This window comes from Paenibacillus sp. JT31N11, assembly GCF_056269285.1.
The window spans coordinates 345,757-403,427 of sequence record NZ_JBWDNQ010000002.1 but is presented as its reverse complement, the minus strand read 5'-3'; the positions used below and the strand labels follow the sequence as shown (position 1 = coordinate 403,427).

General features: G+C 51.6%; 63 protein-coding genes and 1 tRNA gene (2 of these 64 only partly in view). 60 read left to right on the top strand and 4 right to left on the bottom strand.

Going from position 1 to position 57,671, the window contains the following annotated elements; translation table 11 throughout:
- The 38 genes from AC0YNV_RS09905 to AC0YNV_RS09720 form a co-directional block, all read left to right on the top strand.
- On the top strand, positions 1–235 hold the end of the coding sequence (locus AC0YNV_RS09905; RefSeq protein ID WP_475767905.1) for a sugar ABC transporter substrate-binding protein. The gene continues 932 nt to the left of window position 1, outside the view; the window shows 235 of its 1,167 coding nt (coding positions 933–1,167); the start codon falls outside the window, past its left edge; its stop codon occupies positions 233–235.
- Positions 236–283: 48 nt separating this feature from the next.
- Positions 284–1,813, top strand: a complete 1,530-nt coding sequence (locus AC0YNV_RS09900) for a sugar ABC transporter ATP-binding protein (protein ID WP_475767903.1) — start codon at positions 284–286, stop codon at positions 1,811–1,813.
- Positions 1,810–2,796, top strand: a complete 987-nt coding sequence (locus AC0YNV_RS09895) for an ABC transporter permease (protein WP_475767901.1) — start codon at positions 1,810–1,812, stop codon at positions 2,794–2,796. The genes AC0YNV_RS09900 and AC0YNV_RS09895 overlap by 4 nt, the downstream gene beginning before the upstream one ends.
- Before the next feature lie 267 nt (positions 2,797–3,063).
- The gene (locus AC0YNV_RS09890) at positions 3,064–3,339 is read left to right on the top strand and encodes an HU family DNA-binding protein (protein WP_210041451.1); all 276 of its coding nucleotides are present in this window, start codon (positions 3,064–3,066) and stop codon (positions 3,337–3,339) included.
- A 169-nt stretch (positions 3,340–3,508) separates the two neighbouring features.
- A tRNA-Pro gene (locus AC0YNV_RS09885) sits at positions 3,509–3,585 on the top strand.
- A gap of 82 nt (positions 3,586–3,667) precedes the next feature.
- On the top strand, positions 3,668–3,889 hold the full coding sequence (mtrB, locus tag AC0YNV_RS09880) for a trp RNA-binding attenuation protein MtrB (RefSeq protein WP_210041449.1): 222 nt from the start codon (positions 3,668–3,670) through the stop codon (positions 3,887–3,889).
- An 80-nt stretch (positions 3,890–3,969) separates the two neighbouring features.
- Positions 3,970–4,530: a hypothetical protein gene (locus tag AC0YNV_RS09875; RefSeq protein WP_475767898.1), complete on the top strand. Its 561-nt coding sequence runs from the start codon at positions 3,970–3,972 to the stop codon at positions 4,528–4,530.
- Positions 4,531–4,661: 131 nt separating this feature from the next.
- Positions 4,662–5,531, top strand: a complete 870-nt coding sequence (locus AC0YNV_RS09870; protein ID WP_210041445.1) for a heptaprenyl diphosphate synthase component 1 — start codon at positions 4,662–4,664, stop codon at positions 5,529–5,531.
- A gap of 9 nt (positions 5,532–5,540) precedes the next feature.
- Complete coding sequence (locus AC0YNV_RS09865; protein ID WP_475767896.1) at positions 5,541–6,260, top strand: demethylmenaquinone methyltransferase; 720 nt, start codon at positions 5,541–5,543, stop codon at positions 6,258–6,260.
- Positions 6,257–7,132 (top strand): UbiA-like polyprenyltransferase, encoded by an 876-nt coding sequence (locus tag AC0YNV_RS09860; RefSeq protein ID WP_475767894.1) that lies wholly within the window; start codon positions 6,257–6,259, stop codon positions 7,130–7,132. The genes AC0YNV_RS09865 and AC0YNV_RS09860 overlap by 4 nt, the downstream gene beginning before the upstream one ends.
- Positions 7,126–7,749, top strand: coding sequence for a UbiX family flavin prenyltransferase (locus AC0YNV_RS09855; protein WP_210041432.1), 624 nt, complete (start codon positions 7,126–7,128; stop codon positions 7,747–7,749). Before AC0YNV_RS09860 ends, AC0YNV_RS09855 begins: the two co-directional genes overlap by 7 nt.
- A gap of 1 nt (position 7,750) precedes the next feature.
- Positions 7,751–8,611 (top strand): menaquinone biosynthesis protein, encoded by an 861-nt coding sequence (locus tag AC0YNV_RS09850; protein ID WP_475767892.1) that lies wholly within the window; start codon positions 7,751–7,753, stop codon positions 8,609–8,611.
- Positions 8,608–9,579 (top strand): polyprenyl synthetase family protein, encoded by a 972-nt coding sequence (locus tag AC0YNV_RS09845; RefSeq protein WP_475767890.1) that lies wholly within the window; start codon positions 8,608–8,610, stop codon positions 9,577–9,579. The genes AC0YNV_RS09850 and AC0YNV_RS09845 overlap by 4 nt, the downstream gene beginning before the upstream one ends.
- A gap of 22 nt (positions 9,580–9,601) precedes the next feature.
- On the top strand, positions 9,602–10,045 hold the full coding sequence (ndk, locus tag AC0YNV_RS09840) for a nucleoside-diphosphate kinase (RefSeq protein ID WP_210042265.1): 444 nt from the start codon (positions 9,602–9,604) through the stop codon (positions 10,043–10,045).
- A gap of 31 nt (positions 10,046–10,076) precedes the next feature.
- Complete coding sequence (locus AC0YNV_RS09835; protein ID WP_475767888.1) at positions 10,077–10,859, top strand: CheR family methyltransferase; 783 nt, start codon at positions 10,077–10,079, stop codon at positions 10,857–10,859.
- A 69-nt stretch (positions 10,860–10,928) separates the two neighbouring features.
- Positions 10,929–11,096: a hypothetical protein gene (locus AC0YNV_RS09830; RefSeq protein ID WP_210041407.1), complete on the top strand. Its 168-nt coding sequence runs from the start codon at positions 10,929–10,931 to the stop codon at positions 11,094–11,096.
- Between the two features lie 194 nt (positions 11,097–11,290).
- Complete coding sequence (gene aroC / locus AC0YNV_RS09825; RefSeq protein ID WP_475767885.1) at positions 11,291–12,460, top strand: chorismate synthase; 1,170 nt, start codon at positions 11,291–11,293, stop codon at positions 12,458–12,460.
- Between the two features lie 8 nt (positions 12,461–12,468).
- Positions 12,469–13,572 (top strand): 3-dehydroquinate synthase, encoded by a 1,104-nt coding sequence (gene aroB / locus AC0YNV_RS09820; protein ID WP_475768410.1) that lies wholly within the window; start codon positions 12,469–12,471, stop codon positions 13,570–13,572.
- Positions 13,569–13,937, top strand: a complete 369-nt coding sequence (aroH, locus tag AC0YNV_RS09815; protein WP_210041403.1) for a chorismate mutase — start codon at positions 13,569–13,571, stop codon at positions 13,935–13,937. Before aroB ends, aroH begins: the two co-directional genes overlap by 4 nt.
- Before the next feature lie 357 nt (positions 13,938–14,294).
- A complete protein-coding gene (gene trpE / locus AC0YNV_RS09810) occupies positions 14,295–15,845 on the top strand; it encodes an anthranilate synthase component I (RefSeq protein WP_210041401.1) in 1,551 nt (516 codons plus the stop codon).
- Between the two features lie 7 nt (positions 15,846–15,852).
- On the top strand, positions 15,853–16,902 hold the full coding sequence (gene trpD / locus AC0YNV_RS09805) for an anthranilate phosphoribosyltransferase (RefSeq protein ID WP_475767883.1): 1,050 nt from the start codon (positions 15,853–15,855) through the stop codon (positions 16,900–16,902).
- On the top strand, positions 16,889–17,683 hold the full coding sequence (gene trpC / locus AC0YNV_RS09800; protein WP_475767881.1) for an indole-3-glycerol phosphate synthase TrpC: 795 nt from the start codon (positions 16,889–16,891) through the stop codon (positions 17,681–17,683). Before trpD ends, trpC begins: the two co-directional genes overlap by 14 nt.
- The gene (locus AC0YNV_RS09795) at positions 17,683–18,420 is read left to right on the top strand and encodes a phosphoribosylanthranilate isomerase (protein WP_475767879.1); all 738 of its coding nucleotides are present in this window, start codon (positions 17,683–17,685) and stop codon (positions 18,418–18,420) included. The genes trpC and AC0YNV_RS09795 overlap by 1 nt, the downstream gene beginning before the upstream one ends.
- Positions 18,417–19,613 (top strand): tryptophan synthase subunit beta, encoded by a 1,197-nt coding sequence (trpB, locus tag AC0YNV_RS09790; protein ID WP_210041393.1) that lies wholly within the window; start codon positions 18,417–18,419, stop codon positions 19,611–19,613. Before AC0YNV_RS09795 ends, trpB begins: the two co-directional genes overlap by 4 nt.
- A gap of 5 nt (positions 19,614–19,618) precedes the next feature.
- On the top strand, positions 19,619–20,428 hold the full coding sequence (trpA, locus tag AC0YNV_RS09785; protein WP_475768409.1) for a tryptophan synthase subunit alpha: 810 nt from the start codon (positions 19,619–19,621) through the stop codon (positions 20,426–20,428).
- 313 nt (positions 20,429–20,741) lie between these two features.
- Complete coding sequence (hisC, locus tag AC0YNV_RS09780) at positions 20,742–21,839, top strand: histidinol-phosphate transaminase (protein WP_475767877.1); 1,098 nt, start codon at positions 20,742–20,744, stop codon at positions 21,837–21,839.
- A gap of 4 nt (positions 21,840–21,843) precedes the next feature.
- Positions 21,844–22,935, top strand: coding sequence for a prephenate dehydrogenase (locus tag AC0YNV_RS09775; RefSeq protein ID WP_475767875.1), 1,092 nt, complete (start codon positions 21,844–21,846; stop codon positions 22,933–22,935).
- A 644-nt stretch (positions 22,936–23,579) separates the two neighbouring features.
- Positions 23,580–24,173: an RNA polymerase sigma factor gene (locus AC0YNV_RS09770; RefSeq protein ID WP_210041386.1), complete on the top strand. Its 594-nt coding sequence runs from the start codon at positions 23,580–23,582 to the stop codon at positions 24,171–24,173.
- Entirely contained in the window at positions 24,173–24,775 is a 603-nt protein-coding gene (locus AC0YNV_RS09765; protein ID WP_475767873.1) for an anti-sigma factor family protein, read from the top strand. The genes AC0YNV_RS09770 and AC0YNV_RS09765 overlap by 1 nt, the downstream gene beginning before the upstream one ends.
- 31 nt (positions 24,776–24,806) lie before the next feature.
- Positions 24,807–25,403: a histidine phosphatase family protein gene (locus AC0YNV_RS09760; RefSeq protein ID WP_475767871.1), complete on the top strand. Its 597-nt coding sequence runs from the start codon at positions 24,807–24,809 to the stop codon at positions 25,401–25,403.
- 142 nt (positions 25,404–25,545) lie between these two features.
- A complete protein-coding gene (locus tag AC0YNV_RS09755) occupies positions 25,546–26,754 on the top strand; it encodes a hypothetical protein (protein ID WP_475768408.1) in 1,209 nt (402 codons plus the stop codon).
- Positions 26,755–27,037: 283 nt separating this feature from the next.
- Positions 27,038–27,220 carry an IDEAL domain-containing protein gene (locus AC0YNV_RS09750; protein ID WP_475767869.1) on the top strand — a complete coding sequence of 61 codons (183 nt, stop codon included), beginning with the start codon at positions 27,038–27,040 and terminating at the stop codon, positions 27,218–27,220.
- A 170-nt stretch (positions 27,221–27,390) separates the two neighbouring features.
- Positions 27,391–27,822, top strand: coding sequence for a DUF2487 family protein (locus tag AC0YNV_RS09745; protein ID WP_475767867.1), 432 nt, complete (start codon positions 27,391–27,393; stop codon positions 27,820–27,822).
- A 241-nt stretch (positions 27,823–28,063) separates the two neighbouring features.
- Entirely contained in the window at positions 28,064–28,597 is a 534-nt protein-coding gene (locus AC0YNV_RS09740; protein ID WP_210041377.1) for a Rieske (2Fe-2S) protein, read from the top strand.
- Positions 28,598–28,613: 16 nt separating this feature from the next.
- Positions 28,614–29,285, top strand: a complete 672-nt coding sequence (qcrB, locus tag AC0YNV_RS09735; RefSeq protein WP_090976689.1) for a menaquinol-cytochrome c reductase cytochrome b subunit — start codon at positions 28,614–28,616, stop codon at positions 29,283–29,285.
- A 22-nt stretch (positions 29,286–29,307) separates the two neighbouring features.
- Positions 29,308–30,189: a c-type cytochrome gene (locus tag AC0YNV_RS09730; RefSeq protein ID WP_475767865.1), complete on the top strand. Its 882-nt coding sequence runs from the start codon at positions 29,308–29,310 to the stop codon at positions 30,187–30,189.
- A 139-nt stretch (positions 30,190–30,328) separates the two neighbouring features.
- Entirely contained in the window at positions 30,329–30,913 is a 585-nt protein-coding gene (locus tag AC0YNV_RS09725; RefSeq protein ID WP_475768407.1) for a DUF1405 domain-containing protein, read from the top strand.
- 42 nt (positions 30,914–30,955) lie between these two features.
- Complete coding sequence (locus AC0YNV_RS09720) at positions 30,956–31,864, top strand: sporulation protein YpjB (RefSeq protein ID WP_475767863.1); 909 nt, start codon at positions 30,956–30,958, stop codon at positions 31,862–31,864.
- Positions 31,865–31,935: 71 nt separating this feature from the next.
- On the opposite strand, the gene AC0YNV_RS09715 is transcribed toward AC0YNV_RS09720, so the two are convergent.
- Positions 31,936–32,802, bottom strand: a complete 867-nt coding sequence (locus AC0YNV_RS09715; RefSeq protein WP_475767861.1) for a YitT family protein — start codon at positions 32,800–32,802, stop codon at positions 31,936–31,938.
- Between the two features lie 232 nt (positions 32,803–33,034).
- Here AC0YNV_RS09715 and AC0YNV_RS09710 point away from each other — a divergent pair, with 232 nt between their 5' ends.
- From AC0YNV_RS09710 to AC0YNV_RS09605, 22 genes are all read left to right on the top strand, one after another.
- Positions 33,035–33,370: a nucleotide pyrophosphohydrolase gene (locus tag AC0YNV_RS09710; RefSeq protein ID WP_475768406.1), complete on the top strand. Its 336-nt coding sequence runs from the start codon at positions 33,035–33,037 to the stop codon at positions 33,368–33,370.
- Between the two features lie 53 nt (positions 33,371–33,423).
- Positions 33,424–33,966, top strand: coding sequence for a tetratricopeptide repeat protein (locus AC0YNV_RS09705; protein ID WP_475767859.1), 543 nt, complete (start codon positions 33,424–33,426; stop codon positions 33,964–33,966).
- Between the two features lie 7 nt (positions 33,967–33,973).
- On the top strand, positions 33,974–34,777 hold the full coding sequence (dapB, locus tag AC0YNV_RS09700) for a 4-hydroxy-tetrahydrodipicolinate reductase (RefSeq protein ID WP_475767857.1): 804 nt from the start codon (positions 33,974–33,976) through the stop codon (positions 34,775–34,777).
- A 196-nt stretch (positions 34,778–34,973) separates the two neighbouring features.
- Positions 34,974–35,393 carry a methylglyoxal synthase gene (locus tag AC0YNV_RS09695; protein ID WP_210041363.1) on the top strand — a complete coding sequence of 140 codons (420 nt, stop codon included), beginning with the start codon at positions 34,974–34,976 and terminating at the stop codon, positions 35,391–35,393.
- A complete protein-coding gene (bshB1, locus tag AC0YNV_RS09690; RefSeq protein WP_475767855.1) occupies positions 35,393–36,088 on the top strand; it encodes a bacillithiol biosynthesis deacetylase BshB1 in 696 nt (231 codons plus the stop codon). The genes AC0YNV_RS09695 and bshB1 overlap by 1 nt, the downstream gene beginning before the upstream one ends.
- A gap of 85 nt (positions 36,089–36,173) precedes the next feature.
- Positions 36,174–37,334, top strand: coding sequence for an N-acetyl-alpha-D-glucosaminyl L-malate synthase BshA (gene bshA / locus AC0YNV_RS09685; protein WP_475767853.1), 1,161 nt, complete (start codon positions 36,174–36,176; stop codon positions 37,332–37,334).
- A gap of 2 nt (positions 37,335–37,336) precedes the next feature.
- Entirely contained in the window at positions 37,337–38,707 is a 1,371-nt protein-coding gene (locus AC0YNV_RS09680; protein WP_475767851.1) for a CCA tRNA nucleotidyltransferase, read from the top strand.
- 23 nt (positions 38,708–38,730) lie between these two features.
- Entirely contained in the window at positions 38,731–39,711 is a 981-nt protein-coding gene (locus AC0YNV_RS09675) for a biotin--[acetyl-CoA-carboxylase] ligase (RefSeq protein WP_475767849.1), read from the top strand.
- A 295-nt stretch (positions 39,712–40,006) separates the two neighbouring features.
- Complete coding sequence (gene panB, locus AC0YNV_RS09670) at positions 40,007–40,897, top strand: 3-methyl-2-oxobutanoate hydroxymethyltransferase (protein ID WP_475767847.1); 891 nt, start codon at positions 40,007–40,009, stop codon at positions 40,895–40,897.
- Positions 40,894–41,775, top strand: coding sequence for a pantoate--beta-alanine ligase (panC, locus tag AC0YNV_RS09665; protein ID WP_475767845.1), 882 nt, complete (start codon positions 40,894–40,896; stop codon positions 41,773–41,775). Before panB ends, panC begins: the two co-directional genes overlap by 4 nt.
- A 4-nt stretch (positions 41,776–41,779) precedes the next feature.
- A complete protein-coding gene (gene panD / locus AC0YNV_RS09660) occupies positions 41,780–42,163 on the top strand; it encodes an aspartate 1-decarboxylase (RefSeq protein WP_475767843.1) in 384 nt (127 codons plus the stop codon).
- 128 nt (positions 42,164–42,291) lie between these two features.
- Complete coding sequence (locus tag AC0YNV_RS09655; protein ID WP_475767841.1) at positions 42,292–43,050, top strand: tetratricopeptide repeat protein; 759 nt, start codon at positions 42,292–42,294, stop codon at positions 43,048–43,050.
- 26 nt (positions 43,051–43,076) lie between these two features.
- A complete protein-coding gene (gene dinG / locus AC0YNV_RS09650) occupies positions 43,077–45,980 on the top strand; it encodes an ATP-dependent DNA helicase DinG (RefSeq protein WP_475767839.1) in 2,904 nt (967 codons plus the stop codon).
- The gene (locus tag AC0YNV_RS09645; RefSeq protein WP_379114585.1) at positions 45,977–46,627 is read left to right on the top strand and encodes a redox-sensing transcriptional repressor Rex; all 651 of its coding nucleotides are present in this window, start codon (positions 45,977–45,979) and stop codon (positions 46,625–46,627) included. Before dinG ends, AC0YNV_RS09645 begins: the two co-directional genes overlap by 4 nt.
- Positions 46,608–47,909: an amidohydrolase gene (locus tag AC0YNV_RS09640; RefSeq protein WP_475767837.1), complete on the top strand. Its 1,302-nt coding sequence runs from the start codon at positions 46,608–46,610 to the stop codon at positions 47,907–47,909. The genes AC0YNV_RS09645 and AC0YNV_RS09640 overlap by 20 nt, the downstream gene beginning before the upstream one ends.
- Positions 47,910–47,941: 32 nt before the next feature.
- Complete coding sequence (locus AC0YNV_RS09635; RefSeq protein ID WP_475767835.1) at positions 47,942–48,427, top strand: cell wall elongation regulator TseB-like domain-containing protein; 486 nt, start codon at positions 47,942–47,944, stop codon at positions 48,425–48,427.
- Between the two features lie 150 nt (positions 48,428–48,577).
- Entirely contained in the window at positions 48,578–49,114 is a 537-nt protein-coding gene (locus AC0YNV_RS09630) for a hypothetical protein (RefSeq protein ID WP_475767834.1), read from the top strand.
- Complete coding sequence (locus tag AC0YNV_RS09625; protein WP_475767832.1) at positions 49,107–50,633, top strand: AAA family ATPase; 1,527 nt, start codon at positions 49,107–49,109, stop codon at positions 50,631–50,633. Before AC0YNV_RS09630 ends, AC0YNV_RS09625 begins: the two co-directional genes overlap by 8 nt.
- A 137-nt stretch (positions 50,634–50,770) precedes the next feature.
- Complete coding sequence (locus AC0YNV_RS09620) at positions 50,771–51,637, top strand: 3-hydroxyacyl-CoA dehydrogenase family protein (RefSeq protein ID WP_475768405.1); 867 nt, start codon at positions 50,771–50,773, stop codon at positions 51,635–51,637.
- Entirely contained in the window at positions 51,634–52,839 is a 1,206-nt protein-coding gene (locus AC0YNV_RS09615) for an acetate kinase (protein WP_379114587.1), read from the top strand. Before AC0YNV_RS09620 ends, AC0YNV_RS09615 begins: the two co-directional genes overlap by 4 nt.
- Positions 52,840–52,876: 37 nt before the next feature.
- Positions 52,877–54,172 (top strand): asparagine--tRNA ligase, encoded by a 1,296-nt coding sequence (asnS, locus tag AC0YNV_RS09610; protein ID WP_210041329.1) that lies wholly within the window; start codon positions 52,877–52,879, stop codon positions 54,170–54,172.
- Positions 54,173–54,235: 63 nt separating this feature from the next.
- Positions 54,236–54,922 (top strand): DnaD domain protein, encoded by a 687-nt coding sequence (locus AC0YNV_RS09605; protein WP_475767829.1) that lies wholly within the window; start codon positions 54,236–54,238, stop codon positions 54,920–54,922.
- A 25-nt stretch (positions 54,923–54,947) separates the two neighbouring features.
- On the opposite strand, the gene AC0YNV_RS09600 is transcribed toward AC0YNV_RS09605, so the two are convergent.
- The 3 genes in view from AC0YNV_RS09600 to AC0YNV_RS09590 are tightly spaced (at most 2 nt apart) and all read right to left on the bottom strand, a layout consistent with a single transcriptional unit that may run on beyond the window.
- Positions 54,948–55,628 carry a glycosyltransferase family protein gene (locus AC0YNV_RS09600; protein WP_475767827.1) on the bottom strand — a complete coding sequence of 227 codons (681 nt, stop codon included), beginning with the start codon at positions 55,626–55,628 and terminating at the stop codon, positions 54,948–54,950.
- A gap of 2 nt (positions 55,629–55,630) precedes the next feature.
- On the bottom strand, positions 55,631–57,268 hold the full coding sequence (locus AC0YNV_RS09595) for a glycosyltransferase (RefSeq protein ID WP_475767825.1): 1,638 nt from the start codon (positions 57,266–57,268) through the stop codon (positions 55,631–55,633).
- Positions 57,237–57,671 carry the final stretch of a glycosyltransferase gene (locus tag AC0YNV_RS09590; RefSeq protein WP_475767823.1) on the bottom strand. It continues 744 nt past the right edge of the window, so 435 of the gene's 1,179 nt are visible here — the last part of the coding sequence; its start codon lies off the right edge, out of view; the stop codon is at positions 57,237–57,239. Before AC0YNV_RS09590 ends, AC0YNV_RS09595 begins: the two co-directional genes overlap by 32 nt.

Genomic DNA, 57,671 nt, shown 5'->3' with positions numbered 1-57,671 from the left:
AGATCCGATCTCGATCGGCAGCGTTCAAGTCCGTTATTTGTATCAAAAATTCAACGGAGATCAAACGGATGAGACAGTTGTCCTCACTCCTTCCATGGTCAAACGTGAGGATTTGCCTGCTCTCCCGGAGAAAGTAAGTACATCGCAGCTTAGCCAATATGTTGAAGGTTGGGGCAGCAACGATCAAGGTTATACCGATACGTTGAAGGAGCTTGAAGCTTCAGCTGCAAAATAATAGCCCGTTTGCATGACGCAGGCGAATGAGCAGACAAGGAAGTGCAGCATGGGGTACAGCAGCAGTTTGATTATGCGCGGCATCGGCAAATCCTTTGCCGGTGTGCATGCGCTCAAAGAGGTAGATTTTGAAGTTCGGTCAGGTGAAATTCACGCTCTGCTGGGCGCGAACGGAGCGGGTAAAAGCACCTTGATGAAAATTCTTTCAGGTGCTTATACATCGGATTCCGGCTCTATCGAAATAGACGGCAAGGCAATCCAGGTCCGGACGCCAGGGGATGCCAAAGCAAGCGGCATCCATTGCGTCTACCAGGAGGTCGATACGGCACTGGTTCCGCATCTGACCGTTACGGAGAATATTATGCTTGACCGCATATCTTCGCCGGGAAGCCGCCACTTTCTTGGCTGGAAAGCCTTCCATCAGGAGGCGGAGGCCGTTCTGCGGCGCCTCGACTCTCCTATACCGGTCCGCAAACGGGTCAGTGAACTGACCCTGGCCGAGAAACAGCTTGTCCTTGTCGCACGCCTGCTCACCGAACAAGCAAAGTTTGTCATTTTCGACGAACCGACTGCACCGCTCAGCCTTGAAGAGGCTGAGCGGTTGTTCCGTGTTATGAGGCAACTGAGGGACGACGGCATCGGTTGTATTTTCATTACCCACCGTCTGCCGGAAGTGTTCGAGATGTGCGACCGGATTACTGTCATGCGCGACGGCGAGCGCGTACTTACGGAGGACAAGCAGGAAACCGATATGGACGGCGTCATTCAGGCAATGCTCGGGCGAAGCTTCGAGCAGGAATTCCCCAAAGCGGAGGCAGAAATCGGATCAGTTGTGCTCGAAGTGAAAGGCTTGACAGCATCACGTATGACAGCATCACGTACTGTGCAAGATGTCAGCTTCTCGGTGAAGAAGGGGGAAATCGTTGCGATTGTCGGACTTGTCGGCGCAGGCAAGACGGAGCTTTCCCGGCTTCTGTTTGGCGCAGATGCCGTCGATTCCGGCGAAGTCCGCGTCAATGGAACCAGGATGAATCTCTCCCAGCCGGCCACGGCCATAAACGGAGGTATCGCGCTGGTACCCGAAGAGCGGCGCAGTCAGGGGATTCTTGTCTCTGAGTCGGTGCAGCGCAATCTCAGTCTGCCGATTCTGAAGCTGCTTTCGCGTTTCGGGTTTCTCTCCGGCTCAGGAGAACAGGGCAATGCTTCATCGGTGATCAGCCGTTTGGGCATCAAGACGCCGTCTCCCGCCCAGAAAACGATGTATTTAAGCGGGGGCAATCAGCAAAAGGTGGCAATCGGCAAATGGCTGAATGCTGGGGTAGACGTGTTTTTGTTTGATGAACCGACAAAAGGCGTCGATATTGGCGCCAAAAGCGATATTTTCCGCATCATAGGGGAATTGGCGCAGCAGGGCAGGGGAATTGTTTATTTAACATGCGAGTTCTCAGAGGCGCTGGGTATTGCCGATCGTATTCTGGTTATGTATGATGGACGGATTGTAGCTTCCTTTGGGCGGGGAGAAACGACCCAAGAGCAATTGCTCTACTATGCCAGCGGGGGAGGAGAAGGTACAGCATGATCAGCAAACCGATGGATTTTATTTTTAAATACGGCTCTATAATGGTTATAGGTATCGTCATCCTGTTTTTTTCTTTTTGGAATGAGCACTTTTTTACCTACAGCAACATAACGGATATTTTACGTTCCATCTCGATCGTTACTTTCGTTGCAATCGGCGTCACGTTCTCGCTGACTGTGGACGGCTTTGACCTTTCGGTAGGCTCCACGGTGTCGCTTACGACGGTTGTCTCCGCAGCCCTGATGGTTTGGTATGAGCAGCCGTTGATCGTGGTCATTGTATTTCCTTTGCTTATCGGTGTTATGGTAGGGCTGATCAATGCCCTGCTGATCGTCAGAATCCGGATTCCGGATCTGCTCGCGACACTGGCTATCATGTATATTGTGGCGGGCGTTCATAAAACGTTCACCAAGGGCTACTCCATTTACAACAATATGCAGCTGACCGATGGAACGACGGCTCCCGGCGTATTTCGGGAGGATTTCCTGTGGCTGGGACAGGGCAAATGGCTGGGAATCCCGATTCCGGTCATCCTCATGGTGATCGCCGTAGCAGGCGTGCATGTGTTCTTCACTTACACGCGCTGGGGACGTCAAATGCAAATGACCGGCGGCAATGAAGAAGCCGCAAGGCTGTCGGGCGTTCGGGTCAAACGGATCCGCACCGCGGCTTATGTCGCTTCGGGCTTGTTCGCGGCTGTTGGCGGCATTCTGTTCTCGGCCAGGGTCGGAACAGGCCAAATCGACGCGGGATCCTCCGTCTTGATGGAAGCGGTGGCGGCGGTTTTTGTCGGTTATTCCGTGCTCGGCGCGGGACGCCCGAATGTGATCGGAACGTTCATTGGATCGGTGCTGATCGGAGTGCTGCTCAATGGGATGACCATGATGAACCTGCAATATTATACCAATGATATTGTGAAAGGTTGTGTGCTTGTGCTCGCTCTGGCTGTTACATTTGTGCACTTAAACCGCAAAAAAACATAAAAAACCCATGGTTTCCATGGGAAAACCGCCCTCCCACTTGAAATTATATAGACGCTGTATTACTATAAATCTGTTCGTCGTACAGTATGCAGGAGTTGCACACTTATCCAAATTTTGATTTCAAGTGTGCGGCAAGCTGGCTCTTATCTTACGAAAAGGACAGCAAATTCATCTTTACTACAGCCTGCAGGTATAATTTCTCAGGTTTCGGTAAAACAGAATGATATTGATGTGCTTATGAACTGCACTTAAGGGGAGGTGAAAGAATTGAACAAAACGGAACTGATTGCCAAGGTAGCCGAGTTGACTGAGCTTTCCAAGAAGGATGCATCCAAAGCGGTTGACGCTGTATTTGATGCCATCTCGGATTCGCTGCAAGGCGGAGATAAAGTACAGCTTGTCGGATTCGGAAACTTCGAGGTGAAAAGCCGCGAAGCCCGTAAAGGCCGCAACCCGCAAACGGGTCAGGAGATTGATATCCCGGCCAGCAAAATCCCGAGCTTTAAAGCAGGTAAATCGCTTAAAGACCTAGTCTCCAAATAATAGCGCGGCACTGCCGCTGATGGCGCCCGGATGCTTGTTAGCATTCGGGCGTTTTTCAAAGAGAAATCCCTATTGACAATCCCTTCTAATTCCAGTAAACTGGGCTTTGCGGTTGACGGGTGCAGTCTTGAAAGTGTCTGAAAGATGCTTGTACTGACCCGATTCATGGCGGGTGTTAGCTCAGCTTGGTAGAGCGCTACCTTGGGGTGGTAGAGGTCGCCAGTTCAAATCCGGTACACCCGACCATTTTATACGACTAACCATAAACTGCTGCCCTTGAGCGCTTTCGTTCGGGAGGCGGTTTTTTAAATTCAAGGAGGACGGTTCTATGAGTGATTTGCATGGGGATTACATCGTCGTAAAAGCGAAAGCCCAGGGCGTGCAAGTAATCGGACTCACACGCGGACAGGATACAAAATTTCATCACACCGAGAAGCTGGACAAGGGTGAAGTGCTCATCTGCCAGTTTACCGATCATACGTCAGCGATCAAAATCCGCGGAAAAGCCACTGTTCTGACAAAGTACGGAACCGTCGACACCGAAGACTAATTGTAAAAGCAGGCATAGCCTGCTTTTTTAGTTTGTACAATGTAAGGAGAAGACCATTCTGGTTGCGGAGGCGTTGCAGCATGTCCGTATGGAAGAGGCTTATCCTTGCATCAGCGGTAACACTGGCAATAACCGTTCTTTTAACCGCACTTCCTCATTTCCGGCAGGACATGCCGCAGCGCAGCGGAGATATAGCCGTTTTTCGATTGATGCCCATCAAGCAATTGACCAGCGGAAATCTGGTCGATTCCATGATCGGTCTGCAGCTGTCGCTTGCGATCAGGAAAGTAGCCTGGAACCAGGCTGCTCTCTCGATAGATTTGGTCGTGGATGGCAGGGACAATGAAAACAGGGAATGGGCGGCTGATCTGCAGAGGCTGCTGGAACTGGCCTTTGTGCGGACGGATAACGTGAACCGTGTTCTGGTGCGTTTTGTCGAGCCGATCCCCTCTGGAGGGGATACAGCACGGTCAGCCGCGCGGGTATTGGCAGCCGCCGACGTCAGGAAGACAGATGATTGGCTGGCTACCGAGCTGACCGGCCTCGCAGAGACGGATTTGCTGTCAAGCCCGGAGTGGAGACAGAGGCTGCGTTTGTCGGTATCCCAGGAAGGACTTATCCGTCTGGGGACAGCTGACTGAATCAGATGCCCCTCTTTTGGATAACCCATTCACAAGGGGGTAGCTTGTAGCGCAACGCTTGACAAAATGATATAATAATTTAGATTATAGAACAGCACTGTTTTCGCTGATCTGTCCGGAGGCTTGACCTTATGAAACCATACAGAATACCTGAACTAGCTAAGAAGTACACGGATCATGAGATGATTCAGACACACACGGAGCTGCCGGAGTTTCCTGATTCGCGGATTCGGCTGCTTTTCGCTTTTCTGGCCAACCAACGCACGCCTCTTTTGCACAGTGAGCTTTACTCGCTGGTTGCCGCTCTTGTACAGCTTGGTATGGATACCCACGATATGATTGATTCCGATTCCGGACATGTCCCTGAACGTGAGATGCGCTCGCGCCAGCTTAAGGTGCTCGCAGGGGACTACTTCAGCAGCCGGTTTTATCATCTGCTGGCACAAGCCGGACAGGTGGATATGATCAGGCGCATCAGCGAAGGAGTTTGTGAAGTCAATAAGCTGAAAATGAATTTGTACGTGAAGATGAAGCAGCTTCGGGTGACGGCTGAGGATTATTTGAACCAGTGCATTCAGCTGAAAACCGAATTGTTCCAGGCTTTTACGGACATTCTGGATGATAAAGCAGTTCGTGACTGGCTGGTGCTTCTGCAGGGCTTCGGCCGATGCGAGGTCATTCTGGACGAACTGGCCCGCAGCGAGAAGCCGGAGCGTTTCGGCGGCAGCTGGGGCTATTGGCATGTCCTGGATGAGGGAAGCGAAGAAGAGAAGCAGGGACTTGCCGACAAGACCGCTGACAGTTTTTTTGTTGACGCTCTTCTTGCCAAGTATGATATACGCAGCCAACTGGCTGATAAATTGAAAAACGCCGTGGCGCATGTTCAAGCGGCCGCTTCAAGGCTTGAGTCCGACAAGCTCGTGCGCGAGCTGCTGCAGATCGGAGAATCATTCCGGCGTCCGCTGATGCCTGCGGCTTCCGTCCATGGCGAGAGAAGGTGATCAAAGATAATGCAATCCAATTCCAAAGAGACGCATGTTCATGCTGTATTTGAGAGCATCGCTCCCAAATACGATCTGATGAACGATCTGCTCAGTTTTCGCAGACATAAGGCATGGCGCTCCTTTACCATGCGCAAAATGAACGTCAAACCGGGCGCAACGGCCGTTGACTTGTGCTGCGGCACATGCGACTGGACGATTGCGCTCGCGCGCGCAAGCGGGACAGGCAAGATGTTCGGGCTGGATTTCAGCCGCAATATGCTTGATGTCGGTCAGCAGAAAGTCAACCGGGAGAGTCTGGACAACCAGATCTCGCTTGTGCAGGGAAACGCTATGGAACTGCCGTTCGAGGACAACCGGTTTGATTATGCGACCATCGGATTCGGGCTTCGCAACGTGCCGGATCTTGTGCAGGTGCTCAAAGAAATGCAGCGCGTCGTCAAGCCGGGCGGCCAAGTGGTCTGTCTCGAGCTGTCCAAGCCTGTATGGCAGCCTTTCAAGTCGATTTATTATTTTTATTTCGAACGTATTTTACCGAATCTGGGCAAACTTTTTGCCAAGCGTTATGAGCAATACAAATGGCTTCCGGAATCGCTTAAGGCTTTCCCGGACCAAAATCAGCTGGCGGCTGTATACCGGGAGATTGGTCTCCGAGACGTTCGCGCGTACCCGCTGACTGGTGGTATTGCCGCGCTGCATATCGGAACGAAGGGAACAGAGGAAGCATGATTCGCAAATTCAGAATTTTTTTGGAAATGATCAAGGTGGAGCATACGGTGTTTGCCCTGCCATTTGCTTTTATTGGCGCATTGCTTGGAGCAGTCGTTATGGAGAACCGGCTTCCGCAGTGGAGCGAGATCGGTTGGGTGCTTCTTGCCATGGTTGGCGCGAGAAGCGCCGCAATGGGACTCAACAGGGTGATTGACAGGGTGATTGACAAGAAGAACCCGCGTACGGAGAAACGTGCCATACCCGCAGGTTTGTTGAAAACCTCAGAAGTTATCCTGTTTATCGCGATATCATTTATTGTCTTGTTTTTTGCAGCAGCGAAGCTCAATCCTTTATGCATCAAGCTGATGCCGGTTGCGGTTCTCATGCTGGTCTTTTATTCGTACACCAAACGCTTCACCTGGCTTTGTCATCTGGTGCTTGGACTGACCATCGGTCTCGCCCCTCTTGGCGCCTGGGTGGCGGTAACGGGAGAATTCGCGTGGCCGGCATGGATTCTCTTCGGAACGGTAACCTTCTGGCTGGCGGGATTTGATATTATCTATGCCTGCCAGGATTTCGATTTCGACCGCAAGGAAGGCGTTCATTCCATTCCCGCGCGCTTTGGTCTATCAGGCGCTCTCTGGCTTGCGCGTCTCTTTCACCTGATTACGGCTGCGGGCTTCCTTACCTTATTCTGGATGACCAACTTAAGCTGGGGTTATTTGCTTGGGGTGGTCATCGCACTGGGCATTCTGTTCTACGAGCATCTGATTGTAAAGCCTGCCGATCTAAGCCGCGTCCAAACCGCGTTCTTCACAATGAACGGGGCGCTCAGCATCACATTATTCGGTTTTACGCTAATCGATCTGATGGTGCTTCACCAATGGTAGGCGCAGGCACCCCGGAGGTGCGCAAGCGTTGGGTTGTCGGAATCACGGGAGCAAGCGGCTCTGTATATGGCATACGCCTGATTGAAGTTCTGCTTGCATCTGATGTGGAGGTTCATCTGGTTGTCACGGAATCCGGCTGGCGTGTTCTGAAGGAAGAATTGGGATGGGACACTACCCGCAGGCAAGCGGCGCTCGAAGACAAATTCAAAGCGGAGCTTGATGAGGGCAGGCTTGTTTTTCATCCTAATGCCAACATAGGCGCCACGATCGCCAGCGGATCTTACCGGGTCGAGGGAATGATCGTGATGCCCTGCTCAATGGGTACACTTGCTTCAATCGCGCATGGAAGCTCGAATAATTTAATGTCGCGCGCGGCGGATGTCATGATGAAAGAAGGGCGCAAGCTGCTGCTGGTTCCGCGGGAAACTCCGCTGCATGCGATACATTTGGAGAATATGCTGACCCTGGCCAGACTTGGCGTCAAAATAATTCCGGCGATGCCCGCCTTTTATAACGGACCGCAAACGGTCGCGGATATGGTCAACTTTCTCGTGGGAAAAGTACTGGACCAGCTGCCGATTGAACATCAATTGTACAGAAGATGGGGAGATGAGTAGCATGGGGCTGAACCGCCCGATCACCATCGGACGCATTGACTATACGAACGTCTGGCCGATTTTTCACTATGCCGAAGAGCAGCTGCCGGCTGACCGTTTTATTATCGACAGGAGAGTGCCCTCTGCGCTTAATACGGCCATGCAGCGGGGAGAAATCGATATCACCTCGATGTCATCGTTCGCCTATGCGCAGTATGCGGACAGCTTTCTGCTGCTGCCTGATTTATCAGTCAGCGCGGCGGGACGGGTCAATTCGATACTGCTGATTACAAGAGAGCCGCTGGAGAAAGTGCTGAAGGGGACGATCGCTCTGACATCCACTTCGGCGACTTCGGTCAATTTGCTCAAAATCCTGATGTCCTTGTACTACAAGGCTTCACCGGACTATATTACAATGGACCCTTCGCTTGACGAGATGCTGGGCAGTGCGGATGCCGCTCTTCTCATCGGTGACCCGGCGATTCAGGCATCATGGCGCAGTGAGGGATTTACAGTCATTGATCTTGGTGAACTATGGCGCAGCTGGACTGGCCTTGGCATGACCTTTGCCTTGTTCGCGGTGCATAAGGCTGCGGCAGCAGCATATCCGAAGGCGGTATCTCAGGTGCTGCAGGCATTAACGGACAGCAAGCGCCGCAGCCTTGCGGACACTGCGCCTTTAGTCAGCAAAGCCAGAGCCCAGTTGGGCGGAACTGAGAAATACTGGCAGCGCTATTTTCGGGAATTGACCTATAACTTTGGAACGAAGGAGCAGAAGGGGCTGTCGCTGTATTTTGAATATGCCCGATCACTTGGCCTGCTTGACCATCATGTACGGATGGAGTTTTTTGCAGATCATACTGCCCTACAGGTGAACGAATGAAACTACTTGATATCTATGCCAAAATGAAATCCGATCTTGATATTCTCGAAGGGAAGCTGGCGCAAAGCGTCACATCGGATCACTCCCTTCTGAGCGAAACCTCCACCCATCTGCTGAAAGCCGGCGGCAAGCGCATCCGGCCCGTATTCGTGCTGCTATCCGGCAAATTCGGTGAATACCGGCTGGAAACGCTGGAAAAAATCGCGGTTTCGCTTGAACTGATTCACATGTCTTCACTTGTTCATGACGATGTGATTGACAATGCCGACACACGCCGCGGGCAGCTGACGGTCAAAAGCAAATGGGATAACCGGATCGCCATGTACACGGGCGATTATATTTTTGGTAAAGCGCTCACTATTGTGACTGAGCTCAAAAATCCGCTTATCCATCAGATTTTGTCCAAAGCGATGGTTCAGATGTGTATCGGTGAAATGGAGCAGATTCGCGATTTCTTCAATACGGAACAGTCGATCCGCGATTACTTATTGCGGATTCGCCGCAAAACGGCGCTGCTTATCGCCACCAGCTGCCAGCTTGGCGCTATTGCAGCGGGAGCGGAATGGGGGGTCTCCAACAGGCTGTACCGCTTTGGCTACAATGTGGGAATGGCATTTCAAATCGGGGACGATCTGCTGGATCTGCTTGGAACAGAGAAGCAGATTGGCAAGCCGCCCGGTTCGGATATCAGACAGGGAAACATCACATTGCCTGTTCTGCTTGCGCTGCAGGAACAGGGGCGGGAGCAGCTGCTTCACGAATTAAATAAAATTCGCGAGTCCGACGGAGCAGGGGATACGAAAAAAGCGTTGAACATTATACGTAAGAGCGCAGGAATCCGGATATCTGAGGAACTGGCAGCCCGCTATATCAACAAAGCGACCCAGGCTCTTGCCGATTTGCCTGATATACCAGCAAAGAAAAACCTGACGGATATCGCGCATTTTGTAGCCAAACGGAATTATTAGCATCAGCGAGGAGGAATTTATGATGGAAAAGACATTTTTGATGGTCAAACCAGACGGCGTTCAGCGGGGATTAATCGGAGAAATCGTTTCCCGTTTTGAGCGCAAGGGACTGAAACTCGTCGCAGCAAAATTCATGAGCATTACTCCGGAGCTCGCCGAGCGTCATTACGCAGAGCATATCGGCAAGCCGTTTTATCCGCCGCTTGTTGATTTTATTACGTCCAGTCCCGTTTTTGCTATGGTTTGGCAGGGGGACAATGTCATCGCTCTTGCCCGTGCGCTGATCGGCAAGACGGATTCCATCGCAGCAGCTCCCGGAACCATTCGTTCCGACTATGCCGTACATACGAATTTCAATCTTATTCATGGATCGGATTCACCGGAAAGTGCTGAACGGGAGATCGGCATTTTCTTCAGACAAGATGAGCTGATTGAGTATGAGCAGACCATTCAGAACTGGATTTAATGGAGCATGGCAGGCAGCGGAGGTATGACGGTTGGAGGATATGGATTTCGTTCTTTTTTCAAAGCGAGTAAAAGACAAGACAGATATCGACCTGACGCAGTATAAGGAAGCGCAGATGAAGCGGCGGCTGACAACGCTGCGGCAGAAGTACGGCTTTGATTCCTTCGCCTCCTATTGGAAGGCAATCGAGCATGATGCTAAACTGATGAATGAATTCCTTGATCGCATGACCATCAATGTTTCCGAGTTCTGGCGGAATCCCGGCAGATGGGAAGCGATGGAGAAACGCTTTATTCCGGAGATGCTCAAAGGCGGTGGGCGCATCAAGATGTGGAGCGCTGCCTGCTCCACCGGCGAGGAGCCTTATACGCTCTCGATGATCACGGCTGAACTGGGAGCGCTGGACCGGTCCTCCATTCTGGCTACGGATCTGGACCAGATTGTTCTGGATAAGGCGGCAGCGGGCGTTTATCATGAACGGTCTGTCCGTGATGTGCCGAAGAACTACCTGCAAAAATATATGACCAGGCAGGGGACGGATCATTATGGCATAACTGACCGGTTGAAGAAATCCATCACATTCAAACAACAGAACCTGCTGAATGATTCCTTCGAGCGTCATTTTGATATTATCGTTTGCCGCAATGTTATGATCTATTTTACCGAGGAAGCCAAGCAGCTGCTCTATCACAAGTTCTCGCAGGCGCTCCGTCCCGGAGGACTGCTGTTTGTCGGCAGCACAGAGCAGATATTCAATCCTTCGCAGTATGATTTCGAAACCGAGGAAACATTCTTTTACCGCCGCAAGCTGTGAGCAGGGTATATCGTTTTCCAATTTCTCCAATACTAACAATTAGAAACAAACGGCGTTGGAGGTTTCATAATGGATAAACGGAAAGTCATAGCAGCTTACAAACGGGGATTTATCAATGTCCAGGAGTGCGCACAGATACTTGGCATTGATATGGCCCAGCTTTCAGGATTGATGACTGATCCTTACTTGTCGGCGGATCCGAAAGTCAGGCTGGACAAGCAATCCGTTAACAGTTAGGGAAAAGGTTGGAGAAGCTGTCTGTCACGCTTGGTCAAAAGCGCGATTGACGGCTTTTTTGTATTTCGGGCAAGCGCCTCCAATTCCTTGTCAAACCGGCAAGGCTATACTATAATGAGCAAAGATATTTGGGCGTAAAACAAGAGAAGCCTGGTGACGATTTTCGTTGTTCGGTTTGAAGGAGGAGCACTAACGTGAGTTTACGTTATTTGACAGCAGGAGAGACCCACGGCCCGCAGCTGACGGCTATTATTGAAGGGCTGCCAAGCAACCTGCAATTGGATTTTGAAGAATTGAATTTTCAGCTGCATCGCAGACAGAAGGGCCATGGCCGCGGACGCCGCATGCAGATCGAGAAGGATACGGCGAACATAGTAGGCGGTGTGCGCCACGGCAAAACAACCGGAGCGCCGGTTGCGCTTGTCGTGGAGAACAAGGACTGGAAGCATTGGACAAGCGTGATGAACATCGAGCCCATCGAAGGGGGAGATGAGGAGAAGCGCAGAGTTCATCGTCCGCGCCCGGGTCATGCCGATTTGAACGGGGGACTGAAATACAATCTGAAGGATCTGCGCAATGTGCTGGAGCGGTCAAGCGCCCGCGAGACGGCTGCACGTGTAGCGGTTGGAGCGGTGGCGCGGCAGTTTCTGGCTGCTTTCGGCATTAAGGTTGCAGGCCAGGTTATCCGGATCGGAGAGATTGAAGCCCCGGCCAACAATTTGTCGGTTGATGAGCTGATTGCACTCACAGAGGAATCGCCGGTTCGTGTGGTGGATAAGGAAACGGAAGCGAAGATGACAGCCTACATTGATCAAATCAAGCTGGAAGGCGATTCGATCGGCGGTATCGTCGAGTGCATCGTCGAAGGGGTCCCTGTGGGACTGGGCAGCTATGTTCAATATGACCGCAAGCTGGACGGACGGATTGCCCAGGCGGTTGTATCGATTAATGCTTTCAAGGGCTGCGAGATCGGGATCGGCTTTGAAGCGGGGCTGATGAAAGGTTCTAAGGTTCATGATGAAATCATGTATTCGGAGGAGAGGGGCTTCCACCGCGCCTCCAACCGTCTGGGAGGTTTCGAAGGCGGAATGACCAGCGGCGAGCAGATAGTAGTGCGAGGCGTTATGAAGCCTATTCCGACGCTCTACAAGCCTCTTCAAAGTGTTGATATCGATACGAAGGAGCCCTTTACAGCCCAGGTGGAGCGTTCGGACAGCTGTGCGGTTCCGGCTGCCAGCGTGGTTATGGAGCATGTTGTCGCCTGGGAAGTGGCCAAGGCATTCCTTGAAAAATTCGGAGGCGATTCGATGGAAGAGATTCGCGCCAATTATGACAACTATCTTGCTCAAGTAGGGCGCTACTAATGAGCGCGATGCGTGAGCTCACTGTTGAACTGGGAGAGCGATCCTACCCGATCTATATCGGGGAAGGGCTGCTTGATCAGGCAGGAGAGCTGTTTGCGAAGCAGGGAATCGGCAAGAAATCGCCAATGCTGATTGTGACAGACGAACGCGTGGCGGAGCGGCATTTGGCCAAGCTTGCGGCGGTTCTGCAAGAAGCCGGCTATCAGGTTACATCCGCCGTTGTTCCCCCAGGAGAAAGTTCAAAGTCACTCTCTGTTTTCGAGTCGCTGATGACCAAAGCGCTGCAGGCGGGTCTTGACCGGAAGTCAACGGTTGTTGCGCTTGGGGGCGGCGTTGTAGGGGACCTTGCCGGTTTCGTGGCTGCCTCCTATATGAGAGGGGTCAAATTTGTACAGGTGCCAACAACGATACTTGCGCACGACAGCAGCGTCGGCGGGAAGGTCGCGGTCAACCATCCGCTGGCCAAAAATATTATCGGCGCTTTTCATCAGCCAGAGCTTGTCCTCTATGATTTAAATACGCTGCAAACCTTGCCTCCGCGCGAGGTTAGTGCGGGTCTGTCTGAAGTCGTCAAGCACGGCTTGATCTGGGACGCGGAATTTGTTCAATGGTGCGATGATCATGCGGATCGTCTGCTCGCTCTGGATCCCGAGTCGCTGGGCTATGCCCTCTACAAAGGATGCGGTGTGAAAGCGTCTGTCGTCTCCCGGGACGAGAAGGAAAACGATCTTCGCATGATTTTGAATCTGGGCCATACGATCGGACATGCGCTGGAAGCTGTGGCGGGCTATAACGAGCTGCTTCACGGCGAAGCGATTTCCATCGGTATGGTAGGCTCTGCCCGTCTGGCGGTCAAGCTGGGTGCCCCAGAACAGGTGCTGACGGTGACGAAGCGCGTGTTGACGCGGGTTGGACTGCCTGTTCGTCTGCCGGAGCATCTGGATACCGATCGAATCATGGAAGCGATGAGCCATGACAAGAAATTTCTCGAAGGCACGATGGTCTTTATTGTCCCGACTGCAATTGGTCATGTGGAAATCAACAAATCCGTCTCCACGGCTCTTGTAAGAGAAATCGTGGAGCAATTGAAACAGGAGGCCGTTCAAGCATGAGTGTTCGAGGAATACGCGGTGCCATTACAGTCGATGTTAATGAAGAAGGACCTATCTTAACAGCAACCCTGGAGCTGCTGAAGGGTATTGTGAATGCCAATGCGCTGGTTCCGGATGATATATGCAATGTTTTCATAACCGTCACTCATGATCTTGACGCAACCTTCCCGGCGAGCGCCATCCGTCAGATGGCCGGCTGGGAGCTTGTTCCTCTGATGTGCGCGCTTGAAGTACCGGTCAAGGGAAGTCTGGAAAAATGCATCAGGCTGATGGTCTTGGTCAACACGGACAAAACGCAGAAGCAGATCGAGCATGTCTATTATGGAGGCGCCCAGGCGCTCCGGCCGGATTTAACTAATAAATAATCGGCAAAGAGTCAAGAATACCAGATAGGGTCCGGTTCTGCACAATTGAACCCAACCCATATTGACGATTTATAACCCCTGGTGTATAGTGTGGGAATAGAATGATGCAATAGTTAGAGCAGAGCTGAGCAAAGGCAGCGTTTATGTTGTCAGATGAGATGAGTAGAGCTGAGAGTAGTTGAGGTACCAACACGATTTCAAGCAGGATGAGTCGTTCATTTGCTGTGCCGCTTAAGGCCGTAATGAATAGACGACGCCCTCTAATTCGCGTTCCAGCACTCATGTTCCATCTTCTGACATGAACACTCCTGCTACGGCGGGAGTTTTTTTATTTTCATAAAAAGAGGAGAGATTGACATGAATCAGGAGCTGCAGCAGGTTATTCGACTTGCAGGGACCTACAATTTGATCCCGATCGTACGCCATGTTATGGCGGATACCGAGACACCGATCCGGCTGTTTCAGCATTTTTACCGGGAACCCCGCGCTTTCCTGCTTGAAAGCGTAGAAGGCGGAGTGAAATGGGCACGATATTCCTTTATCGGCACGGATCCCTTTATGCTCATCCGCGGCAAGAATGGCGAGATGGTTGTGGAGCAAAGAGGCGAGGAGCAGATTCTCCGCGATAAACCGATCGAGCTGCTGAAGGCGCATTTGCGTTCGTTCAGAAGTCCGTCAATCGCAGAGCTGCCCCCGTTCACCGGTGGAGCGATCGGATTTTTCGGTTATGACTTGCTGCAGTATTATGAGAAGCTGCCGCCTCACCGTATTGATGACATGAATATGAACGACCTGCAGTTTATGTTCTGCGACCAGGTCATCGTTTTTGATCACTTCAAGCAGCAGATTCAGGTTATTGGCAATGTCCATATCCCGAATGCCGCGACAGACAGCGTCATTGCCCAGGCTTATGAAGAGACGCTGGCGAAGATTCAGGCCGCTATTGAACGCATTCAGCAGCCGCTGCCTGCGCCATTGATGGCAGGAGGAACTATACCGGCTGATCCGGATCTGGGCGAAGTTGAATCCAATCTGACGAAGGAGCAATTCATCGCAAATGTGGATCAGGCCAAGGAGTATATCCGCGCAGGCGATGTGTTCCAGGTGGTGTTGTCCCAGCGCTTCAGCATCGAAACGGATGTCGAGCCGCTGCATGTATACAGGATACTCCGTAATATGAATCCGTCTCCTTACATGTACTATTTAAAAATGGATGATGAGGTCATCGTCGGCACTTCCCCCGAAGCCCTTGTCAAGGTGGACGGCGATCGGGTGGAGACCAGGCCCATCGCCGGTACGCGTCCGCGGGGCAAGACGGAAGAGGAGGATCTGCTGCTAGAGCAGGAGCTTCTTGCCGATGAGAAGGAGAGGGCCGAGCATCTGATGCTTGTTGATCTAGGCCGCAACGATATCGGCCGCGTATCCCAATTCGGCAGCGTCCACTGCGATGCCTATATGGATATTGAACGCTATTCCCATGTGATGCATATTGTTTCGAACGTATCGGGCAAGCTGCGCCCGGATAAAGATTTCTTCGATGCATTCGTCTCCTGTATGCCGGCCGGCACCGTATCCGGCGCACCGAAGCTGCGCGCTATGGAGATCATAGCAGAGCTGGAGAACGAGGCGCGCGGCGCTTACGCCGGGGCCATCGGGTATCTCGGTTTTGGCGGCAGCCTGAACACCTGTATTACCATTCGTACACTTATTTTCAAGAATGGCAAGGCCTATGTGCAGGCAGGGGCAGGAATTGTATGGGATTCGGTGCCGGAGAATGAATATGTGGAGACGATTAACAAGGCTAAAGCGATGCTGAAGGCCGTTCGCGCAGCCGAAGCGGTATTCTCCGCTCCGGAGCGGGGCGTGAACATGATCAATACGGATTATTACGCCAATGCGAAAGGGTGAGCGGAGCATGGAAACCGAAACGATATCGATGCAGCGCGCGCTGGCGGCGGTAATTGCCGGTAATGATTTGTCCCGTGAAGATGCGAGATCGGTTATGAGCATTATTATGAAGGGTGAGGCTACAGGACCGCAGATTGGCGCAATCGTCACCGCTTTGCGGATGAAAGGCGAGACCAAGGAAGAAATCACCGGCTTCGCAGAGGTCATGCGCACCCACTCCAACCGGGTGGAAACCCTGCAGGAGGGACTGCTGGATACCTGCGGAACAGGCGGCTCCGGCATTCATAAATTCAACATCTCCACAGCCTCGGCGATGATCGCATCAGCTGCGGGCGTTCGGGTGGCCAAGCACGGCAACCGCGCGATGTCTGGCAAAGCAGGCAGCGCGGACGTGCTGGAGGCTCTTGGCGTTCAGATCAATCTGTCCGCAGATCAGGCGGCAAAATGCCTGGAGGAGATCGGGATATGCTTCATGTTTGCCCAGCTATACCATCCCTCTTTGAAGCATGCGGCGGCAGCGCGGAAGGAGCTCGGGTTCCGCACCATATTCAATATGCTGGGACCTCTCACCAATCCGGCCGGAGCCGACCGTCAGCTGCTGGGGCTTTACGATATGGCGCGGACAGCAACCGTAGCTCAGGTATTGGGCGAACTGGGGCTCAAACGGGCGATGGTTGTCAGCAGCTTTGACGGGCTGGACGAAATCAGCATTTCCGCTCCCACCCAAATTTCGGAGCTTGAGGGTGGCGTCGTCCATACCTATGCGATTACGCCGGAGGAGCTTGGTTTGCCAAGGCATGAGCTGAGTGAAATCGTCGGCGGCGAGGCGGATGTTAACGCGTCGATCATTAGAAGGGTCTTTAACGGAGAAGAGCGCGGCGCCTATCGTGATATTGTGCTGGCCAATGCCGGAGCCTGTATGTTTATGGGCGGTGCTGCGGATTCGCTGCGGACGGGTGTTGAGGCGGCCAAGAGCATCATTGACTCTGGCAAGGCAGCGGCCAAGCTGCAGCAATTAATTGAAATGACAGGAGAGCTTGCCTATGTTTCTGGATAAAATCGTAGCTTCCAAACGCAAAGAAGTCGATGATCTGGCCGAGCATTTTTCAATAAATGAATATGAGCGCATCATTGCCGAGCTGCCTGCCTGCAAAGGGTTCGAGCGCACGCTCGCCGCAGGAACCAACCGTTCCCTTGGTCTAATTGCGGAGGTGAAGAAGGCATCGCCCTCCAAAGGGGTGATCCGGCCTGATTTTCATCCCGTTGAATTGGCGCGGACCTACGAAGAAGCGGGTGCCGACTGTATTTCTGTACTCACGGATGCGGATTATTTTCAAGGCCGCAATGAGTTTCTGACGGAGGTCAGAGCCGCTGTGAAGCTGCCGCTGCTGCGCAAGGATTTCATCGTTGATTACCGTCAGGTGTATGAGACCCGTGCCATTGGCGCGGATGCCATCCTGCTGATAGCCGCTATTTTGCGTCCCACATTATTGTCGGAGCTGCATGATCTGGCCAAGTCGATTGGCCTTGATGTCCTCTTTGAGGTCCACGATCAGGAAGAAATGGAGTCGGTGCTTGGACTTGGCAAGGCGACGCTGATCGGAATCAACAACCGCAACCTGCAAACCTTTGCCACTGATTTGAAAACGACGGAGCAGCTTATAGGATTTGTTCCTCCTGGTGTCACAGTTATCAGCGAAAGCGCCATATCATCCCCGCAGGATATTTCCTATCTGCAAGCTGTAGGAGCCAAAGGCGTTCTGGTCGGCGAATATTTCATGCGTCAGCCTGATGTCGGCGTGGCTGTAGGGCAGCTTATGGGACCGGTGAATCATTAATGAACGGTGAAGAGAATCAGGCCAGACGTACACGGGTGAAAATTTGCGGATTGCGCGATGCGGCAACCATTCGACTCATGAATGGTCTGCCCGTCGATGAAATCGGTTTTGTGTTTGCCAGCAGCCGGCGTCAGGTTGCTCCGGAGCTGGCTGCCGAACTTATTGATGAGGTGCGCCAGCTGCGCACGCCTGCGGGTAAAGCTCCCAGGACAGCAGGAGTCTTTGTCAATGCCGACCTGATGACACTCCGCGATCTGCTTTCTGTTGCGCCGTTGGACATTGTCCAGCTCCATGGCGGAGAATCTCCGGAGTTGTGTGCTGCAATCAAGACGGAACTGGGCGTAGAGGTATGGAAGGTGCTGAGCATGACCGAAGACGATCAGGCGGGGAATTCTCCTTCAGGGGAGGTTGGCAATGGTGAGGCCGCAGACGGTCAATCTTCCGGACCTGACCGTTTGGCGGCTTACCGGGGCGCTGTTGATGCTATCTTGATCGACACGGCAGGCGGCGGTACGGGCCGTTCATTTGCCTGGCAGGTGATAGACCGCTATCGTGAGGCGGCACGCGGGATCGGTGTTCCGCTTTATGTGGCGGGAGGACTCAATCCGGATAATGTCGCCGGACTGCTTGAGCGGTATTCGCCGGATGGCGTTGATGTGTCAAGCGGAGTGGAAACGGATGGAATAAAAGACATAGAGAAAATCAGGCTTTTTGTGGAAAGGGTGAAAGGCGTATGAACCAGGTCCCGGATGCAAACGGGCGTTTTGGCAAATTCGGCGGACGTTACGTGCCGGAAACATTGATGAACGCGCTTCTCGAATTGGAAGAAGCATACAAACACTACTCCAAGGATCCGGATTTCATTGCGGAGGTCCGGTATTTGCTGAACCAGTATTCAGGCCGTCCGACATCGTTATTTTATGCGGAGCGGCTGACCAAGCATCTTGGCGGAGCCAGGATTTATTTAAAACGTGAGGATTTGAATCATACAGGGGCGCATAAAATCAATAACACCATCGGACAAGGCGTGCTTGCCAAACGAATGGGTAAGACCAAGATTATCGCCGAGACCGGAGCAGGCCAGCATGGTGTCGCATCAGCGACGGTAGCCGCTCTTCTGGGGCTGGAATGCAAGGTATTCATGGGGGAAGAGGACACCAAGCGGCAGGAGTTGAATGTGTTCCGGATGAAGCTGCTGGGCGCTGAGGTTATTCCGGTCATGTCCGGCACCCGCACACTTAAGGACGCCTGCAATGAGACGCTGCGTTACTGGGTCAGCCATGTTGATGACACTTATTATATTTTGGGTTCTGTTACAGGTCCGCATCCGTATCCCATGATCGTACGCGACTTCCAGCGCATTATTGGCGATGAGACCAGGGAGCAGATTCAAAAAGAAGCCGGCCGGCTGCCCGACTATATCGTCGCAGCTGTTGGCGGCGGCAGCAACGCGATCGGGATGTTCTATCCGTTCATTGGCGATGAATCGGTCAAGCTAATCGGCGTCGAAGCCGCAGGCAAAGGCGTGGACACTGAGGAGCATGCGGCTACCATGACGAAAGGCAGGCATGGGGTATTCCAGGGATCGCTCAGCTACGTGCTGCAGGATGAATATGGACAGGTACAGCCGGCGCATTCCATCTCCGCAGGCTTGGACTATCCCGGTATCGGACCGGAGCATGCCCATCTCAAAGATACCGGACGCGCCCAATATGTGCCGATTACGGATGCAGAAGCGCTGGATGCGCTGCAGCTGCTGTGCCGCACTGAAGGTATAATCCCGGCGCTTGAATCGGCCCATGCCATCGCCGAAGTCACGAAGCTGGCTCCCAAGCTGAGCCCGGATCAAATGATCGTCGTCAACCTCTCGGGGCGCGGCGACAAGGACGTTCAGGCCATCATGGGCTATCTGGGAGGCGAGCAGGGATGAGCAGCTTGAATCGTATAGACGGAGCCTTCGAGGCTCTTGGCAAGGAGGGCGGGACCGCTCTGATCCCGTTCCTCACGATTGGCGATCCGGATATTGAGACCTCGATTGAAATTATCCAATCGCTTGAGGCTGCGGGAGCGGATATGATTGAGCTTGGCGTGCCGTATTCCGATCCCCTGGCCGACGGACCGGTCATTCAGCGCGCTTCCGAGCGCGCCTTGAAGAACGGCAAAGTCACGCTTGCGGACTGCGTACAGGTTGCTGAAACCGCGCGGCAGGCGGGCGTTCAGATTCCATTTATTCTATTTTCCTACTTTAATCCGATTCTCCAGTTCGGCCTTGAGCCATTCTTCCGCTTTATTGTGGACAAGGGCATCAGCGGTCTTATAATTCCCGATCTTCCGATCGAAGAGGACGGGGAAGTCCGTTCCATGGCGGAGCAGGCGAATATACATCTGATCCCGCTCGTCGCTCCAACCTCTCACGACCGCGTCGCACGGATTGCCAGCAAAGCGCGCGGATTTGTCTATTGCGTATCCTCCCTTGGCGTTACCGGGATCCGTGCCGATTTTCATCAGGGAATCGACGAATTTCTGGCCACGGTCAGGAATAACTCGTCGGTGCCTATCGCGGTCGGCTTCGGGATTTCGAGCCGCGAGCAGGTTGAACGCTTTGGGAAACAGGCGGACGGTGTGATCGTCGGAAGCGCGATTGTCCGTAAAATCGAAGAGGTGCTGCCTCTGCTTCACGAGCCGCAAACAAAGGCCGAAGGTCTGGAGCAGATCCGCGCATTCGTCAGCGCCCTCAAAGGCTAGCGGCGAATTGCCGGATTGCTCTTTCCATGAGGCCGCCGCCGATAAGTAGAAAAAGCTCTGCAAGTGATGCCTTCGGGCCGCTCCTGCAGAGCTTTTTTCGATGGTTGTTGGCGAGTGTTCAATTCATAAGCTGTAAATAGGCATCCGATGCGTTGTAACGGTTCGGCTTTGTCTATAGCAATAATAATAGTTACCGACACTTCAAGGTCATTTTTGGAAAATGAGCTGTTTTATCTTTCCCTTTAAAATGAAAGCGACTTATGAGACAATGAAGCTTGAATGTTAAATTCATTAATCAAAGAGGTGACTATTGGTGCAGCCTAAACAAAGTATCGTAAATTTACCTGTGTATCAACCCGGCAAACCGATTGAAGAGGTTAAACGTGAGCTTGGACTTACCGAAGTCATTAAGCTTGCTTCCAATGAAAATCCATTTGGATGCTCGGAGCATGCGAAAGCTGCGATCCAGGATGAGCTTGCGAACATCTCCATTTATCCCGATAGCTTCAGTACGGCATTAACCGGTGCTGTTGCCGATTATCTGCAGGTAGAACGCAATCAGCTTATTTTCGGTGCCGGCTCTGATGAGGTCATCCTGATGCTGGCCCGCGCATATTTGTCTCCCGGGGATGAGACCATCATGGCGGATGAGACCTTCCCGCAGTACAAGCATAATACCGTCATTGAGGGAGGGACTGCGATTGAGGTTCCGCTCAAGGACGGTACGCATGATCTGCCGGCGATGCTGGCGAAGATCACGGACCGCACCAAAATCATCTGGATTTGCAATCCCAACAATCCAACCGGAACGATCAACAATGAAGACGAACTGGCCCATTTCGTAAGCCAGGTGCCGAAGAATATCATTATTGCCTTGGATGAGGCTTATTTCGAATATGTGACAAATGCTGAATATCCGAACAGCCTCGAGCTGCTGCGCGGGCATGAGAATATTATTATTTTGCGGACATTCTCCAAAGTATACGGCCTGGCTTCGCTGCGTATCGGCTACGGAGTTGCGCATTCCGGCCTGATCCGCCATGTGAACCAGGTGCGTGAGCCCTTCAATACTACGCGGTTCGCTCAGGCTGCTGCCGTCGCTTCCCTGGCCGATCTTGATTTCCTGAACAATTGCAGGGACCGCAATGAAGAGGGACGGCGCTATCTGTACCAGGAATTTGACCGCCTGGGTCTGAGCTATTTCGAATCGCAAGGCAATTTTGTGATGTTCGATGCCAAGCTGCCATCTCAGCAGGTATTTGACGGTTTGCTGCGCAGAGGGATCATCTCCCGTGCCCGCTGGACATATTACCCGACTTATATCCGCATAACGGTGGGCAGTCAGGAACAGAATCAATCGTTTATCCGGGCTCTGGAAGAAGTGCTTCAAGAAGCGGCGGTGCTGGGTTAATATTATGACTAAAATTGCAATATTCGGCGTCGGACTGATGGGCGGGTCGCTGGCTTTGTGCTTCAAGGGCAAGCCGGGGCTCACCGTCGTCGGTCATTCTGTACGCGAATCATCCGCAACCAAGTACATGGAGAGAGGCGTTGTCGATTATGCGACAACGTCCATGCATGATGCTGCTGAGGGTGCGGATTTTATTTTTCTGTGCGTACCTGTTGGAAACCTGGAGCAATATGTGCGCGAGCTTAGCGCCATGAAGCTGAAGCCTGGCTGTATTATTACGGATGTTGGGAGCACCAAGGCATCTGTGGCTTTGACGGCCAGCAGATTATTCGGCAAGGACGTCACCTTTATAGGCGGACATCCCATGGCAGGATCGGAGCGCTCAGGCGTTGAAGCAGCCTCGTCATATTTGTTTGAGAATGCGTTTTATGTTTTGACCCCCGCAGCGGGTACGCCGAGCAGCGATGTGGACAAGCTGACCGGGCTGATCAAGCTGACCAAGGCGCATATCGTCCATGTGAATCCCGAGGAGCATGATGAGATTGTCGGGGCTATCAGCCATCTTCCGCATATCATTGCTGTGGCGCTCGTCAATCAGGTGCGCGGCTATAATGAGAAGAATCCGCTGAACAGCGTGCTTGCCGCAGGCGGATTCCGCGATATTACCCGTATTGCATCCAGCGATCCTGTTGTATGGCGCGATATTCTGATCAATAACAGCGGTGTGCTGCTCAAGCTGCTCAAGGATTGGAATCTTGAAATTCAGACATTCATTCACATGCTTGAAGTAGGGGATGGCGAGGGGATAGAGCGTGCCTTTCAGGAAGCGGGAATTTTCCGCAGCCAGCTGCCTGAACGACGCAAAGGCATGATTCATTCGATCTACGAATGCTATGTCGACGTGCCCGACCACCCGGGAATCATCGGCAAAGTGGCTACTGAGCTCGGCAACAGCAGAATCAATTTGAGCAATATCCATATTATCGAGAGCAGGGAAGATGTACCCGGCGTGCTTCGATTGTCTTTTCGTACTCAGGAGGATCTGGATCAGGCCGTGGCCAAACTGGATGAAATTGGATTCCCTGTCCATTTTTAAAATAAATCTGTTATTTATGAAAACGCTTATTGACAAAATGTAAACGTATACATATAATAAAAGTACAGTATGGTTTCTCTCCACTCCTATCCAATCCTTCGCACTATGTGCGAGGCCGCCTCTAGAGGCGGCCTTTTTTTTATGCTCTCTTCTATAAACTGAAGCAGTTTCAAGTCCTGTGCATTTTTTTCCTGATCCGCTTTCTTCTAAAGTGAAACTTTAACGGTACTTCTTCCGTCTAATCTTATGGCAGACAGATGCTCGGGGTTTTTACATACTAGCGTTTATCCGTTCGACCCGATAATTTTGAGAAAAATTTATCTTTCAATATGGACCTCTATGTTACAATGAACGTATCGTCTGTAAAAATGTGGGATGATAAAACATGTCGAAAGAAGCAGGAATTTGGTCTCATTCCCCGAATTCTATTCGTTAAAATATAAAAAAGTATAAACTTTTGTCTATAGTCTGCCTATTTCCATGACGAAGAAATTTGCTGTGCTACCCAAGGAAGGCGTCAGCCGTTTCTGCCTGCTATAAAAAAATTCATTATTTTGCCTTAGCCGCGCAACTTTTTCCTCCCGCTTCGGTACAATATTATACCGAAGCGGAGTACTCCTATGGCCAAGGAGGGTCGCCCGCGAATGACCGATTCCCAGTTAATACGCGAAATCAAAGACGGTAACGTACAGCTCTATTCGGAACTGATGCGGCGCTACCAACGTAAAATCCTTGCTTTCATCTATCACATGCTCAAGAGCGCAAAGCTTGAGCTTCTGGCTGAGGATCTATGCTCGGAATCCTTTTACAAAGCGTACCGCAGCCTGCATTCGTTCAGGGAAGTTGATGCTTCCTTTTCCACATGGCTGTACACCATTGCAAGAAATACGGTATTAAGCGAGCTGCGCAAGCAGAAGACGGGCAATGTGTCGCTTGATGAAATCGGCTTTATGCCCACAGCAGCTCTCGATACGGTGCCTGAGCATCGTTTGCTGCAAAATGAGCGGATGTCGATGGTAAGGGAAGCGATCAACAGTCTGCCCGAGAAACAACGCTCCGCGCTTATTCTGCGAGAATACGATCAACTGGATTACCAGGAGATTGCGAGTATCCTCGGACAGACGGTAAGCTCGGTTAAATCCTTATTGTTTCGTGCACGCAGCAGCGTTAAAGTACAGCTCGAACCGTATTTCGGCGATTCGCCATTGCTGGAGGAATACGAGGGGATGAAAACGTGATGAAGTGCCTCCAAGTTCAAGAGTCGCTTGGCATCTATTGGGATTTGCCCGAGAATGATAAAGAACGTATAATAGTAGATGAGCATCTTCTAACCTGTGAAGCATGCAGGGAGGATTTTCGCATATGGCAGGAAAGTGAAGAATTGATTCGTGATTTCTCCGACAATGAGGACGAAATGGCCCCCATTGATCATGTGAACCGCGATGTGATGGAACGGATTTACAGCGAGCAAAGCTGGCTGATGCCGATTCCTACCCGCAGCTATCAATTCACCCGGACATTCCGCCGAAACATGACAGCGGTCATTGCATGCTGTATGGCCATATTCGTTTGCGGTTTATTTTACCTTATGATTGGCTATGATGGATCTTCTACTGCCGATGTGGCCAAAATGACAGGGATGCTGGATACAGCTGACGCATCCAACGACAGCTCGGTCATCAGCGCCGCTTTCTATGCGGATGTTCCAGTGGCCAGCATCAGTGATCCCATAATACTTAATGTTGTACCGACCATCCCGCAGTACTGGGTTGCTTTTTCCCTGCTTGGGATGATTATGACGCTGCTTATCCTGAACTGGTTTTCGCGAACGCGAAATTAAGTATATGTCCAACAAGAAAGAAGGGCTTTGATTGCGACTCGGACTTATCCGTCACGGCAAAACCGATTGGAACGCGCTTGGTAAAATCCAGGGTCAAACGGATACGCCGCTTAATGCGGAAGGGATCAGGCAGGCTCATGCCCTTGCGGCGAGACTTAGCGGTGAAGAGATACGCTGGGACGGGGTAGTAACAAGCGATCTGAGCCGTGCCCGGGAAACAGGACGGATTATAGCAGAGAAGCTTGGCATCCCGCTATTGCCGGCAGACGAGCGTCTGAGAGAGCGGTATTACGGCGCTATCGAGGGCACAACGGAATCAGAGCGTATGGAACGATGGGGCCCGGATTGGCGGAAAAGCGACAGCGGGCAGGAAACGGATGAAGAGCTTCGCATCCGCGCACTTTCTTTTGTTGAAGAGGCAGCGGAGAACAACTCCAAAGGCAATATTCTTGCTGTCACACACGGAAGTTTGCTGGCTCAATTAATGCAGGCGATGTGCGGTGATCTGGAGGATAAACCCATTGTGAATATGTCTTTTTCCATTATGGAGCGTTCGGATAAACAGTGGATACCATTGCTCCATAATTGCGCTATACATCTGGAACAGATCCATGCCGAGCGTCATTAAGTCCCGACCATTATCTGCCTAAGCTGCTTGACCGTCCTGACGGTCGGGCGGCTTTTTTTTATGTTCCGAGGTTATAAAATCCGTTAAAGTTCCCATAATGGTAGTAAACCTGCAAGAGAAACCGGGAATGGGGGCGGACAAGTTGAAATTGGCGGATATGCTCAGTTACGCGGACATCGGTCAATTAAGCCGTATTGCGACTACCTACCGATGCGAGTGCAGCGGTAATTCAAAGAATGAGTTGATCCAGTCTATTTTATCAACGGTAAACCGCAGGGAAGTGTTTGAGACTCAAATCGGCTCAATGAAAATGGAAGATTTGCGTTTTATCAACTCGCTGCTCTTTGACTCCAGAGATTCGTTCAGCCTGGAAGAACTGATCGCACGTGTGCAGCAAAGCAAGTTCAGTCAGACTTCTGCTGAGCCAGCGGCTGTAACACCCAGTGTTCTGCCGCAGCCCACAGCCAAGGAAACGAAAAAACCTGCCAAGCGTTCGAAAAAGTCACCAGTACCCGCTGTGGAAAGCGGGCCGCGCGAGACGATATCCCGATTCAAGCAGTATGGGTGGCTGTTCAACGGCTATGAAGGCCCCAACCGGTATTTGTTTCAAGTTCCCAGCGATCTGAAGGAGCGTTTCAAGGAAACGCTGGGCAAACAGTTTCTTGCCCAAGCGATCTATGTGGAGGAAGAACCTCACGCTTACCGGGATGAGCAGCTTATTTTGGGTGAAGATGTCATGCATTTCCTGGATTTTGTTTACCACAACGAAATCCCTCTGACTTCAGATAGTGTCATGTATAAGCGCAGCATGATGCAAATCATGGACCGCTTTGGCGTGAAGGAGGCATTTCCCGCAAGAGGCGAATGGCGTTTTGGTTATGGGCGGAGGATTAAAGATTACCCGAACAGGCTGTCCCTGATTTACGACTACTGTTACTATAACGGATGGTTATCCGAGGCTGATTCCCTGCTGACTTTGACATCTGCCGGGAAGGAGCGCCAGCTGAAGCGAATCCCCGAGCCGTCGGACAAGCTTTATGTGTTCTGGCTGCGTCTGTATAAAGGCGCTATTCCCAACATCAGGGCTATCGTACACTGGATTGACCAGCTGTCGCACAAATGGGTGAAGCTTGCCTCATTGCAAACGGTGCTGACCCCCTATATAAAACCTTTCTACTACGATCAACCGGAAACGATACTGGAACAGCGCTTGCTCGGGATGATGATGCATCTGGGGCTGCTCAGGATCGGAGATGATCCGGCAAGCGGGCAGGTTGTCCGCATGACCCCGATTGGACGTTCCATCGTAGCGGGATTAAGCATCGAGAATGACGCTATTGTTTTGAACTGAAGAAACCTGACACAGACGGGCAGACGCACATTCGTTGCTCGTAAGGGCCAACGTCCTTAGCGACGCTGGCTGCCCTGAATATAGTAAAGTAAGAGCCGGTTCGCTCGTCGGTTAGTTTAGAAGAAAAGTTCAACCTATATGTCTTCACTTGAATCGCCTGCTTTAATCGTCGATAACCGGACAAAAAAGACGATTGCAACGTATGAGACACGGACGATGGAAGCCTTCATGGCGAAAGGAATGAATATAGGATCTCTTAGGCGCGGTGTTGGAGGTGTATCCTATGGACAAAATGAAAGTGACGTATGAAGCAATGCTGGGACTTGCTGCGGAAATGATGCTGGACGAGGTTGTGCTTAAGTTCCGCAAAGACCGGCTGTACCAGGCGATCGATGAGGCGCTTATCTCTGGAGACAGGGATACGTTCCAGCGTTTGACAGAAGAACTGAAACTGCTGCACGCATAAGTGGGCGATATACTGCTCCATACAGCCGATTTGGCCTGCACCGCCGGATGAAGATCCGAAAGCGGTTGCGGGCCATTTGTTTGTCCATCATTATGTGATAGGATAATAGGATAAGTTAAGCGAAGCGACATTATAAACAGAATGGAACAAAGAAAGGTGAATGAATTACGATGAAATTCAGCGATCTTACCCCTGAGCAATGGGCGGAGCTTCAGCCTTATCTGGATACGGCAATCCTGCCGGTAACCGGTCTTTCCGGCGCTGAGGCGCCGTATCAGGCTACGGCAGCGCTTGAGAAGCTGAGGGATGTGCTTGATCTGATCGAAAAGCCGTTCAAGGGCCGTACCGTTACATATCCAGCCTGCCATTATGGAGAATGGAACAAGGAAACCATTAGGCAAGTCGCCGGCGCATGTCTGAATTTAAAACGTTCGGCCGGATTTAAATATGTGATTGTCGCGGCTGCTTTTGCCGAACCCGCCTTCATGAAGGCAGAGGAAGCGGACCTGTTCATCGGGTTGGATTTGTCGGGTGCTTTGCCAAGTTCAGAAGCTGTAAGCGAGTCGATTCGACATTTGTGGCTGGGCAAGACAACTTCATAAACTTTCATGTTTTGCTTGCATAAGGTAGGGCATGATGGGGAAAAACAAATGCCAGACAAGGTCAATTGTGACAAAATGATAACAAATTTAAGAACGATTTTCGTACGATCTGCAATTTGCCCACCTCATTCTTGACGCTCCAAACCACCTAGGCTATTATAGGTAATGTCCTAGTTCGTAATACGTTTTGCCTTCTCCGGCAGAACACAAGATATGGCTCGCAAAGGGGGTAGAACAGTAGATGAGTAATCACGAACATCAAGAAACCGCACACCGTCCGGTAAAACGAAACGGAATGTCCCGGCGTCAATTTCTGTCGTATACGCTCGGAGGCGCAGGCGCATTCATGGGCGCAGGAATGATACTCCCGATGGTGCGGTTTGCGGTTGATCCGATTTTGCAGAAAAAAGAAACCGGTACCTTCGTTAAAGTAGTTGAAGCATCCAAAATAACCAATGAACCGCAGGAATTTAAATTCAAAATCCATCAGGTTGACGGCTGGTATATCAGTGACCCTGAATTGACCGCGTGGATTTCAAAAGATTCACAGGGTAAAATGTTTGCTTTGTCGCCAGTGTGTAAGCATCTGGGCTGTACGATCGGCTGGAACACGGAAAAAAACAATCAATATGTGTGTCCTTGCCATGGCGCCCACTATACACAGGAGGGCAAGAATCTCGTCGTTGCGCCAAAACCGCTTGATGAGTATGAATTGAAGGTTGAGAATGAATGGATCTATCTCGGCCCGGTTATGCCGAATACACGGTTCAAATAAGGAGGCGTAAGCTCAGATGTTAAAAGGTGTATACAACTGGATTGATGAACGTCTTGATATTACGCCGATGTGGAGGGACGTCGCCGACCATGAGGTGCCGGAGCACGTTAACCCTGCTCATCATTTCTCCGCATTCGTGTATTGCTTCGGCGGACTGACGTTTTTCATCACGGTTATCCAAATTTTGTCGGGTATGTTCCTCACGATGTATTTCGTGCCGGATATTATCAACGCATACAAAAGTGTTGACTATCTGCAGCATAAGGTCGCTTTTGGCGGTATTGTGCGGGGGATGCATCACTGGGGAGCTAGCCTTGTTATCGTTATGATGTTCCTGCATACGCTGCGGGTATTTTTTACAGGCTCATACAAGGCGCCTCGTGAAATGAACTGGGTTGTCGGCATGCTTATTTTCTTCATTATGCTGGGTCTCGGTTTCACAGGTTACCTGCTTCCTTGGGATAACAAAGCGTATTTTGCAACAAAGGTTGGTATCCAGATCGCTGAATCGGTACCTTACATAGGTACATATATTAAAGAACTGATGCAGGGCGGAGAAATTGTCGGTGCCGAAACGTTAACACGCTTTTTCGCCATCCATGTCTTTTTCTTACCAGGCGCATTGCTTGCGCTTCTCGCGGCTCACTTCTTTATGATCCGGAAGCAAGGTATTTCGGGACCACTATAAGTCGAAGGGAGGCAATTTGCGAATGGCACATGAAAAGAAAACTGGGGAAAAGGTCGTCTTCGTTGGCGATTCGCGTGTTCGACAGCGCGTTCGGACTCCGGCCGTACCACCTGACTATTCCGCCTATCCGGGGAAATCGGAAGCTTTCATTCCGAACTTCCTGCTTAAAGAATGGATGGTCGGGGTTGTTGTACTCGTGGGTTTCCTCGTCCTGACGATTGCGGAACCGGCACCGCTCGGTTATCCGGCAGATCCGACGAACGCGGCGTTTATTCCGATGCCGGACTGGTACTTCCTGTTCCTGTATCAATTTCTGAAGCTTCCTTACGTTTCCGGAGGGTATGTTGTACTGGGAACTGTAGGCGTACCTGGTGTCGCATTCGGGGCGCTGCTGCTTGCGCCGTTCCTCGATACCGGCAAAGAACGCCGTTTCTACAGACGTCCAATAACTTCGATCCTGATGATTTTATCGCTGATCTCGGTTTTTTATTTGACGAAAACATCCTGGGATCATTATCAGCATGAGCTGGCTCTGACCAATACGGTTCCTGAGCATATCGTTCGTGAAGAGAAGGCCCGCGAGGCTGCCTCCAAAGGCCAGGAGCCGGGACAGGCTGCGCAGGAAGCGGCAAGCATTCCGCTGGTGGACGCAGATGATCCGGCAGTAGAAATTACGAAGAAAGCTCAATGTATTGCCTGCCATGGCGCAGATCTCAAAGGTAATGAAAGTTCCCAGGTACCATCGCTTCACGGCGTTGGCGACATACTGACCAAAGAAGAATTGGTTGATACGGTCACCAATGGTAAAGGCGGAGGAAAAATGCCTGCCTTCAAGGATACTTTGAGTGCGGAAGAGATCGATCAATTAACCACCTGGCTTGCGAAGCAGAAGAAACCTGAGTAATACAGCTTGCATGATAAACCTGATCGGAAGACTCGATCAGGTTTTTTTTGTAAATTAATCCGACCTCACCAATGAAAGGGTGGCTTTCTTGTCTTCTCTCTCTTTTTTCTGGAGCAGATCGTTTTTGACCAACCGGGTCATGCTGTGGCTGCTGTTTATCGTGAATGCGGCAGGAACGGTTTATGGCTATATATGGTACGGGAATCAAATCGAGTATACCATCGAGAATAATCCGCTCTGGCAGGTGGTTTTCGTGCCGGACAGTCCGACTGGAAGCCTGTTTTTTACGTTGGCGCTCTTATTTTTGCTTTTCCCCAAAGCAGGAGTTCCTTCTTCAGCTTATATCGGACTGCGCTCCATCATCGAGGCGCTTGCGGTTCTGACTTCATTTAAATATGGAATATGGGCGGTTACGATGATTGCTGCCGGAGCCGCACAAGGGGATGCGCTCGTGTGGCAGGACTATATGCTTGTTGTTTCTCATCTGGGGATGGCGCTCGAAGGTCTATTGTTCGTAAGATTTATGATATTTGGACGAACTGCCGCTGTGATTGCGCTCATGTGGATGCTATTGAACGATATTCTGGATTACAGCAGTGATATCTTCCCTTGGCTGCCAAACGTGCTCGAAGATGATCTGGATGCGATTCGCAATTTCACAATCGGATTATCGATCCTGACTTTGCTGGTGACGAACCTGACGCTCAAATTTCGCAAGGTCTAAAATGGGACAGCCCTCCATAAAGTAATATTGGAGGGGATGAGCGTGAAATTATCGTTGTCAGGGTTAATAGTCGGCATCGCGGCGATGCTCATGGTTGTTGGATGCAGCGATAAAGGGCCAAACCAGGTCCAGCATGTACAAGCTATGACCGGACTTGCCGGAAGTCTTCCCGCCTCGCTGGAATCTCTGGAGATGCTCTCGGAGGCGTTCTACACGGCTGCGAATAATGGCAACCGCCAGCTTTCCTATACGCTGCTGAGCAGGATCCGGCAGGCCGCAAAATCTTCGGAGATTCGTCAGCTGGGCAGTCCGACTGGTTGGAAATCATGGGATCAAAGTGTGAACAAGGTCTTGGAAGACCTGACATATAACCGGACCAGCCCGGAATGGATAAATGAGGCTGCGAGAATGAAGCTTGCTGTGGATGTGTTGATCAATCCAAAAGCTCCGCTTTGGCTGCAGTATGAGGATGTGCTGCAGGATGACCTGCGCCGGGTTCATCTCGCCTGGAAATCGCAAGGCAACGATCATGCATTGGCAGCACTGCAGCAGCTTGAAACCTACAGCCGGCATATAGATAGAATCGAAATGGCTGCTCTGATGCAGCGGCCTGAATTATTGAATACGCATCTGCAGAGCAGTCTGGATTACATCCGGCATATGCTCGAAGCCAGCAAGCAGGCTAGCGGAGGCACTCCTGCTGTTTCCACAGCGCTTGCTTCGCTTGAAGAAGCGGCAAGCTCATTATTTGGCATCGATGAGGCGGAAGCAACCATAAACCAGCATCTTCCGGTTATGCCTGACGATGTGGGAAGAGCTCCGGTTAGCGAGCAGCTGGCAGTGCTTTATATTTCGGCATTTGTAATGGGAATTTTGGCATTTGCCGGATGGCGCAGATATGCTTTTGAGCAAAAACACGGTACCGCCATTCCAGCTAAAAAGCGGCGTTGACCAAACCATCCGGCAGCAGGGCTGTCACGGACACCTTCTAAGATAAGGTATCCGTGACAGCCCTGTTTGCTTCATTTCTGCTGAAATCCTTCTCCGAGTACATCATGCACATCCGTTACAACAATAAATGCCAGCGGGTCCAGACTGTGTATGAGCGTTTTCAGCTGTCTTATCTCATGGCGGGCAACTACGCAGTAGACAACTTCCTTCTGATTCCCGGAAAATGCTCCTCTTGCCGGAAAAAGTGTCACTCCCCGATCCATTTCCTTTGTAATCAGTCTGGCCAGATGTTCACCATCCTCCGTGAAAATAGAGAAAGCCTTGGTTGCATAAGCCCCTTCCTGTATGAAATCAATCACCCGGGAACCGATAAAGACAGCAACCAGGGTATACAGCACCTTCTCCTTCGAGATATACAACAGGGAGGAGCCGATAATGGCCGCATCAAGAAATAAGATGATTTGTCCCATGCTCCAGCCCCTGTGCTTGGATGCAATCCGGGCAATGATATCGGCTCCGCCGGTTGTGGCGCCGAACCGGAATACAAGCCCCAGACCAAGTCCCAATGTTACTCCCGCGTAGAGGGCTGCAAGAATATAGTCGTTTGAAGTGCGGAAGGGAACGATCCAGCCGATGGCGATCAGCTTCTCGATCAGAGCGAGAAAAAACGTCAGCGAGAGGGTCCCGAACAGGGAATAACCCAGCTGCGACCGTCCAAGGAAGCGCCAGCCTGCTGCAAATAAAGGAATATTCAAAACCAGGGTTGAGACCGACAAGGGCCAGTTGAAGGCATAATGAAGCAGTATCGCTATCCCGGTAACACCGCCTTCCATCAATTCGTTGGGAAGGATAAAATAGTGAAGTCCAAAGGCATAAATGGCGGTGCCCAGCATAATAACCGGCAGCGTCCGCAGCAGCGTTGACGTACGGAGGGTCATCGACTAAAGCTCCTTTCATATGTAATCATGCTTGCTTCACTAACCATATCGTATACTCTCCGCAAAGAGAAGGGGGTCCCCGCAGCTTCAATCCAAAGTTGTGTTAGAATGGCGGTCATCAAGCCTGTACTTGCTAGTATGGCTAATTTGGTAACAATCAAAAACGTTGTTTTCAATCCCGCTTTGCGATAACATATGGAGTGAACCATGAGTGGCGAAAGGAAAGATAGCGATGACGGAGAAATCACTTGCCGAAATGCAGCGCGAGGTTGACCGATACATTTCGCAATTCAAGGAAGGCTATTTCAGTCCACTCTCGATGCTGGCCCGTATGAGCGAGGAAGTGGGGGAGCTTGCCCGCGAGGTTAATCATCGCTTTGGGGAGAAGCCGAAAAAAGCGGATGAAGCCGACAACTCCATTGAGATGGAGCTTGGCGACGTTTTATTTATAGTCATATGCTTTGCAAACTCGCTTGGCATCGACCTTGCGGAGGCGCATGACCGTGTGCTGAACAAGTTTAATACGCGCGATGCTGACAGGTGGACACGAAAAAACGTCGAACCGTAAACAGATTCCGGACATATGCTGTACCATCACTCTATGTACAGGAGGATGGGCGGATGGACGGAGCTGAAAGTATTAAAAAAGCATATGAAGCCATCCTCGGCGGTGACTTTGAGCTTGCGATCGCTCGCTTCGAAGAGGCGATTGCGCTGGAGCCAACCAATGCGGCGGCGTACTACAGATGCTCGATTACCTGCGCACGAAGCGGCAAATGGCCCAAAGCGCTGCAATATGCCGAGGAAGCCGTCAAGCTTGCGCCGGAACTGGAAGAATATCGCTTCCATCTGCATACGGTCCAGGCCAAGCAGCTTGTGAGCGACGCGGAGGAATTGCTTGCGCATACTCCTCAGGAGACCGAATATGCCCTGAATATGCTGCTGGAAGCCTCGCGCCTCGATCCGCTTAATATGGAGGCGCTCCTGCTGCTGGGAGCCGCATATGTGTCACTCAATCGTTATGATGAAGCTCTCATATATGCGCGCGGGGCGCTGCGTCTTGATCCCGAGCATTCAGCTGCCAAGCGGCTGTTTGCCAATATAAAGCGGAACCGGCAGGCGCTGACTCGAGAACAGCGAAGAAAACGAAAAAGGAACAGGTGATGCAGCTATGACGCAGTTAATCAAAGTAGCCGTAACAGGCGCAAGCGGCCGTATGGGCAGGGAAGTTGTAAAAATGGTGCTTGAGGATGAGCAGCTTGCGTTGGTCGCTGCCGTCGCACCGTCCGCAGGTCCGGTCGATGCCGGAACCCTCGTGGGACTTGGGCCTTGCGGGGTAGTGGTCTCGGCGGATCTGGATACGGCACTGAGAGAATCCGCTGCCGATGTGCTGGTTGATTTCACGGTGCCGCATGCGGCTTATCAGAATACGAGCACTGCTATCGAGTACGGCGTACGACCAATCATTGGGACGACGGGCTTCACGCCGGAACAAATTAAAGAGCTGGATGGGCAATGCCAAAGCCGGGGGATAGGGGGACTCATTGCCCCGAATTTTTCGATTGGCGCCATACTGATGATGAAATTTGCCGCGCAGGCGTCCAAATATCTGCCTCATGTCGAAATTATTGAATACCATGGGGACCAAAAACTCGACGCTCCATCAGGGACGGCGGTCAAAACAGCGGAGCTGATATCCGAGGTGCGCGAGGAGCTGCGCCAGGGCAACCCTCAGGAGAAAGAAACCATTGAGGGCTCGCGCGGCGGCTACTACAACGGGTTCCGCATACATAGCGTACGCCTGCCAGGCGTATTTGCACAGCAAGAGGTTATTTTTGGAGGGTTTGGTCAAACGCTCAAAATTCGTCATGATTCCTATGACAGAGCCGGTTATATGCCGGGCGTGAGTGTTGCGGTTAAGAAAGTCATGACCTATACGGGACTTATATATGGATTTGAGCACATCATGGATTAACAACAACCTTCTTTGGAATATCAGAAAGGTCAGGCTGTGCCTGTACAAATTCTGATATTACAGAGGGAAGAAACTTGCATCGCCCACCGCCGCCAAAGCTGGCGCAGAACCGTTGGTAAGACATATTGCTTGTCAACGGTCCTGCGCATTAGGCGAGAGCCGTTTCTTCTTGAATTGCGAGAGGAGAACGTTCAGGATGAATATCGCGTTTATCGCACACGATAGAAAAAAAGAAGAAATGGTCAATTTCGTCATTGCCTATGAGTATGTATTTAAAGACCATACACTTTACTCCACCGGTACAACCGGAACACGCATTATGGAGCAGACGGGATTATCGATTCATCGTTTTATGTCTGGTCCGCTCGGCGGAGACCAGCAAATTGGGGCGATGGTTGCGCAAAATGAGATGGATTTGATTATTTTTTTGCGCGATCCTCTCATGGCTCAGCCGCATGAGCCCGATATTATCGCACTGCTACGCTTATGCGACGTTCAAGGAATTCCCGTGGCGACCAATATCGCGACAGGAGAATTGCTGGTTCACTCGCTAGAGCGGGGTGAATTCGGATGGCGTGAATTGGTTCACAAATATAAACCTGGAGACCCTATATAATGGAAACCGTAGATATTCTGGCCTTTGGCGCGCATCCGGACGATGTGGAGATCGGGATGGGCGGAACGCTTGCCAAGCACGCGCACGCGGGCATCAAGGTCGCCATCTGCGACTTGACCCGGGCGGAAATGTCCTCTAACGGCACCGTGGAAACGAGGCGGCAGGAAGCTGCCGAGGCATCCGCGGTGCTTGGTCTATCCTCCCGCTCGTGTCTGGGAATTCCCGATCGGGGGATAACCGGCTCACAGGATCAGCTGGAAGCGGTTGTGACAGAAATCCGCCGGCTGCGGCCGCGAATTGTATTTACCCCTTATTGGGTGGATCGTCATCCCGACCATACGGACTGCAGCAGGTTGGTGGAGGCGGCGGTATTCAATGCGAAGCTTCGCAATTACCTGCCGGAGCTGCCGCCCGTTCAGGTGGAGCAATTGTACTTTTATTATATTAATGACAGCAGTGAAGTTTCATTGATTGTGGATATCAGCGAGTTTCAGGAGCAGAAGCAGCAGGCGCTTCGCTGCTACCGTTCCCAATTCGCCCCTCCCGGAGAGGGAGAAGACCGGGTGAGCACACCGCTCACGGACCGCTATACACAGCGGGTGGAAGCACGGGACTTGCTGCTCGGCCAGACACGCGGCTATGCTTACGCCGAGGGCTTTGCAATCAAGACCCCACATCGGGTCACCTTATTTTAAACCAAAGAAGTACTGCAGCCGTTTCTTATTCAAAGTCATATGGTTACATAGATTCAAACATCAGCGTACAGCGGGGGTGTCAAAGGTGGAAAGACGTTTGAAAATCGGAATTACCTGTTATCCGACGTTGGGCGGATCCGGGGTTGTGGCAACGGAGCTTGGCAAATTGCTTGCTGAAAGAGGACATGAAATTCATTTCATTACGCATAGTGTCCCATTCCGGCTTGGCCATTTTCAGAAAAATATTTTTTATCATGAGGTTGAAGTCAACGATTATTATGTTTTCCGTTATCCGCCTTATGACTTGTCTCTGGCCAGCAAAATGGCTCAAGTAGCCAAAATGCAAAATCTGGATCTGCTCCATGTCCATTATGCCGTTCCCCATGCCATTTGCGCTTATTTGGCCAAAGAAATGGTGGGAGAAGGTCTAAAGACCGTTACAACGCTTCACGGCACCGATATTACCGTGCTCGCACAGGATGAATCGCTTAAGGATTTAATCCGCCTGGCTATAAATAAAAGCGATGCCGTCACTGCGGTCTCCAATGATCTTATTCAGGAGACCCGTGATCTGCTGGATATAAATAAACCGATTGATCTGACCTATAATTTTGTCGACAAACGGGTGTATTACCCCCGGGAATGTTCATCGCTGCGCAGTGATTTTGTCGGCAAGAACGAAAAAATTCTCATGCATATATCCAATTTCCGGCCGGTGAAAAGGGTCAGTGATGTGGTGGATATATTTGCAAAGGTCTCGGAGCAAGTCCCCAGCCGTCTGCTGCTGGTGGGAGAAGGACCGGATCTGCCCAAGGTCCAGCATAAAATCCGCAGTCTTGGGCTCGAGAACAAGGTCCATTTTCTTGGCAAGCAGGATGATGTGGCGCATGTGATTTCCATTGCTGATATTATGCTGCTGCCTTCGGAGAAGGAAAGCTTCGGTCTTGTCGCGCTTGAAGCCATGGCGTGCGGTGTGCCTACGATCGGTTCATTTGCAGGGGGAATACCTGAGCTTGTTACACACGGAGAAACCGGGTTTCTCTCCCCGATCGGGGATACAGAAGATATGGCGCACCATGCCATTTCGCTGCTGCAGGATGAAACCATGTACCAGCAGTTCCGCGAAGCATGCCTCCATAGAGCGCGCACCCAATTCTGCAATGATCTGATCACGGCGGAATATGAGCGGATCTATTACCGGGTACTTGGCATTGAAGCCGAAATTCCGGTTCCGGTGTGCGATTAATTGTGAGGAGCATATGGAACGAGTCCCTTACTGCTGCGCTCCCTGTTCTGCAAACCTTGGAATCCCATGGATTTGAAGCTGTATTTGTCGGCGGCTGCGTACGCGACTCGTTGCTTGGGCATCCCTTGAAGGATATTGACATCGCCACGGCAGCAACGCCGGATCAGGTTATGGAGCTGTTTGGCAGGACGATCCCTACCGGGCTTCAACATGGAACGGTCTCCGTGATCCTGAACGATGAGTTGTATGAAGTGACAACCTTCCGGACAGAATCGGATTATGAGGGCTTTCGCAGACCTGCCTCCGTACAGTTCGTCAAGGAGCTGGAAGCGGATTTGCAGAGGCGTGATTTTACAATCAATGCCATGGCTTTGCGTTCAAATGGAGAGCTTGTGGATCCTATGAACGGCATGGAAGATATCAGACGCGGTGTTCTGCGCTGTGTCGGCGATCCCGATAAAAGATTTCAGGAGGATGCGCTGCGATTGATTCGTGCGGTGAGATTTGCTGCAGAATTCAAGCTGCGGATTGCTTTGGGAACCTGGCGGGCAATGAAAAGGCACCGCGGCTTGCTGGTCCATATTGCGATGGAGCGGATTGGCGCAGAATGCGACAAAATGGTTGGCGGTGCGCATCCGGACAAGGCAGGGGCTTGGCTGATATCAAGCGGGCTGATGGATTATACAAAAGCTTCTTTGCCTGCTGCTATGAAGGATCGAAGATGGACTAGAACGCCCGGAGAAATCTTCGCTGATCTTCCACAAATCGTAGATCTTGATGACCGCTGGGCAGCTGTTTGCATATCAATGGCCTTGTCCAGGCAGGACGCGCTGCAGCTGTTCCAGGCCTTCCGATTCTCTGTCAAACGAACGGTGCATTTGTCGTCCGTTATTGTTGTTCAGGCTTCGATGGTTGAAGCAATTGAAGCCTGCCTGCCGCGGGAGGACATAAAGCGGGACGAGCTGGACCGCAAGTGGAAGCTGTTGATTCTGCAGCAGGGCAAGCCTGCATGCAGCGCATGGCTGCGGATTTCTGGAATGCTTCCTATGCTCATAGCAGGAGGAATTGATGGCTCTGAGAAGCGGAATTCTGATACAGCTGACCATTCCGGCAGGACGTTGACAGCCCAAAACGAAGCTCTGCTTATTCATTTGGCCCATGAGCTCTCTGCTCTGCCGGCAGCAGTGCTGTCTGAGCTTGCTGTGGACGGTTCGGAAGTTCTTCAGCGGCTCCGGAAGCCTGCCGGGCCCTGGCTGGGACTGCTGTTAAACAGGCTGCTCCAGGCTGCGGCTTTCGCAGAAGTGGCCAACGAAAAGGAACAGCTGCTGCAATATGCGGAGCGACTATACAGGTCTAATTCACCGGAAGGCTGATCAAACGCCGGCAAGGAGCAGTTATGGATAATCGGATTATTGAGCTATTGGAGCAGCAGGAAGGCCGTTATTTATCCGGCGAAGTGTTGAGCCGGGATTTGAATATAAGCCGCACAGCGGTATGGAAGCATATCAAAAAGCTGGAAGCGATGGGTTATCAGATCGAAGCTTCACGCAGACTGGGGTACCGGCTGCTCGGCAAACCTTCGAAGCTGACGTTGCCTGAACTTCTGGATAAGCTGCGGGATACCTCTTTCGTCCCCTCCATCAAGCTGCTGGATTCAGTGGATTCCACGCAAAACGTTGCACAGCGGCTGGCTGAGGAGGGCGCGCCTGAAGGGACGCTGGTTATTGCAGAGCAGCAAACCAGCGGACGCGGCCGGATGGGACGCAATTGGGTGTCGCCTTCAGGCAAGGGAGTCTGGATGAGCATGGTGCTGCGTCCAGGCATCCCGCTGCAGTTTGCGCCGCAGCTGACACTGCTTGCAGCGGTGGCGCTCTGCCGCGCGCTCAAGTCCATCGCACCGCTGGATATCGGCATCAAGTGGCCCAATGACCTGCTTATTGGAGGCAAGAAAATCAGCGGCATTCTGCTGGAGTCAACAGCGGAGGATGAACGGCTGCGCTATGTGGTGGCTGGAATCGGGATCAGCGTGAATCTGGAGGAAGCGGATTATCCGCAGGAGCTGCTGGAGATTGCTACCTCCCTGCGGATTGTACTCGGCCGGCCAGTAGAGAGATCAGAGGTTATCGCCGCTTTCATTGTGCAATTCGAGCAGCTCTACACGGTCTACCATAAGGAGGGCTTCACGCCGATACGCACGTTGTGGGAAGCGCTCGCCATTACCCTTCATAGGCCGGCCAGATTGACCACGCCCTCAGGCGTTGTCGAAGGAATGCCGATTGGTCTTGACGACCGCGGGGCGCTGCTTGTACAGTGCAGCGATGGTTCGGTAGTTCCCGTATTCTCGGCAGATATAAGCTTCCCGTCCGCGAACCGTTGATGGACGGGAAGACGTTTATTTGCTATACTAAAGGTATTCATCAAAGCTTGATTTCAGGGCGGTATCATTCTTGAAAAGAACCGCACCGATGGAATCAACTCATGGCAATCATAGTGGTTGTTTGATGTCTTTTGCATGGCAGTGCGTACTCTGCTCTGAGCCGTTAGGGACCGAGACAGAAGGAAGCCGCTTGTGGCAATCAAGACGTTCCTTTTTGGATGGGGACCTTTTTAGCGGCAGCTGAAAGGTTTTTTTGCGTTTATAAGCATACTACCAAGAAGGAGGAAGAAAGCTCATGAAACAACCGTTGACTATTACGAAGTTGAAAAAAATGAAGCAAAGCGGCGAGCCAATTTCAGTGCTGACTGCCTATGATTATCCATCCGCCAAGCTGGCCGAGGAAGCCGGCATCGACGTTATTCTCGTCGGCGATTCCCTGGGCAACGTTGTGCTTGGCTACGATACGACAATACCTGTAACACTTGATGATATGGTGTACCATTCCAGGGCGGTGGCCCGCGGTGCGCAGAATACCTTTATTGTAACGGATCTTCCGTTCATGACTTACCGGCTGGGCAGCGAGACGACGCTGCGCAATGCGGCCAGACTGCTGCAGGAAGGCTATGCGCACGCCATCAAAATGGAAGGCGGCGCTGACATCGCCGAGGAGGTTGCCGCCTGCGTACGGGCCGGCATACCGGTTATGGGCCATATCGGTTTGACGCCGCAATCGGTCCATCAGCTCGGAGGCTACAAGGTTCAGGGCAAGCTTCCGAGGGAAGCCCAGCAGCTGATCGATGATGCCAAGGCACTTGAAGCAGCAGGCGCGTTTGCTATTGTGCTGGAGCTTGTAACCGAGCAACTGGCGGAAGCCATCTCGGAAGCTCTGACCATTCCGACCATTGGAATCGGCGCCGGGCGCGGCTGTGACGGGCAGGTGCTGGTCTACCATGATATTCTGCAGTATGCCTCACCCTACCGGGAGAAACGCTTTGTCAAAACTTACGCGGATTTGGGTACGACTGTGCGCAATGCGATCGGAGCGTATGTCGCGGATGTGAAATCCAGGGCATTCCCCCAGCAGGAGCATGTTTTTTTATCGGAGCAGGAGCCGCTTAAGCACTTATACGGAAGTAATTCGTCCAATTCGGAATCAGCCGGGAAGAAGGAGACGAAGTTCCCATGATCGTATCCACAACCCTGAATGAACTATATCAGCAGCTCAAGCAGCGAAGACGCCAGTTTCCTGATGAAAAGATCGGACTTGTGCCCACGATGGGCTTTCTTCATGACGGACATGCAAGCCTGATGAAACGGGCTAAAGAGGAATGCGGCTATGTCGTCTTGTCCGTCTTCGTTAATCCGCTCCAGTTCGGTCCAAATGAGGATTTCGACCGTTACCCCCGCGACCGGGAACGGGATACTGTGATTGCGGAAAACAACGGAATCGATTTATTGTTTATGCCAAGTTTGGAAGAGATGTATCCGAAGAAACCGCTGACCAAGGTTTTGATCAGCGAGGTAACGGAGCGGCTGTGCGGCGCCTCAAGGCCGGGCCATTTTGACGGAGTGGGAACCGTGGTCAGCAAGCTGTTCAATTTGATAAGGCCGGATCGGGCATACTTTGGAATGAAGGATGCGCAGCAGGTGGCGGTTGTGGAGCGGATGGTATTCGACCTGAACATTCCCGTGGAGATTGTCCGCTGCCAAACGCTGCGCGAATCCGACGGGTTGGCCATGAGCTCGCGCAATGTGTTTTTGAATGAGGAGGAGCGTGCCCAGGCTGTCATATTGTTCAAGGCACTGGAGCAGGCAGAGGGCTGGATAGCTGAGCCCGGCATGACGGCTCCCGAGCTAAAAAAGCGCCTAAGCGCTTTTATCGGACAGGAGCCGCTTGCCGAAATCGACTACGCCGAGCTGTTGGAATATCCTGATTTGAGCGAGCCGGGTACGGATATGGAGCTCAAAAATTATCCTCATGCGCTTATTATTGCGCTAGCTGTCAAATTCGGCAAAACCCGGCTGATTGACAATCGTATCGTGGAACCGTATGGAGGTGCTTAAAACAATGTTTAGGACAATGATGAAATCAAAAATACACCGGGCAACCGTCACGGAAGCTAATCTGAATTATGTAGGCAGCATTACCATTGATGAAGATTTGATGGAGCTGTCCGATATTTGGGCCAATGAAAAGGTACAGATCGTCAACAATAATAACGGCGCCCGTCTGGAAACGTATGTGATTCCCGGGCCGCGCGGCTCCGGTGTGATCTGTTTGAACGGAGCAGCGGCCAGACTTGTGCATCCTGGAGATAATGTGATCATTATCTGTTATGCTATGATGAGTGAAGAAGAAGCAAAAACCTACAAACCTAAAGTCGTCATCGTCGATGAGGCCAACCGCCCTGTGCAGACCATGACGGAAGAAATTCACGCCACAATTTTGTAAGCTGTCCAATCCTCGCCGCATGCAATGCCAAGCCTGTGTAACCTCTGGGATGGGGTATGAAAACAGGGGCCGGGGCAAAGAATGAGCATAACAAATTCACGATATCAAGTGAAGGTGGGATGCAGGCGATGATTAAACAGGTGTTTGGAACGCTGCATGAAACGTTGGACGAAATTATGATTCATTATCCTCATGCAAATGCCGCGCAAAAAAAACAATTGGATGAAAAGCTTGCTTTCCTGAAGGAATTCAGCGACTGCTTCATTGAGCATTGGCTGCAGTTTGAAGAGAAAATGGCTGATTTCCGCGAGCTGCAGTCCGCTCAGCTTCAAGCTCCGGCTATGACGGCTGCCACAGCGCCTTCAGAGGAGCTTGCAAGCCTGCAGGAAGCCGAGAAGTACCTTCAGCTGCAGCAGCATCCGTTTGCTCCTTCTGAAGCGGCTGTGTGTCCTGCACAAGATGCGGCCGGAGAGAATGACGAGACAGCGTCTGAGCAGGCGATGACCAGGGGCGAAGGATACTTTAAACTGTTTATGTTCAAAGAAGCTGCCGAGCATTTTACGGAAGCCCTGCATTATTCACCCGAGCATAATGAGGCAAAGCTTTTTCTGGGAATGTCCTTTATGCATCTTCAGGAATGGCACGAGGCCCAGCGGCATTTTCAACTGCTTGTTGAAATAACGGATAATCCCAAATGGCGGGCTCTCGGACTCAATGCGCTGGGATGCATACAGGCTGTCAGGATGAATTTGGAGCAGGCTGAGCGTTATTTTGTAAAAGCGCATGAATCCGATCCCGAATTTCCCGATCCCATCTCCAATATCAAGTCCTGCCAGCAGCATTCGGCCGGCCACTTGTCGTTATATTTCGGGAGCGGGCAGCTTTAGTTTTTGCGAAAGGACGTAATAGCCGGATGAATTATGCGGTACTGGATTTGGAAACGACCGGACATAGTGCCGGCGATGAGATTATACAGGTTGGACTTGTTATTATAGATGAAGCGATGCAAATATCCCGTTCTTATAATTCATTCGTCAAGCCCACCATTGCGATCCCGCCATTTATTACCCAATTAACCGGAATCGATGAATCCATGGTTCAAAATGCGCCATCGGTGGAGGATGTGCTCCTGGAGCTCATTCCTCTGCTGGATGACGCTGTTCTGGTCGCGCATAATGTCGGCTTTGACGCCGGTTTTCTGAGCTCGGCGCTCGACCGCAGCGGCTATATGCCTTTTGCCGGAAGAAGACTGGATACCATCGACTTGCTGCGTGTCCTATATCCGACACTCACCACGTATCAGCTGGGTGCGGTTACGGAATTATTCGGCATTGATCATGATCAGCATCACCGGGCGGACAGCGATGCAATGGCGACGGCTGAGCTGTTCATTGAGTGCTACAAGAAGCTGGAACAGCTTCCGCTTATGACGCTTGAGCGGCTAGTCAGCTTATTTGATGACGATATTGACGATATGGCTTGGTTTATCGGGCAAATGGTAACGATTAAGGAAATGCAGGCTTCCGTTGATCTGGATGCTTATACGTACTTTCGCCAATTTGCCATGAAGGCGGGTGAATGGACGGAGGAGCAGCCTCCACGAAGCGAGGCGGGTGAGGCGGAGTCGGTTCATGACTGGTCGTTCGATGACTTTTTGACGCATATAAAAGATGGAATTCGCGCTCTGAATCCCGGTTACGAGGAGCGGGAGCCCCAGAATATGATGTTTCAGGAAGTGATCGATGCCTTCGAGCACGACCATCATTTGATGATAGAAGCAGGCACAGGCACGGGGAAATCGCTGGGTTATTTGATACCGGCTCTATACTATGGTGTCCAGCAGGGCAAAAAGATAGTCGTCAGCACACATACCATTAATCTTCAGGAACAGCTCCGCCAGCGCGATCTGCCGCTGCTGCAATCCGTTATGCCTTATCCTTTCAGGGCGGCTGTTTTTAAAGGCCGCGGGAATTATCTTTGCCTGCGAAAATATGAAGCCAAGGTGCAAACGCAGGATTTTGCTTCGCGCAATGAAGACAGGATCACGGCGGCTCAGATGGTGGTATGGCTGAGCGAGACGGAGCATGGCGACCAGGAGGAGCTTAATTTCGGCAACAGGGGCAGCGATTTCTGGAGCACGGTATCAAGCGATGCCGACTCCTGCCTTAACCGCAGCTGTCCCTGGTTCAAGCGCTGTTATTACCACCGGGCCAAGCAGGAGGCCAACATCGCGGATGTCGTGATCACGAACCACTCCATGCTGTTTACGGATATCCGCGCCGATCACCGCCTGCTTCCCGGTTACGATCATCTGATTGTGGACGAGGCGCATCATTTGGAGGAAGTGGCGGGCAAGCATCTGGGAACCCAGGTTTCCTATCATACCGTTCAGCATCCCATTGGCCGCTTATGCAAAGATGCGCGTAATGGCCAGCTTATTCAGCTTAGGCACAAGCTGTCCAATGAAGATATGGAACGTACGGCCAAATGGCGGGAGCAAATCGACGAAGTCGTGCCCGTATTTGGGGAACTCCGCGATGAATGGGACCGCTTGTTTGATATGCTGTTCACCTTTCTGGGCTTCGGTGCGGCAGGCGGCAAGCCGGGAAGCGCAATGGCTCAGGAGGCTTCAGGCGAATCCGGCCAGCTGGTACTGCGTCTGCGCAGCAGCCAACTGCCGGGTCAATGGTCGGAAGCACAGGCTGCGGAAGAGGTTGTCCATGGTTATCTGAGCCAAATTATCCGGCCATTGGATAAGCTCTTCACCGAGATCAAAGAGGAGCTGGATGATTCAGGAATTGCCGCGCTTGTTACGGATTTGAGCGGCACGGTCAAGGATCTGGCCAGAGCAAGGGATGATCTTCGCCAGTTTATGAAGGCCGACAAGAAGGAAATGGTTTACTGGATCGAAGCGAATAATAATTATCGGGCCAAGTCCATTCATTTGTACGCCGTGCCTGCCAATGTCAGCGAGCAGCTGCGCAATTATTTTTTTGATTTGAAACGGAGCGTTGTGCTGACCTCGGCGACATTGTCGGTGCAGAAGTCCTTCCAATATGCCTGTGAGCAGCTGGGCCTGAACCAGGATGAACAAAGCGGACGGCTTAAAACGGTTCAGCTGCCATCTCCATTTAATTACCGGGATCAGGCGCTGGTCATCATTCCGCGCAATTTTCCCGTATTGAAGGGAGCGGCGGGTGATCCGCTGTTTAATGAAATGCTGATCAAATCATTGGCCGAAGCCGCTATCCAGACAAAAGGGAGAATGCTGGTTTTGTTTACCTCCTACCGGATGCTGCGCCAGGTCTATGATCCGCTCAAGGAATTGCTGGCTCCAAGCGGAATTCAACTGCTCGGACAGGGAATTGACAGCGGGAACCGCAGCAAGCTTACGCGCAGATTTCAGCAGCAGGCGGCATCGGTGCTGCTGGGAACGAGCAGCTTCTGGGAAGGGGTTGATATTCCCGGCGATGCGCTCACCTGCCTGGCTATTGTGAGGCTGCCTTTTCAACCACCCAATCATCCGCTCGTTGAAGCCAAATCGGAGCTGCTGCAGGAGCAGAAGCAGAATCCATTCATGAAACTGTCCATTCCCCAGGCGGTTATCCGTTTCAAGCAGGGGTTCGGACGGTTGGTCCGCACCAACCGGGACCGGGGGATTGTCCTGATTTATGATACACGGGTCATCGATACGTATTATGGCAAGTATTTTCTTTACTCGCTTCCAGGGCCGAAGATTGAGCATATGCACTTGGAACAGATCGTTCCGCGAATCGGGGAATGGCTGTCCGTAGGTCAAGAAGGGGTGAAGTCATGAAGAAAATATCCGAAGCAGTCGTCCGCAGGCTCCCGGTTTATTTGCAGGTTCTCAGCGATTTGAGCAAGAGGGACGTGCAGACGGTTTCCTCCCAGGAGCTTGGGAACAAACTGGATCTGAATCCGGCCCAAATCCGCAAGGATCTCGCCTACTTCGGTGAATTTGGACGCAAGGGGATCGGTTATGATGTATCCTATCTGATAGAGAAAATCCGCCAAATCCTCAAGCTCGACCAAGGTCTGAATGTCGGACTTGTCGGTGCCGGCAACCTGGGTCGGGCTTTGTGCAATTACAATACGTATTTAAAAGATAATATGAAAATTACCGCTGTTTTTGACGCTAATCCGGCCATGATCGGGGTAGCGATCAACAGTCTGGTCGTCATGCCCATGGATCAGTTGAAGGATATCGTCGTTGCCCGCAATATCCGCATCGGCATCATTACGGTACCTGCTGCAGAAGCGCAGAATGTAGCGGACGGATTTGTGGAAGCCGGTGTGGAGGGCATTTTGAATTTTGCCCCCACGATCCTTCGCGTCCCGGAGCATGTTCGTATCCATTATGCCGATTTTACGACGGAGCTGCTAAGCTTGGCCTATTACCTGGAAAAAGAAGGGGACGAAACGGATGAACCGGTTATGGATTGAGAACGGCACCTTTGTGACAATGAACGAAAAGGCTCCCGTGTTGAAGGGGCATATGGTGGTTGAAAATGACCTCATCACTTATCTGGGCGAACAGCCGCCAAGCCCGCTGCCGGAAGGCGCGCTGCGTATGGACGGAAGCGGCCTCATCTTCATGCCTGGCCTGATAAATACGCATGGTCATGCGGCAATGTCGCTGCTGCGCGGCTACTCGGATGATCAGAATCTCCAGGTATGGCTGGAGCAGAAGATGTGGCCAATGGAGGGCAAGTATATCGATGAGGATACCCGGTGGGGTACTTCCCTTGCCGTGATCGAGATGTTGAAATCCGGCACCACGACCTTTGTGGATATGTACGACCGGATGAATATCGTGGCCGAGGTTGTGGAGCAATCGGGTATCAGAGGGGTGTTGACGCGCGGCGTTATCGGCTTATGCCCGCCGGATGTGCAGACGGCCAAGCTGGAGGAAGCCAAGAGCTTCGCCAGAGACTGGAACGGCAAAGCGGATGGACGAATCACCACTATGATGTCCCCGCATGCACCCTATACTTGTCCTCCCGATTATATTGAACGCATAATAGATGCGGCGCATGAGCTCGATGTCCCGTTACATACCCATATGTCCGAGACGGCTGCAGAGGTGCAGCAGAATGTGAATGAATACGGCTGCCGCCCTGTCGAGCATCTGGATAAGCTCGGATTCTTCTCGCGTCCGTCGTTCGTTGCGCATGCCGTACATTTGACGGATGAGGAAATTTCCCTGCTTGCCGCGAAAAATGTCGGTGTATCGCATAATCCGGCCAGCAATCTGAAGCTTGCTAGCGGTGTAGCACGCGTACCGGAATTGATTCAGGCAGGTGTTACGGTTTCCTTGGGGACCGATAGCGCAGCCAGCAATAATAATCTGGATCTGTTCGACGAAATCCGGTTGGCCGCTTTGATTCATAAAGGCATCTCCGGCGATCCCACCGTTATTCCAGCGTATGAGGCATTGAAGCTGGGAACTGTGAACGGCGCGAAGACCGTATGGCAGGAGAAGGAGCTGGGTACGCTCGAGGTTGGCAAGAAAGCGGATTTTATCGCGCTTGACGCGGAACAGCCGCATTTTTATCCGCAGACCGATATGGTTTCCCATCTGGTGTATGCCGCATCGGGCCGCGATGTGAAGCATGTGTGGATTAATGGCAGGCAGGTGGTTTCCGGCGGTGTTTGTCTGCTCATGGATGAGGCTAAAATACGGGCGGAAGCACAGCAAAGCTTTGAAAGGCTGCTCCATCGGTAATGCGGAGGAACCGTCAACGGCGCCCGTCCGTCATGAGCAAGGGCAAGTGGTTTCTGTCTGGTATCGTAATCGTCATTCTGATCCTTGTCGGATTGAACATGTACTACCGCTCGGTGCAATCCTCGCTCTGGGAGGAAGAACGCAGCATAGAAGCATCGGCGGTAAAGGCTGGTGGGCTTAAGGAAGCGACCGATTCACACAAGTTTGTCTGGGATCAGCCTGTTTGGGTTGTGCAAGGAAAGGATCAGGACGGCGATGACGCTTATGTATGGATGACGAAGGAGCCGCTCAAGCTCAAAGCCAAAGAAGGCGTGTCCGAGTCGGAGATCAAATCCCGTTTTCTGCAAAATAAACCGGCGGCGGAGCTCTATCATATTAAGCTCGGAATGCTGGGTGGAGAGCCGGTTTGGGAAGTGTTTTATTCCAGCAAGGAAGCCTCCGCGCAATATAATTATTATGATTTTTATAAATTCAGAGATGGTTCATTCATCATCACTTACACATTGTCTTCTGGATAAACACCTCGTAACAGGGAATGCAGCCGCAATCGGGCCAAGCATTCCCTGTTTTTTCTCATGCCTATCGGGTTGAAAATATGATATACTATCGTATAGCAAAGATGATAGATACAAATATATCATATCGTTCGGCAAAGGAGGCTTCATGCCATGAAAATTAAATGGATCCCCACTTTAATTACTGCTGTATTATCAGCATGCCTGCTTGTCGGCGGCTGGTATATGTACAGAAATATGGCAACTGTCAAACCATTTGAACAGATTCTATCGCAAATCCCCGGCGTAACGGAAGCAAAGCCGGACATTAATCAAAATAGCGTAACCGTTGAACTGACGCTGGACAAGAATGCCGATGTCAGGGAGGTATACAACAAGATCACCAGTGAAGGGAAATCCGTTATTGGCAGCCGCGAGCTTCGTCTTCAAATTAAGGAGGGCACCAATCAAGACAAATTAAATGATGTATGGTCTTCCATGCTCTTCGGAATTGCCCAGGCGATGGATCACCGCAACTATGCGGATATTCCCCAGACGCTAAAACAGGCGGAGCAGCAGTTCGACGGCATTCAGGCTGCTTCGGAAATGGATAATGAGAATGTATATATCACGTTGAAAGACGGCGATTCCGTGAAGCATGTTGTCCTGCCGAGAGCGCCGGAGCAGTTGGGAGCGTGGCCGAATGCGTAATTATATCAAGGAAATAGCGCTTGGTTTTTTCCCGGTTCTGATTTTATTTTTGCAGTTTATTGTCGGTCTGAATATGATTCCTCTTGTGTTTTTTATGGCTTTGGTCATCGGTTTGTTGTATGTCGCGCGTTCCCGCGGCAATTTGGCAACGATTGGCGGCGAGCGCAAAGGCAAGCCAAGAGCGGCTGCACCCCTTTCTTTTGACGAAATCGGAGGTCAGGAAAGGGCCAAGCAGGAGCTCGTCGAGGCGCTTGATTTTCTCGTGCAGGAAGAGCGGATATCCAAGTTCGGAATTAGACCGCTCAAGGGTATCCTGCTTGCAGGGCCTCCCGGTACAGGCAAAACGCTGCTTGCCAAAGCGGCTGCAACCTACACCGATTCTGTCTATGTTGCAGCTTCGGGCTCCGAATTCGTGGAGATGTATGTGGGTGTCGGCGCCAGCCGGATCCGCGATTTGTTCAAGGAAGCAAGGCAGAAGGCGGCCAAAGCCGATAAGGGAAGCGCAGTTATTTTTATCGACGAGATTGATGTGATCGGCGGCAAACGCGACGGAGGTCAGCATAAGGAATACGACCAGACGCTGAATCAGCTGCTGACGGAGATGGATGGCATTCATACGGCCGACAAGCCGCGTATTCTGTTAATAGGAGCGACGAACCGCAAGGAAACGCTGGACAGCGCCTTGCTTCGTCCCGGACGGTTCGACCGGCATATCACCGTCGATCTGCCCGACAAGAAGGGCCGTGATCATATTCTGCGGATTCATGCCCGCAACAAGCCGCTGCATGACGAAGTGAATCTGGGGAAGATTGCGGAGGAATCGTTTGGTTTCTCCGGCGCCCAGCTCGAGAGTGTTATGAATGAATCGGCGATCTATGCGATGCGCGAGGAGAGCGAAGCTATCTCCCAGCGCCATCTGTCGATGGCGATCGATAAAGTGATGATGGGCGAGAAAACGGACCGCGAGTCGACCAAGGAGGAGCGGGAACGCGTCGCGCTTCATGAGCTTGGGCACGCCATCGCCGCAGAGCTGGTGCGGCCGGGAAGTGTATCACAGGTAGCGCTGTCCCCAAGGGGGCAAGCACTTGGATATGTGCGCCACAATCCGCAGCAGGACCATTACCTCTATACCCAGGAGTTCCTTGAAGGTCAAATTATGATCGCGCTGGGCGGGGCTGCGGCGGAAGAGTTATTCTATGGCGGCCGCAGCACCGGCTCGCGGGGCGACTTTGATCAGGCGATGAGCATTGTCCGGTCGATGGTGGAATCCGGTCTGACTGAGCTTGGCATCATAGACGGGTCCATGATGACGCCTGACCGCTGGGCGACCATTACCCGATCGATACTCGACGAGCAGATGGACAGGATCAAACAGATGCTTGCTGAACATAAGAAGGTTTTCCTGCATTCGCTTGATGTTCTTGTTGCCGAAGAAACGCTGGGCGGGGATCGCTTCCGCTCCCTGCTTCAGAATAACGAAGCTGCATCGGATGAACAGGACCAGATGAGTATGGCCTAAAATTCATATTGAGAAGACGGACTTAGGGTCCGCCTTCTTTTTTTGCGCAAAAACGTTATAATTAAGATGATACCGATTGGCACGCTCACAAATTGCTCCTGAAAAAGAAGCATTGCCGGAGGATGACATAATTGATTATGCGTAAAATAGGTGTTGTAGGCGCCGGTACCATGGGTCAAGGCATTGCCGAAATGCTGGCCTTCCATGGCCTTGAAGTTTATCTGACTGAGCATTCGGAAGAGAAACTGTCGCAGGCGCTGCTTCAGATTGAGCAGAATCTTGATCGTCAAATTGAGAAATGGGCGCTGACCCAGGCGGAGAAGAAGCTGGCGCTGAACCGGATTCATCCTACCGGTGAGCTGGCCGAGCTGGCGGGATGCGAGCTTATCATCGAGACGATCACCGAGGATCTGGAGAGCAAGAAAATGATTTTCGAGCGGCTTGATCAGCTCTGCGGACCTGAGGTTATTTTGGCCAGCAATACGTCAACGCTCAGCTTGACGGAGCTGGCCAGTGTGACCCGATATCAGCAGCGCGTCATAGGCATGCATTTTGTCTATCCGGTCAACCGGACGGATCTGGTGGAAATCGTGCGCGGGTTGAAAACCTCGGATGAAACCTTCATGCAGACCAAAGATTTTGTTGAGCATGTCATTCAAAAGAAGGGCATCATGGTATTCGAATCACCAGGGTTCGTTACCACCAGGCTGATCTGCCTGTTTATCAATGAGGCGCTTCATGTACTGGAAGAAGGCGTCGCCTCGGCCGAAGATATCGACAGCGCCATGAGAATCGGCTATGCCTTCCAGAACGGCCCTTTCGAGATGGCTGACCGCTTCGGCCTTGATGCCGTGCTGGCGGCGCTTGAACGGATGTTTCGCGAATATGGCGAGCTGAAATACCGTCCTTCCATCGTACTCAAGAAAATGGTGCGCGGAGGCCAGCTCGGTGTAAAAAGCGGTGCAGGGTTTTTCAACTATGATAAGGATGGGGTCAGGCAGTGATTATACTTGTTATGAACGCAGGCAGCTCCTCGCTGAAATATCAATTGTACAATATGGTCAATGAAGCGGTGCTTGCTCACGGCAGCGTGGAGCGCATCGGAATGGATTCGTCGATCGTCACCCATGAAACGGCCGGCAAGCCGGAGACGCGGGACGTCAGCGAGATTCTCGATCATAATGCGGCTGTAAGGAAGGTCAGTGAAATGCTGACTCATCCTGAGCATGGGGTGATCCGCTCCCTGGACGAGATCAAAGCCGTAGGCCACCGGGTCGTGCATGGCGGTGAGAGCTTCAAACAATCGACCCTGGTTACGCAGGAGGTCAAGCAGGAAATCCGGCGGCTGTTTGATCTGGCACCCTTACATAATCCGCCAGCCATGATGGGCATTACAGCGGTGGAGACGAATATGCCGCAAGTGGCGCAGGTCGTCGTTTTCGATACCGCTTTTCATCAGACAATGCCGCAGGAAACCTTCCTGTACCCCATCCCTATGGTGCTGTACCGCCGCCATAAGATCCGCCGTTACGGATTTCACGGGACGTCCCATAACTATGTCAGCCAGCAGGCGGCTGTGAAGCTTGGCAAGCCTCTGGAATCCTTGAAAATGATCACCTGCCATATTGGAAACGGAGCCAGCTGCGCCGCTATTATGAATGGACGCTCTTATGATACCAGTATGGGGCTGACGCCGCTTGAAGGCTTGATGATGGGGACGCGCAGCGGAGATCTGGATCCGGCTATTGTGCCGTTTACGATGAATAAGGAAGAGCTGACCTTGAACGAAGTGAATTCCATGCTCAACAAGCATAGCGGACTCCAGGCGATCAGCGGCATCAGCAGCGACATGCGGGAAATCACGGAAGCGATGAATGAAGGCGATAAGCAGGCGAAGCTGGCTTTTGACATGTTTACTTACAGGCTTCGCAAATATATCGGGGCCTATGCGGCGGGGATGAACGGATTGGATGTCCTTGTATTTACTGCAGGGATCGGAGAGAACTCGGTTGCTGTGAGGAAAGCGGTGTGCGATAATCTGACTTTCCTGGGGATTGAGCTCGATGACGGGCGGAATACAGAGCGGAGCAGGGAAGCCCGCTATATATCGGCAGAGAATTCGCGAGTGAGCGTACTCGTTGTTCCCACGAATGAGGAGCTTCTGATCGCACGGGATACCTATCAATTGGCGAAGCCGCTTGCTTGAAAGAGGCCGCTTCCGCTACAAAGGACGGGATAAATAGATGAGAGCATTAACGACGATTGGACAATTGGCGCAGCATACCGGCGAATCGGCATGGATCGGCTGCTGGCTCGGCGGCAAACGCTCCAGCGGCAAAATCCAGTTTTTGCAGCTTCGCGACGGCACAGGATATGTGCAGGGCGTTGTAGTCAAAAGCGAGGTGCCGGAAGAAGTGTGGACAGCAGCCCAGCAGCTGACGCAGGAGAGCTCGCTGTATGTAAAGGGAGAAGTGCGTGCGGAGCCGCGCAGTCCGTCCGGCTATGAGCTGACTGTGCAGGAAATCGAGATCATCCAGCTCACGCAGGATTATCCGATTACCCCGAAGGAGCATGGGGTAGACTTTCTGATGGACCGCCGTCATCTGTGGCTGCGCTCCACCAAGCAGCGGGCGATTCTGGTTATCCGTGCCCAGATCATCCGGGCCATTCAGCAGTTCTTCGATGAGCGCGGCTTCACTCTGGTGGATCCGCCGGTGCTGACGCCGTCGTCATGCGAGGGTACGACGAATCTGTTTCATACCAAATATTTTGATGAAGACGCTTATTTGACGCAGAGCGGCCAATTATATATGGAAGCGGCGGCTATGGCACTCGGCAAAGTGTATTCCTTTGGTCCGACCTTCCGGGCGGAGAAATCCAAAACGCGCCGTCATCTGATCGAGTTCTGGATGATTGAGCCGGAGATGGCATTTGTCGATCATGAGGAGAATCTGCGCGTCCAGGAGCAGTTTATTGCTTATGTCGTGCAGTCGGTTCTGGCGAACTGTCGCCGGGAGCTTGAAACGGTGGGACGCGACGTCTCGAAGCTGGAAGCCATACAGGCGCCTTTCCCGCGCATTACGTATGACGAGGCCATTAAGATGCTGAACGATCAAGGCTTCGAGATTCCCTGGGGCGAGGATTTCGGCGCCCCGCATGAGACGGCTATTGCCGCAAGTTTCGATCGTCCGGTATTCATCACACATTATCCGACATCCTTCAAGGCTTTCTACATGAAGCCGGATCCGAACCGGCCGGAGGTTGTGTTATGCGCCGATATGATTGCTCCTGAAGGATATGGGGAAATTATCGGCGGCTCGCAGCGGATTGATGATCCGCAGCTGCTGGCGGAGCGCTTCGCCGAGCATGAGCTGTCAACGGAGGCTTACCAATGGTACCTGGATCTTAGAAAATATGGGACGGTCCCCCATTCGGGCTTCGGGCTCGGTCTGGAGCGGACGGTAGCCTGGATCTGCGGGCTGGAGCATGTCCGCGAGACGATCGCGTTCCCGCGCACCCTTTACCGATTATATCCTTAACTATATTGCTGACGACCGGTTCCAGCAGGCGGAATGACAGGTTGCAGGGCTGGAGGGCGACCTTTGAAGAATGAAATGTGGAAAGCATACGCCCGGGGAATGGCCGCCGCTATGAACAGCGGCGGCGTTGTTGTCCCTGCCGCGTTATTGCGCTCTTATAAGGCCATCGGCATTTCCGATGGCGATATGCTGCTGTTTATACAATTGATGAGCTTCAGGCAGCTGGAGCAGATTGATTTTCCCACCCCGGAGCAGCTGGCCGAGCGGCTCGGGACAAGCTCCAAGGCAGTGGGGCAGCAGCTTGGAAGATTGATGAAAGAGGGGCTGCTGATGATTGATGAAGATATGGATCCCATCAGCGGTATTCCGTCAGAGCGCTACAATTGGAACGGACTTATAATTCGCTGTGCCGAATGGCTTGCTGAGGAAGCCAAGCAGGCCATTCAGTCGGACCGCGGAAAGCGGCGTTCGGCCGCAGCGAAATCAGCAGATTTGTTCTCGGTGTTCGAGCAGGAATTCGGTCGTCCGCTGTCTCCCATGGAATGCGAGACGATCAGCGCCTGGCTGGATCAGGATCAGTATGCGGAAGAACTGATTCTTTTCGCCTTGAAGGAAGCAGTATTTGCGGGCAAGCTTCATTTCCGCTATATTGACCGCATCCTTATCGAATGGAGCCGCAACCGGGTGACCAACACGGATGAGGCAAAAGCCCACACCGCAAAATTTCGCGGCGGCCGCGGTTCATCGTAACCGCGGGCCGTCTCATCTTTATTAATCAGATTGGATTATTCGAGAGGTAATTCTGGCAAAAAACTTCCCTGCCCTTATGATAAGACTTATCGATAGGTGTAATATTGCAATCATGCCAACACCATGGCTGTGGTTGATGTGGAATGGCTACTTGGTAACCGGCGCACAGGAATTCCATACACTGAGACGTATCGTAAAAATGCCAACCATCGAACAGATCTTCACGCCATGGGATATCGTATTGCGTTGCCATAAGAAGTCCATCCACTGCTTGAACTTTTACCAACGCACCATTGATTCCACCCCAATCGCATAGCCGCGCTTTTCCGCTGATGGAGTCATAAATTTTTCCTGCCTTTTCAGTTGATTCCCACCAGACTCCGCTGGACGGAACCGTTTTTGCGCCGACAACGCCAAGAAGCCCGATATCCGTGTTATCCTGGAATAATTTAATCAGATCGATAAAGAAATTCCGGTTCAAAATCAGTACGTCTTGGTGAAGATAGACCTTGAATGCAGAATCGGTGCTATTCATCGCTTGATTGTAGCCAGCCGCCATGCTAACGACTTGCCTGACGGCTATTGGCTCAATTTTGAATCCGGCAGGAACCTTTAATGCATTAATGAACTTCAGACACTCAGCATATTGGGATTCATTGTTAACACAGCTGATAATGGCAATTTTTCGAGGATTAGAACTACTCATAATTAGCCGATTCCTTTCATCAATTTGCGTAGAAGCTCTTCTTTTGAGGAAAAGAATCCGTTCTTGGCTAAAATGTCAGCAACAACAACAGCTGTTTTTGAAGGGGAAATCAGATCTCTCTCAATAATCAGGGCCAAATCCTTGTCGGTAACCAATCTCTTTTGAAACAATTCGACCAATTTGGCATAGCTTTCTTGAGGTTCAATATCCCACTCGATGCGGCGCACAATGGTTTTAAGCTTCTCGTATCCTTCGGTCGATGATGTGGTTACAGGCAAGGATTTATATGCCTTTACTAAAAATTGGTATGTTCTCCATTCTTCTCTCATTTCATTGCCAACGATTTTCCCCATAGTGTCCATCCATATTTCGTCTTCCTGCGAATCATGAAGGAGATTACGGTGGAATTGCATATACTTGTATCCGGTTCTACCGAATAAGCGTTCAATGCCGATGCGGGTAAAGAAGCGAAAATGCGTCACATCCAGAAGTCCTTTGTCCGTGTAAGTCCAGTGTCCCTTCATTAGATCGCGGATGATTGAATAATGGCCGACGTTCGGAATGCTAGCTAACATTTTTCCGTTTTCTTTCAGAAGTGGAAGTACCTTATGGACAATATTCCAAGGTTCCAATAAGTGTTCAAGCACATCTGCACAGATGACATAGTCGAAATAAAGCTCGGGATATTCGAAGGCCATCGTTTCTATATTTCCTGAATGGACCTTGGCAAATCTTGAAGCAATTTTTGCTGCATCCGGGTTCAATTCGATTCCATGAAGTTCTGCATTCGGATACCAATTTTTAAGTTCAAGGAGAGTAGCCCCGCAGGCGCAGCCGATTTCCAAAATCCGCAGCGGCTCAGATGCAGGTTCGTCGAAGAGCTGTAAAATATCATGACGAATATTCAGAGAGTAGTCCGGGCTGAAGCCCCATTTTTCATTAAATTTCTGGCTATTTCTCTGCATAAGCGTGTAATAAGCCTCCGGGTCGTCACGGAATGAAGCGCTACCTTCGTGATGGATAAATGTATCGGTGCAAATCATTAGGCGGTAACCGGCATTACGGATGCGAAGACAGTAATCGTCATCTTCGAAATTACCCGGTGTGAATCGTTCGTCCAAAGCGCCGACGGCTTCGTAAACTTCCCGTTTTATAAGTAGGCAAAAACCAATCAGCTTGAGGCGATCCTCCCATTTTGAAGGGTCGATACGATTATGTTGTTCAGCAAATGTAACCATTTCATTTAATGTTTTATAAGGGACTTCTATGGCGGAATAGTATGCTGCGGAATTGGTGATGGGACCAACTGCTCCGTTAGACTTATCACTGTGGAGGCAGGTCAGAAGCTGGTCGAGCCATCTTGGCGTAAGCAGCGTATCATTGTTCAGAAGAAGCAGATTCTCTCCTGTAGCCAGCTGCATTCCTTGATTGCAGCCTTTCGGAAAACCGAGATTTTCTTTGTTATAAATGACCTGAAGGTCAGATTGGCCTCGAAGCCATTGTACGGTACCATCATGCGATCCGTTATCGACTATAATGATTTCATAATCATTGGGCGCCGTATATGCCCGGATGCTCTCAATGCATTTCTGCGTATAAGAGAGTCCATTATATGTCAGGATTATGATGCTCGTTTTCACCAGAATCACCTGCCTCCTCTGTACTTGTCGTCGAGTCCTCCAAAGCCTTGATTTCTACGTTCTCCAGTTCTCGGAGCGAAACTTCCAACCGTTGTCTATTAGCCAACAAATTCCCGTCGCCTGCTAAATAAGAGAGCGCTTTTTCATTGTGCTCATAGGCTTTCTTAATTTGACCGAGCTTGCCGTAACAAAGCGTAAGTTGAACGTGTGGCGCCCAGGTCCAGCAAATTTTATTCATAAGACCGAAATGATTCTGGGGCATTTCCATGGTAAGGGCCAGCTCATACCAGAATATCGCTTTTTCATAGTCGTCGCTCTCTTCATACCAGAGCGCGATACGGCAGCAGAAGTCAGCGCGGGGAAGGTCATATTCGAACGACTGGAAGAGCCAGCTGATTTCCGC

Coding starts and splice junctions, on each gene's coding strand:
- AC0YNV_RS09900 (WP_475767903.1), top strand. CDS start 284: ATGGGGTACAGCAGCAGTTTGATTATGCGCGGCATCGGCAAATCCTTT.
- AC0YNV_RS09895 (WP_475767901.1), top strand. CDS start 1,810: ATGATCAGCAAACCGATGGATTTTATTTTTAAATACGGCTCTATAATG.
- mtrB (WP_210041449.1), top strand. CDS start 3,668: ATGAGTGATTTGCATGGGGATTACATCGTCGTAAAAGCGAAAGCCCAG.
- AC0YNV_RS09875 (WP_475767898.1), top strand. CDS start 3,970: ATGTCCGTATGGAAGAGGCTTATCCTTGCATCAGCGGTAACACTGGCA.
- AC0YNV_RS09870 (WP_210041445.1), top strand. CDS start 4,662: ATGAAACCATACAGAATACCTGAACTAGCTAAGAAGTACACGGATCAT.
- AC0YNV_RS09865 (WP_475767896.1), top strand. CDS start 5,541: ATGCAATCCAATTCCAAAGAGACGCATGTTCATGCTGTATTTGAGAGC.
- AC0YNV_RS09860 (WP_475767894.1), top strand. CDS start 6,257: ATGATTCGCAAATTCAGAATTTTTTTGGAAATGATCAAGGTGGAGCAT.
- AC0YNV_RS09855 (WP_210041432.1), top strand. CDS start 7,126: ATGGTAGGCGCAGGCACCCCGGAGGTGCGCAAGCGTTGGGTTGTCGGA.
- AC0YNV_RS09850 (WP_475767892.1), top strand. CDS start 7,751: ATGGGGCTGAACCGCCCGATCACCATCGGACGCATTGACTATACGAAC.
- AC0YNV_RS09845 (WP_475767890.1), top strand. CDS start 8,608: ATGAAACTACTTGATATCTATGCCAAAATGAAATCCGATCTTGATATT.
- ndk (WP_210042265.1), top strand. CDS start 9,602: ATGGAAAAGACATTTTTGATGGTCAAACCAGACGGCGTTCAGCGGGGA.
- AC0YNV_RS09830 (WP_210041407.1), top strand. CDS start 10,929: ATGGATAAACGGAAAGTCATAGCAGCTTACAAACGGGGATTTATCAAT.
- aroB (WP_475768410.1), top strand. CDS start 12,469: ATGCGTGAGCTCACTGTTGAACTGGGAGAGCGATCCTACCCGATCTAT.
- aroH (WP_210041403.1), top strand. CDS start 13,569: ATGAGTGTTCGAGGAATACGCGGTGCCATTACAGTCGATGTTAATGAA.
- trpE (WP_210041401.1), top strand. CDS start 14,295: ATGAATCAGGAGCTGCAGCAGGTTATTCGACTTGCAGGGACCTACAAT.
- trpD (WP_475767883.1), top strand. CDS start 15,853: ATGGAAACCGAAACGATATCGATGCAGCGCGCGCTGGCGGCGGTAATT.
- trpC (WP_475767881.1), top strand. CDS start 16,889: ATGTTTCTGGATAAAATCGTAGCTTCCAAACGCAAAGAAGTCGATGAT.
- AC0YNV_RS09795 (WP_475767879.1), top strand. CDS start 17,683: ATGAACGGTGAAGAGAATCAGGCCAGACGTACACGGGTGAAAATTTGC.
- trpB (WP_210041393.1), top strand. CDS start 18,417: ATGAACCAGGTCCCGGATGCAAACGGGCGTTTTGGCAAATTCGGCGGA.
- AC0YNV_RS09775 (WP_475767875.1), top strand. CDS start 21,844: ATGACTAAAATTGCAATATTCGGCGTCGGACTGATGGGCGGGTCGCTG.
- AC0YNV_RS09770 (WP_210041386.1), top strand. CDS start 23,580: ATGACCGATTCCCAGTTAATACGCGAAATCAAAGACGGTAACGTACAG.
- AC0YNV_RS09765 (WP_475767873.1), top strand. CDS start 24,173: ATGAAGTGCCTCCAAGTTCAAGAGTCGCTTGGCATCTATTGGGATTTG.
- AC0YNV_RS09750 (WP_475767869.1), top strand. CDS start 27,038: ATGGACAAAATGAAAGTGACGTATGAAGCAATGCTGGGACTTGCTGCG.
- AC0YNV_RS09745 (WP_475767867.1), top strand. CDS start 27,391: ATGAAATTCAGCGATCTTACCCCTGAGCAATGGGCGGAGCTTCAGCCT.
- AC0YNV_RS09740 (WP_210041377.1), top strand. CDS start 28,064: ATGAGTAATCACGAACATCAAGAAACCGCACACCGTCCGGTAAAACGA.
- qcrB (WP_090976689.1), top strand. CDS start 28,614: ATGTTAAAAGGTGTATACAACTGGATTGATGAACGTCTTGATATTACG.
- AC0YNV_RS09730 (WP_475767865.1), top strand. CDS start 29,308: ATGGCACATGAAAAGAAAACTGGGGAAAAGGTCGTCTTCGTTGGCGAT.
- AC0YNV_RS09725 (WP_475768407.1), top strand. CDS start 30,329: ATGCTGTGGCTGCTGTTTATCGTGAATGCGGCAGGAACGGTTTATGGC.
- AC0YNV_RS09715 (WP_475767861.1), bottom strand. CDS start 32,802: ATGACCCTCCGTACGTCAACGCTGCTGCGGACGCTGCCGGTTATTATG.
- AC0YNV_RS09710 (WP_475768406.1), top strand. CDS start 33,035: ATGACGGAGAAATCACTTGCCGAAATGCAGCGCGAGGTTGACCGATAC.
- AC0YNV_RS09705 (WP_475767859.1), top strand. CDS start 33,424: ATGGACGGAGCTGAAAGTATTAAAAAAGCATATGAAGCCATCCTCGGC.
- dapB (WP_475767857.1), top strand. CDS start 33,974: ATGACGCAGTTAATCAAAGTAGCCGTAACAGGCGCAAGCGGCCGTATG.
- AC0YNV_RS09695 (WP_210041363.1), top strand. CDS start 34,974: ATGAATATCGCGTTTATCGCACACGATAGAAAAAAAGAAGAAATGGTC.
- bshB1 (WP_475767855.1), top strand. CDS start 35,393: ATGGAAACCGTAGATATTCTGGCCTTTGGCGCGCATCCGGACGATGTG.
- AC0YNV_RS09675 (WP_475767849.1), top strand. CDS start 38,731: ATGGATAATCGGATTATTGAGCTATTGGAGCAGCAGGAAGGCCGTTAT.
- panB (WP_475767847.1), top strand. CDS start 40,007: ATGAAACAACCGTTGACTATTACGAAGTTGAAAAAAATGAAGCAAAGC.
- panC (WP_475767845.1), top strand. CDS start 40,894: ATGATCGTATCCACAACCCTGAATGAACTATATCAGCAGCTCAAGCAG.
- panD (WP_475767843.1), top strand. CDS start 41,780: ATGTTTAGGACAATGATGAAATCAAAAATACACCGGGCAACCGTCACG.
- AC0YNV_RS09655 (WP_475767841.1), top strand. CDS start 42,292: ATGATTAAACAGGTGTTTGGAACGCTGCATGAAACGTTGGACGAAATT.
- dinG (WP_475767839.1), top strand. CDS start 43,077: ATGAATTATGCGGTACTGGATTTGGAAACGACCGGACATAGTGCCGGC.
- AC0YNV_RS09645 (WP_379114585.1), top strand. CDS start 45,977: ATGAAGAAAATATCCGAAGCAGTCGTCCGCAGGCTCCCGGTTTATTTG.
- AC0YNV_RS09640 (WP_475767837.1), top strand. CDS start 46,608: ATGAACCGGTTATGGATTGAGAACGGCACCTTTGTGACAATGAACGAA.
- AC0YNV_RS09635 (WP_475767835.1), top strand. CDS start 47,942: ATGAGCAAGGGCAAGTGGTTTCTGTCTGGTATCGTAATCGTCATTCTG.
- AC0YNV_RS09630 (WP_475767834.1), top strand. CDS start 48,578: ATGAAAATTAAATGGATCCCCACTTTAATTACTGCTGTATTATCAGCA.
- AC0YNV_RS09625 (WP_475767832.1), top strand. CDS start 49,107: ATGCGTAATTATATCAAGGAAATAGCGCTTGGTTTTTTCCCGGTTCTG.
- AC0YNV_RS09620 (WP_475768405.1), top strand. CDS start 50,771: ATGCGTAAAATAGGTGTTGTAGGCGCCGGTACCATGGGTCAAGGCATT.
- asnS (WP_210041329.1), top strand. CDS start 52,877: ATGAGAGCATTAACGACGATTGGACAATTGGCGCAGCATACCGGCGAA.
- AC0YNV_RS09600 (WP_475767827.1), bottom strand. CDS start 55,628: ATGAGTAGTTCTAATCCTCGAAAAATTGCCATTATCAGCTGTGTTAAC.